General features: G+C 73.4%; 42 protein-coding genes and 1 pseudogene. 20 read left to right on the top strand and 23 right to left on the bottom strand.

Going from position 1 to position 44,242, the window contains the following annotated elements; genetic code table 11:
- Nucleotides 1-62: 62 nt before the first annotated feature.
- From AB0881_RS33880 to lipB, 4 genes and pseudogenes are all read left to right on the top strand, one after another.
- Nucleotides 63-788, top strand: a pseudogene (locus AB0881_RS33880) (2-oxo acid dehydrogenase subunit E2); the annotation flags it as partial.
- Nucleotides 789-883: 95 nt separating this feature from the next.
- A complete protein-coding gene (locus tag AB0881_RS33875; protein ID WP_366623665.1) occupies nucleotides 884-1,792 on the top strand; it encodes a TIGR01777 family oxidoreductase in 909 nt (302 codons plus the stop codon).
- A gap of 89 nt (nucleotides 1,793-1,881) precedes the next feature.
- Entirely contained in the window at nucleotides 1,882-2,619 is a 738-nt protein-coding gene (locus AB0881_RS33870) for a peptidase E (RefSeq protein WP_366623663.1), read from the top strand.
- A gap of 17 nt (nucleotides 2,620-2,636) precedes the next feature.
- The gene (gene lipB, locus AB0881_RS33865; RefSeq protein ID WP_366623661.1) at nucleotides 2,637-3,335 is read left to right on the top strand and encodes a lipoyl(octanoyl) transferase LipB; all 699 of its coding nucleotides are present in this window, start codon (nucleotides 2,637-2,639) and stop codon (nucleotides 3,333-3,335) included.
- Nucleotides 3,336-3,354: 19 nt separating this feature from the next.
- Here the strand turns inward: lipB and AB0881_RS33860 are convergent, their stop codons facing one another.
- The gene (locus tag AB0881_RS33860) at nucleotides 3,355-3,861 is read right to left on the bottom strand and encodes a DUF1877 family protein (protein ID WP_366623659.1); all 507 of its coding nucleotides are present in this window, start codon (nucleotides 3,859-3,861) and stop codon (nucleotides 3,355-3,357) included.
- Nucleotides 3,862-4,018: 157 nt separating this feature from the next.
- Here AB0881_RS33860 and lipA point away from each other — a divergent pair, with 157 nt between their 5' ends.
- Together lipA and AB0881_RS33850 are read left to right on the top strand one after the other, a co-directional pair.
- Nucleotides 4,019-4,948 (top strand): lipoyl synthase, encoded by a 930-nt coding sequence (gene lipA / locus AB0881_RS33855; RefSeq protein WP_366623657.1) that lies wholly within the window; start codon nucleotides 4,019-4,021, stop codon nucleotides 4,946-4,948.
- A 64-nt stretch (nucleotides 4,949-5,012) separates the two neighbouring features.
- A complete protein-coding gene (locus tag AB0881_RS33850) occupies nucleotides 5,013-5,708 on the top strand; it encodes a DUF4191 domain-containing protein (protein ID WP_366623655.1) in 696 nt (231 codons plus the stop codon).
- 57 nt (nucleotides 5,709-5,765) lie between these two features.
- Here the strand turns inward: AB0881_RS33850 and AB0881_RS33845 are convergent, their stop codons facing one another.
- Nucleotides 5,766-6,251 (bottom strand): RDD family protein, encoded by a 486-nt coding sequence (locus AB0881_RS33845; RefSeq protein WP_366623653.1) that lies wholly within the window; start codon nucleotides 6,249-6,251, stop codon nucleotides 5,766-5,768.
- A gap of 175 nt (nucleotides 6,252-6,426) precedes the next feature.
- Between AB0881_RS33845 and glnA (AB0881_RS33840) the strand changes: the two genes are divergently transcribed.
- Together glnA (AB0881_RS33840) and AB0881_RS33835 are read left to right on the top strand one after the other, a co-directional pair.
- Entirely contained in the window at nucleotides 6,427-7,851 is a 1,425-nt protein-coding gene (gene glnA, locus AB0881_RS33840; RefSeq protein ID WP_366623651.1) for a type I glutamate--ammonia ligase, read from the top strand.
- A 153-nt stretch (nucleotides 7,852-8,004) separates the two neighbouring features.
- Nucleotides 8,005-8,409, top strand: a complete 405-nt coding sequence (locus AB0881_RS33835) for an OsmC family protein (RefSeq protein WP_366623649.1) — start codon at nucleotides 8,005-8,007, stop codon at nucleotides 8,407-8,409.
- Here AB0881_RS33835 and AB0881_RS33830 read toward each other — a convergent pair.
- Nucleotides 8,406-9,971: an alpha/beta hydrolase gene (locus AB0881_RS33830; RefSeq protein ID WP_366623647.1), complete on the bottom strand. Its 1,566-nt coding sequence runs from the start codon at nucleotides 9,969-9,971 to the stop codon at nucleotides 8,406-8,408. The two genes, AB0881_RS33835 and AB0881_RS33830, sit on opposite strands and share 4 nt — an antisense overlap.
- Nucleotides 9,972-10,186: 215 nt before the next feature.
- Here AB0881_RS33830 and AB0881_RS33825 point away from each other — a divergent pair, with 215 nt between their 5' ends.
- Nucleotides 10,187-11,185 carry a phosphatase PAP2 family protein gene (locus AB0881_RS33825; RefSeq protein ID WP_366623645.1) on the top strand — a complete coding sequence of 333 codons (999 nt, stop codon included), beginning with the start codon at nucleotides 10,187-10,189 and terminating at the stop codon, nucleotides 11,183-11,185.
- Here AB0881_RS33825 and AB0881_RS33820 read toward each other — a convergent pair.
- The 5 genes from AB0881_RS33820 to AB0881_RS33800 form a co-directional block, all read right to left on the bottom strand.
- Complete coding sequence (locus AB0881_RS33820; protein ID WP_366623643.1) at nucleotides 11,170-14,235, bottom strand: bifunctional [glutamine synthetase] adenylyltransferase/[glutamine synthetase]-adenylyl-L-tyrosine phosphorylase; 3,066 nt, start codon at nucleotides 14,233-14,235, stop codon at nucleotides 11,170-11,172. The two genes, AB0881_RS33825 and AB0881_RS33820, sit on opposite strands and share 16 nt — an antisense overlap.
- Before the next feature lie 144 nt (nucleotides 14,236-14,379).
- Entirely contained in the window at nucleotides 14,380-15,741 is a 1,362-nt protein-coding gene (gene glnA, locus AB0881_RS33815; RefSeq protein ID WP_366623641.1) for a type I glutamate--ammonia ligase, read from the bottom strand.
- Nucleotides 15,742-15,996: 255 nt separating this feature from the next.
- Complete coding sequence (locus AB0881_RS33810) at nucleotides 15,997-16,818, bottom strand: amino acid ABC transporter ATP-binding protein (protein ID WP_366623639.1); 822 nt, start codon at nucleotides 16,816-16,818, stop codon at nucleotides 15,997-15,999.
- Entirely contained in the window at nucleotides 16,815-17,645 is an 831-nt protein-coding gene (locus tag AB0881_RS33805; protein WP_366623638.1) for an amino acid ABC transporter permease, read from the bottom strand. Before AB0881_RS33805 ends, AB0881_RS33810 begins: the two co-directional genes overlap by 4 nt.
- Complete coding sequence (locus AB0881_RS33800; protein WP_366623636.1) at nucleotides 17,642-18,478, bottom strand: transporter substrate-binding domain-containing protein; 837 nt, start codon at nucleotides 18,476-18,478, stop codon at nucleotides 17,642-17,644. Before AB0881_RS33800 ends, AB0881_RS33805 begins: the two co-directional genes overlap by 4 nt.
- 131 nt (nucleotides 18,479-18,609) lie before the next feature.
- On the opposite strand from AB0881_RS33800, the gene AB0881_RS33795 reads away from it, so the two are divergent.
- Both AB0881_RS33795 and AB0881_RS33790 read left to right on the top strand, forming a co-directional pair.
- Nucleotides 18,610-19,635, top strand: coding sequence for a terpene synthase family protein (locus AB0881_RS33795; protein WP_366623634.1), 1,026 nt, complete (start codon nucleotides 18,610-18,612; stop codon nucleotides 19,633-19,635).
- A gap of 78 nt (nucleotides 19,636-19,713) precedes the next feature.
- Complete coding sequence (locus AB0881_RS33790) at nucleotides 19,714-21,501, top strand: NAD+ synthase (protein ID WP_366623632.1); 1,788 nt, start codon at nucleotides 19,714-19,716, stop codon at nucleotides 21,499-21,501.
- Between the two features lie 24 nt (nucleotides 21,502-21,525).
- Here the strand turns inward: AB0881_RS33790 and AB0881_RS33785 are convergent, their stop codons facing one another.
- The 3 genes from AB0881_RS33785 to AB0881_RS33775 form a co-directional block, all read right to left on the bottom strand.
- Nucleotides 21,526-23,658 (bottom strand): SpoIIE family protein phosphatase, encoded by a 2,133-nt coding sequence (locus AB0881_RS33785; RefSeq protein WP_366623630.1) that lies wholly within the window; start codon nucleotides 23,656-23,658, stop codon nucleotides 21,526-21,528.
- A gap of 181 nt (nucleotides 23,659-23,839) precedes the next feature.
- Nucleotides 23,840-24,445: a TetR/AcrR family transcriptional regulator gene (locus AB0881_RS33780; protein WP_366623628.1), complete on the bottom strand. Its 606-nt coding sequence runs from the start codon at nucleotides 24,443-24,445 to the stop codon at nucleotides 23,840-23,842.
- A 35-nt stretch (nucleotides 24,446-24,480) separates the two neighbouring features.
- Entirely contained in the window at nucleotides 24,481-26,040 is a 1,560-nt protein-coding gene (locus AB0881_RS33775) for an MFS transporter (protein WP_366623626.1), read from the bottom strand.
- A 222-nt stretch (nucleotides 26,041-26,262) separates the two neighbouring features.
- Between AB0881_RS33775 and panB the strand changes: the two genes are divergently transcribed.
- Nucleotides 26,263-27,123 carry a 3-methyl-2-oxobutanoate hydroxymethyltransferase gene (panB, locus tag AB0881_RS33770; RefSeq protein WP_366623624.1) on the top strand — a complete coding sequence of 287 codons (861 nt, stop codon included), beginning with the start codon at nucleotides 26,263-26,265 and terminating at the stop codon, nucleotides 27,121-27,123.
- A 63-nt stretch (nucleotides 27,124-27,186) separates the two neighbouring features.
- On the opposite strand, the gene AB0881_RS33765 is transcribed toward panB, so the two are convergent.
- From AB0881_RS33765 to npdG, 4 genes are all read right to left on the bottom strand, one after another.
- The gene (locus tag AB0881_RS33765) at nucleotides 27,187-27,876 is read right to left on the bottom strand and encodes a hypothetical protein (RefSeq protein ID WP_366623622.1); all 690 of its coding nucleotides are present in this window, start codon (nucleotides 27,874-27,876) and stop codon (nucleotides 27,187-27,189) included.
- Nucleotides 27,873-28,208 carry a hypothetical protein gene (locus tag AB0881_RS33760; protein ID WP_366623620.1) on the bottom strand — a complete coding sequence of 112 codons (336 nt, stop codon included), beginning with the start codon at nucleotides 28,206-28,208 and terminating at the stop codon, nucleotides 27,873-27,875. The genes AB0881_RS33765 and AB0881_RS33760 overlap by 4 nt, the downstream gene beginning before the upstream one ends.
- Before the next feature lie 116 nt (nucleotides 28,209-28,324).
- Complete coding sequence (locus AB0881_RS33755; RefSeq protein WP_366623618.1) at nucleotides 28,325-29,395, bottom strand: NAD-binding protein; 1,071 nt, start codon at nucleotides 29,393-29,395, stop codon at nucleotides 28,325-28,327.
- Between the two features lie 27 nt (nucleotides 29,396-29,422).
- Nucleotides 29,423-30,109, bottom strand: a complete 687-nt coding sequence (npdG, locus tag AB0881_RS33750) for an NADPH-dependent F420 reductase (RefSeq protein ID WP_366623616.1) — start codon at nucleotides 30,107-30,109, stop codon at nucleotides 29,423-29,425.
- A 101-nt stretch (nucleotides 30,110-30,210) separates the two neighbouring features.
- On the opposite strand from npdG, the gene AB0881_RS33745 reads away from it, so the two are divergent.
- Nucleotides 30,211-30,828, top strand: a complete 618-nt coding sequence (locus AB0881_RS33745) for a hypothetical protein (protein WP_366623614.1) — start codon at nucleotides 30,211-30,213, stop codon at nucleotides 30,826-30,828.
- Nucleotides 30,829-30,855: 27 nt separating this feature from the next.
- Here AB0881_RS33745 and AB0881_RS33740 read toward each other — a convergent pair whose 3' ends face one another.
- Nucleotides 30,856-31,032, bottom strand: coding sequence for a hypothetical protein (locus AB0881_RS33740; protein WP_366623612.1), 177 nt, complete (start codon nucleotides 31,030-31,032; stop codon nucleotides 30,856-30,858).
- A 72-nt stretch (nucleotides 31,033-31,104) separates the two neighbouring features.
- Between AB0881_RS33740 and map the strand changes: the two genes are divergently transcribed.
- The 3 genes from map to AB0881_RS33725 all read left to right on the top strand — a co-directional run bounded on the left by map (nucleotide 31,105) and on the right by AB0881_RS33725 (nucleotide 33,784).
- Nucleotides 31,105-31,956, top strand: coding sequence for a type I methionyl aminopeptidase (map, locus tag AB0881_RS33735; RefSeq protein ID WP_366623610.1), 852 nt, complete (start codon nucleotides 31,105-31,107; stop codon nucleotides 31,954-31,956).
- A 147-nt stretch (nucleotides 31,957-32,103) separates the two neighbouring features.
- The gene (locus AB0881_RS33730; RefSeq protein WP_366623608.1) at nucleotides 32,104-32,730 is read left to right on the top strand and encodes a helix-hairpin-helix domain-containing protein; all 627 of its coding nucleotides are present in this window, start codon (nucleotides 32,104-32,106) and stop codon (nucleotides 32,728-32,730) included.
- Nucleotides 32,731-32,749: 19 nt separating this feature from the next.
- Nucleotides 32,750-33,784 carry a DNA polymerase ligase N-terminal domain-containing protein gene (locus AB0881_RS33725; protein ID WP_366623606.1) on the top strand — a complete coding sequence of 345 codons (1,035 nt, stop codon included), beginning with the start codon at nucleotides 32,750-32,752 and terminating at the stop codon, nucleotides 33,782-33,784.
- Here the strand turns inward: AB0881_RS33725 and AB0881_RS33720 are convergent.
- From AB0881_RS33720 to AB0881_RS33710, 3 genes are read right to left on the bottom strand one after another with little or no spacing between them, the layout of a single operon-like run.
- On the bottom strand, nucleotides 33,769-34,590 hold the full coding sequence (locus AB0881_RS33720; RefSeq protein WP_366623604.1) for an ABC transporter ATP-binding protein: 822 nt from the start codon (nucleotides 34,588-34,590) through the stop codon (nucleotides 33,769-33,771). The genes AB0881_RS33725 and AB0881_RS33720 overlap by 16 nt on opposite strands.
- On the bottom strand, nucleotides 34,587-35,651 hold the full coding sequence (locus tag AB0881_RS33715; protein WP_366623602.1) for an iron chelate uptake ABC transporter family permease subunit: 1,065 nt from the start codon (nucleotides 35,649-35,651) through the stop codon (nucleotides 34,587-34,589). The genes AB0881_RS33720 and AB0881_RS33715 overlap by 4 nt, the downstream gene beginning before the upstream one ends.
- Nucleotides 35,648-36,652: an iron chelate uptake ABC transporter family permease subunit gene (locus AB0881_RS33710; RefSeq protein ID WP_366623600.1), complete on the bottom strand. Its 1,005-nt coding sequence runs from the start codon at nucleotides 36,650-36,652 to the stop codon at nucleotides 35,648-35,650. Before AB0881_RS33710 ends, AB0881_RS33715 begins: the two co-directional genes overlap by 4 nt.
- A 148-nt stretch (nucleotides 36,653-36,800) precedes the next feature.
- On the opposite strand from AB0881_RS33710, the gene AB0881_RS33705 reads away from it, so the two are divergent.
- The 3 genes from AB0881_RS33705 (at nucleotide 36,801) to AB0881_RS33695 (ending at nucleotide 39,442) form a co-directional block, all read left to right on the top strand.
- The gene (locus AB0881_RS33705; RefSeq protein ID WP_366623598.1) at nucleotides 36,801-37,787 is read left to right on the top strand and encodes an iron-siderophore ABC transporter substrate-binding protein; all 987 of its coding nucleotides are present in this window, start codon (nucleotides 36,801-36,803) and stop codon (nucleotides 37,785-37,787) included.
- Nucleotides 37,788-37,792: 5 nt separating this feature from the next.
- Nucleotides 37,793-38,575 (top strand): hypothetical protein, encoded by a 783-nt coding sequence (locus tag AB0881_RS33700; protein ID WP_366623596.1) that lies wholly within the window; start codon nucleotides 37,793-37,795, stop codon nucleotides 38,573-38,575.
- A 153-nt stretch (nucleotides 38,576-38,728) separates the two neighbouring features.
- Nucleotides 38,729-39,442 carry a metal-dependent hydrolase gene (locus tag AB0881_RS33695; RefSeq protein ID WP_366623594.1) on the top strand — a complete coding sequence of 238 codons (714 nt, stop codon included), beginning with the start codon at nucleotides 38,729-38,731 and terminating at the stop codon, nucleotides 39,440-39,442.
- A 9-nt stretch (nucleotides 39,443-39,451) separates the two neighbouring features.
- Here AB0881_RS33695 and AB0881_RS33690 read toward each other — a convergent pair whose 3' ends face one another.
- Together AB0881_RS33690 and AB0881_RS33685 are read right to left on the bottom strand one after the other, a co-directional pair.
- The gene (locus tag AB0881_RS33690; RefSeq protein WP_366623592.1) at nucleotides 39,452-40,543 is read right to left on the bottom strand and encodes a hypothetical protein; all 1,092 of its coding nucleotides are present in this window, start codon (nucleotides 40,541-40,543) and stop codon (nucleotides 39,452-39,454) included.
- A 108-nt stretch (nucleotides 40,544-40,651) separates the two neighbouring features.
- The gene (locus AB0881_RS33685) at nucleotides 40,652-41,206 is read right to left on the bottom strand and encodes a helix-turn-helix domain-containing protein (protein ID WP_366623590.1); all 555 of its coding nucleotides are present in this window, start codon (nucleotides 41,204-41,206) and stop codon (nucleotides 40,652-40,654) included.
- Between the two features lie 106 nt (nucleotides 41,207-41,312).
- On the opposite strand from AB0881_RS33685, the gene AB0881_RS33680 reads away from it, so the two are divergent.
- Nucleotides 41,313-42,272, top strand: coding sequence for a TIGR03564 family F420-dependent LLM class oxidoreductase (locus AB0881_RS33680; RefSeq protein ID WP_366623588.1), 960 nt, complete (start codon nucleotides 41,313-41,315; stop codon nucleotides 42,270-42,272).
- Here AB0881_RS33680 and AB0881_RS33675 read toward each other — a convergent pair.
- Both AB0881_RS33675 and AB0881_RS33670 read right to left on the bottom strand, forming a co-directional pair.
- Nucleotides 42,259-42,915, bottom strand: a complete 657-nt coding sequence (locus AB0881_RS33675) for a response regulator transcription factor (RefSeq protein ID WP_366623586.1) — start codon at nucleotides 42,913-42,915, stop codon at nucleotides 42,259-42,261. The genes AB0881_RS33680 and AB0881_RS33675 overlap by 14 nt on opposite strands.
- On the bottom strand, nucleotides 42,912-44,168 hold the full coding sequence (locus AB0881_RS33670; RefSeq protein ID WP_366623584.1) for a histidine kinase: 1,257 nt from the start codon (nucleotides 44,166-44,168) through the stop codon (nucleotides 42,912-42,914). Before AB0881_RS33670 ends, AB0881_RS33675 begins: the two co-directional genes overlap by 4 nt.
- Between the last annotated feature and the right edge of the window lie 74 nt (nucleotides 44,169-44,242).

Genomic DNA, 44,242 nt, shown 5'->3' with positions numbered 1-44,242 from the left:
CTTGGTGAGGATTTGATAGGTGTGCTGTGGCGTGGGCCGCCGCGCCCGCCGAGCAGCTCGCGCTGCGCGGCAAGACCGAGAAGATGACCCGCATCCGGCAGACCATCGCCCGCCGGATGGTCGAGTCGCTGCAGGTCTCGGCGCAGCTCACCACCGTGGTCGAGGTCGACGTCACCAAGATCGCGCGGCTCCGCGACCGGGCCAAGGCCGACTTCCAGGCCCGCGAGGGCGTGAAGCTGTCGTTCATGCCGTTCTTCGCGCAGGCGACGGTCGAGGCCCTCAAGGTCCACCCCAAGCTCAACGCCGTCATCAACAGCGAGACCAACGAGGTCACCTACCACGACGTGGAGAACCTCGGCCTCGCCGTCGACGTGCCCGAGCGCGGCCTGATGGTCCCGGTCGTCCACAACGCCGGCCAGCTCAACCTGGGCGGCCTGGCGCAGCGGATCGCCGACCTGGCCGAGCGGACCCGCACCAACAAGGTCAGCCCGGACGAGCTGGCCGGCGGCACGTTCACGCTGACCAACACCGGCAGCCGCGGCGCGCTGTTCGACACGCCGATCCTCAACCAGCCGCAGGTCGGCATGCTCGGCACCGGCGCCGTCGTCAAGCGCCCCGCCGTCATCGAGGACCCGGAGCTGGGCGAGGTCATCGCGGTGCGCTCGATGATGTACCTGGCGCTGAGCTACGACCACCGCCTCATCGACGGCGCCGACGCGGCCCGCTTCCTGGGCACGATCAAGCACCGTCTCGAGGAGGGCAACTTCGAGGCCGAGCTCGGCCTCTGAGCCCCGCCCTCGCGGCCGTCCGAGGACCCCGCCGTTCCGTCCGGAGCGGCGGGGTCCTCCCGTATGGGGGCGGCGGCCCGTTCTAGGGTGGCGGCATGAAGGTGGTCGTGTCCGGAGCGAGCGGACTCATCGGTACGGCCCTCGTGCGCGCGCTGCGGCTCGACGGGCATCGGGTGGTGCGGCTCGTACGGCGGCCCCCCGCCGATCCCGACGAGGCGCGCTGGGACCCGCGCGGCATGGTCGGTCCCGCGGCCCTGGAGGGCGCCGCCGCCGTCGTCCACCTGGCCGGGGCCGGGGTCGGCGACCGGCCGTGGACGCCGGCGCGCAAGCGGCTGATCCGGGAGAGCCGGATCCAGGGGACGCGGACGCTCGCCGAGGCCGTCGCACGGGCCGGGCCGGACGTGTTCGTCTCGGGCTCCGCGATCGGGTACTACGGCGGCACCGGCGGCCGGGAGACCGACGAGTCCGGCCCGCTCGGCGAGGGGTTCCTGGCCGAGCTGGTCCGCGACTGGGAGGCCGCGGCCGCCCCGGCGGCGGAGGCGGGCGTACGGGTCGTCCATCCGCGCACCGGTGTGGTGCTGACGGCCCGCGGCGGCTACCTCGGGCGGACGCTCCCGCTGTTCAGGCTCGGTCTCGGCGGACCGCTGGGGAACGGCCGCCAGTGGCTCAGCTGGATCACGCTGCACGACACGGTGGCGGCGCTGAAGCACCTGATCGGGACGCCCGGCACGGAAGGCACAGAGGGTATGGCGGGCCCGGTCAATCTCGTCGCCCCGAACCCGGTCACCAACGCCGCGTACACCAGGGCGCTCGGCCGCGCCCTGCACCGGCCCGCGGTCGTCCCCGTCCCGGCGGTCGCGCTGCGCGCGGCGCTGCGCGGCTTCGCGGACGAGGGGGTGCTGATCAGCCAGCGGATCGTGCCGCGGCGGCTGGAGGAGACCGGTTTCGCGTTCGCCCACCCGGAGCTCGGCGGGGCGCTGAAGGCCGCCCTGAAGGACCGGTGAGCGAGGACCGGTGAGCGCGGCCGGATCCCCGCCGCCGAGATTTCCGAAAGTCACCCTCAGCGCTCGATCATGCCCGTACGGTGAGCTTCATGAGCACCGACGGACAGCCCCACATCCTCGCCATCGGCGGCGGCGACTTCGTCCCCGACGACCGCGACGGGATGGTCCCGAGCCCCCTGATGCGCTACGCGCTCGACCTCACCGGCCAGGACCGGCCCCGGATCTGCTTCCTGGCCACCGCCTGCGGCGACGACCAGGCGCGCATCGGGCGCGCGTACGCCGCGTTCAGCCGGCTGGACGCCGAGGTGAGCCATCTGGCCCTGTTCCCGATGCCGAACGTGCCCGGCATGCGCGCGCACCTGCTCGCCCAGGACCTCGTGTACGTGTTCGGCGGCAGCGTGGTCAACCTGCTGGCGGTCTGGCGGGCGCACGGCCTCGACGAGATCATGCGCGCGGCCTGGGAGTCGGGCGTCGTGCTGGCCGGGCAGAGCGCGGGCGCGCTGTGCTGGCACGCGGGCGGCACCACCGACTCCTACGGGCCGCGGCTGCGGGCGGTGACCGGCGGGCTGGGCCTGCTGCCGTACTCCTGCGGCGTCCACTACGACAGCGACGAGCAGCGGCGCCCGCTGCTGCAGCAGCTCGTCGGGGAGGGCACGCTGCCCGGCGGGTACGCGGCCGACGAGGGCGTCGCGCTGCACTACGTGGGCACCGAGTTCGTGCAGGCCGTCTCGTACGTCCGGGGCGCCGGCGCCTACCGCGTGGAGCCGGACGGGCCCGGCACCGCCAAGGAGAGCCGGATCGACCCGCGGCTGCTCGCCGACCTCTGAGGCATAAGCTGAGGGGCGTGAGCGAGGTAGACGTACGCGCGACGGCGCGCGAACTGGTCATCGTGCATGTGGGCTTCGGGGCGGCGGCGGTGCCCTACGAGGACGGCTGGGACCTGCAGCGGCGCACCCACGAGCGCCGGGTGAACGACGAGATCCCCGACACCGTGCTGCTGCTGGAGCACCGCCCGGTCTACACGGCGGGCAAGCGCACCGAGGCGCTGGACCGCCCGTTCGGCGACCCCGGCGCCCCGGTGGTGGACGTGGACCGCGGCGGCAAGATCACCTGGCACGGCCCCGGGCAGCTCACCGGGTACCCGATCGTGAAGCTGCCCGACCCGGTGGACGTCGTCGCCTACGTCCGGCTGCTGGAGCGGATGATGATGGACGTCTGCGCCGAGTTCGGCCTGGAGACGGTCACCGTCGAGGGCCGCAGCGGGCTGTGGGTGCCCGGGACGCCCGACCGCAAGATCGGCTCCATCGGGATCCGGGTGTCGCGCGGCGTGGCGATGCACGGGTTCATGCTCAACTGCGACAACGACCTCGGCTGGTTCGACCGGATCGTCCCGTGCGGCATCCGCGACGCGGGGTCCACCTCGCTCAGCGCCGAGCTGGGCCGCGAGGTCGGCGTGGCCGAGGTGACCCCGCTGGCCGAGCGGCACCTGGCGAAGGTGCTGGGCGCGGAGGGCTACGTCCACCGCACCATCGCGCAGCTCTGACGGCCCCGGCGGGCGGCGGCTAGCCGCGCTCGGCCATCACCTTGTAGACGGCCTGGCCGTCGTCGGCCGCCGCCCGGAAGAACCGGGCCAGGCCGCCGTACGCCGGCTCCAGCGTCGCCGGGTCGGGCCCGAGGGCGGCGGCGTCCTGCACGCCGGCGGCGGCCATGGCGGCCGGGTCGTACCGGCCGGCGAGCTCCGCGTACGGTGTGGCCGCCAGCTGGTCGGCGGCGGGCTTCACCCGGTCGGGCGCCAGGTAGATGACGTCGGCGCCCAGCTCGCCCGTCCCGTCCTCGGTCAGCAGCCGGCCGCCGCAGACCACGTCGGCCTCCGGCGGGCGCCCGTCCCACGGGTCGCCGGTGATCAGGTAGTGCAGCGCCTGCCAGCCGCCGCCCAGGTCCAGGACGCAGGGGGCGGGCTGCCTGCGCCGCCAGTCGGAGGCACCGAAGATCAGGCGGGCGATCGCGCCCGGATCCCGCTCCCCTTCCAGCACGGGCGGCACCCTGAGGTACGACATGGCCAGGCCCACGGTGGATCCTCCTGCTGACGTCTCTGCTTGGCGACAGGGAGTCACCTTAGGAGATCAGGTGGTGTCCATGGGAGAAACCCTGATATCGGCCTGGTTGCGAAGTGTGATCTTCATTGCGGATGTGGGGGCACCGGGCATCGGGACGTACCCTGAAGGAGTGACGACGGTGACACCCGAGGGGCGCAAGCTCCTGCGCATTGAAGCCCGCAACAGCCAGACCCCGATCGAGCGCAAGCCCGAATGGATCAAGACCCGGCTGAAGATGGGGCCTCAGTACCGGGAGCTCATCGGCCTGGTGAAGTCCGAGGGCCTGCACACGGTCTGCCAGGAGGCGGCCTGCCCCAACATCTTCGAGTGCTGGGAGGACCGCGAGGCCACGTTCCTCATCGGCGGCGACCAGTGCACCCGGCGCTGCGACTTCTGCAACATCGACACCGGCAGGCCGGCGGCGCTGGACCGCGACGAGCCGCGGCGGGTGGCCGAGTCGGTGCGGACCATGGAGCTCCGGTACGCCACCGTCACGGGCGTCGCGCGCGACGACCTGGAGGACGGCGGCGCCTGGCTGTACGCCGAGACCGTCCGGCAGATCCACGCGGCCGTCCCCGGCTGCGGCGTCGAGCTGCTGATCCCCGACTTCAACGCCCGTCCCGAGCAGCTGGCCGAGGTCTTCTCCTCCCGCCCGGAGGTGCTGGCGCACAACGTCGAGACGGTGCCGCGGATCTTCAAGCGGATCCGTCCCGGCTTCCGGTACGAGCGCTCGCTGGAGGTCATCACCCGCGCCCGCGAGGCCGGGCTGGTCACCAAGTCCAACCTCATCCTGGGCATGGGCGAGACCCGCGAGGAGATCTCCGAGGCGCTGCGCGACCTGTACGAGGCCGGCTGCGAGCTGATCACCATCACGCAGTACCTGCGGCCGACCCCGCGGCACCACCCGGTGGAGCGCTGGGTCAAGCCCGAGGAGTTCGTGGAGCTGAACGCGGAGGCCGAGGAGATCGGGTACGCGGGCGTGATGTCGGGGCCGCTCGTGCGCTCCAGCTACCGCGCGGGCCGCCTCTACAAGCAGGCGATCGAGGCGCGCAGCAGCTGAGCGGCGCGTCCGGCGGCGTTCCCCGGAACCCGGACAAGGTCCAGACCGGACTATCCTTGTAGGCATGTCGAAAAAGCCCACGGACGGAGGCCAGGAGCGTCCGGGCCGCCTCAAGCAGATCCGCATGGTCGCCCAGGTCCTCCGGCAGGCCGACCCGAAGGCCCTGCCGATCGTGTTCGCGTCGGCGATCGGGACCCTGGTCGTCGTCATCCTGATCGGGCTGATCTTCGGCCAGCTGTGGTTCTTCATCCCGCTGGGGGTCCTGGCCGCGGTCGCCGTGGGCATGATCGTGTTCGGCCAGCTGGCGCAGCGCGCGCAGTACAAGGTGATCGCCGGGCAGCCGGGGGCGGCCGCCGCGATCCTGAAGAACATGCGCGGCGGCTGGACGGTCACCGAGGCGGTGAGCGGCAACCGCAACCTGGACATGGTGCACCGCGCGGTCGGCCGCCCCGGCGTGATCCTGGTGTCCGAGGGCCCGCGCAACCGGGTGGGCCCGCTGCTGGGCGCGGAGAAGAAGCGCATCTCCCGCGCGGCCCAGCAGGTCCCGATCTACGACGTGCAGGTCGGTGAGGAGGAGGGCCAGATCCCGGTCGGCAAGCTCCAGCGCCACCTGATGAAGCTGCCCCGCAACCTCACCAAGGGCCAGGTCGCCGAGCTGAACGACCGGCTGCAGGCCCTCCCCCGCAACATGCAGATGCCCAAGGGCCCCATCCCCAAGGGCGCCCGGATGCCGAAGGGCCCCAAGCCCAAGACCCGCTGAGGCGTCCGGCCCGGAACGAGGAAAGCGCCCCGAGGGGCGCTTTTTTCGTGCGTGCGGCTAGAAGTTGACGACGACCGTGTTGGCGGCGCGGTCGTGCAGGCCGCGGTAGTCGCGGTCCCAGACCAGCGCGGGCACGACCAGCAGGAGCAGGAACGTCCGCGCCAGCGACCAGAGCGGCCCGACCGGGCGGCCGTCGAGGCGGACGACCCGGATGCCGGCCAGCCGCTTGCCGATGGTGGTGCCGAGCAGCCCGGTCAGCAGCCAGACCATGACGCCGAACACGACGAGCGTCCACATGCTGCGCTGCGCAGGCTCCCAGTCGAACGCCCGGGTCAGGAAGGTGGCGATCAGCAGGGACACGCCCCAGTCGACGAAGAGGGCCACCAGCCGGCGGCCGTAGCCGGCGACGGCGCCGCTGCCCTTCTCCGGCAGGCCCAGCCGCGTCCCCGGCGTACCGAGGTCGGCCCCGGCCGAGCGGGCGCCTCCCAGCCACGTCTGCGTCCACCGCGTCCCCGCGGCCGGGCGCTCCTTACCGGTGCTCATGACCATACGGTATCCGCTACCTGGCCGGGCTCTTACCCGGCCCCGGGCAGGACCCCGTGGGGACGTGACGCAAACCACAGAGTGATGCGTAACACAGCCGAAACATACGGGACACGGCCGGGAAACGGCCGGTTCCTAGGCTGCCGGGAGCCGTAAAGCGCCCCAAGGAGGCTGGATGTTCAGCAGCGCCGATGAGGTCCTGAGCTTCATCAGGAACGAGGACGTGCGTTTCGTCGACTGCCGGTTCGTGGACCTGCCGGGCAAGATGCAGCACTTCACGTTCCCCGTGGAGAGCTTCGGCGAGAGCGTCTTCACCGAGGGGCTGATGTTCGACGGGTCGTCGGTCCGCGGGTTCCAGGAGATCCACGAGTCCGACATGCTCCTGCTGCCCGACCCGGGCACCGCGGTGCTCGACCCGTTCCGGCAGCACAAGACGCTGATCCTGAACTTCTTCGTGCACGACCCGCTGACCGGCGAGGCCTACAGCCGGGACCCGCGCAACGTCGCCAAGAAGGCCCAGGACTACCTGCGCGGCACCGGGATCGCCGACACCTGCTACTTCGGCCCCGAGGCGGAGTTCTACATCTTCGACGACGTCCGCTTCGAGACCAAGGAGAACGCGGGCTACTACTTCCTCGACTCGATCGAGGGCGCCTGGAACACCGGCCGCGAGGAGCCCGGCGGCAACCTGGGCGCCAAGCCCCCGTACAAGGGCGGCTACTTCCCGGTCCCGCCGATGGACCACTACACCGACCTGCGCTCGGAGATGGTCGCCCAGCTGATCGCCTCGGGCATCCAGGTCGAGATGCAGCACCACGAGGTCGGCACCGCCGGCCAGGCCGAGATCGACTTCCGCTTCGACACGCTGCTGAAGACGGCCGACAACCTGCTGCTCTACAAGTACATCGTGAAGAACGTCGCGCGCGCCGCCGGCAAGACCGTGACGTTCATGCCCAAGCCGATCTTCGGTGACAACGGCTCGGGCATGCACTGCCACCAGTCGCTGTGGAAGGACGGCTCGCCGCTGTTCTACGACGAGGTCGGCTACGCGGGCCTGTCGGACAACGCGCGCTACTACATCGGCGGCCTGCTCAAGCACGCGCCGTCGCTGCTGGCGTTCACGAACCCGACGGTCAACTCGTACCACCGCCTCGTCCCCGGCTTCGAGGCCCCGGTCAACCTGGTCTACTCGCAGCGGAACCGGTCGGCCTGCATCCGGGTGCCGATCACCGGCTCCAACCCGAAGGCCAAGCGGATCGAGTTCCGGGTGCCCGACCCGTCCTGCAACCCGTACCTGGCGTTCTCGGCGATGCTGATGGCCGGCCTGGACGGCATCAAGAACAAGATCGAGCCCGCCGAGCCGGTCGACAAGGACCTCTACGAGCTGCCGCCGGAGGAGGCCCGCGCGATCCCGCAGGTGCCCGGCTCGCTGGAGGGCGTCCTGGACTCGCTGGAGGCCGACCACGACTACCTGCTGGAGGGCGGCGTCTTCACGCCGGACCTGGTCGAGACGTACATCGCGATGAAGCGCGAGTTCGAGATCGACCCGATCCGCCTCCGCCCCCACCCCCACGAGTTCGAGCTCTACTACGACATCTAGGCCGCGTGGCCGGCCCGCCGGAGCCCCCGCCGTCCTTCCGGGCGGCGGGGGCTCCGGCTTGCGGGAAGAACGCGGGGGCGGTCCTGGTTTGCGATGATCGGGGAGCGCGGACGATCAGCGCGAACCATCACCGGGCGAGCGAGGGAGCTCCTGATGACCGCCGTGAACGTGAAGCGGACCGACGACGGGTTCGAGGCGACCAACGACCGCGGGGCGCGGGTCGCGATCGGGTCCGGCGACGAGGAGGGCGTGTTCACGCCCGTGGAGCTGCTGCTGGCGGCGCTGGGCGGGTGCGAGATCGTGACGGTGGAGCCGCTGACGGCCAAGCGCGGGCACCGGCTGGTGCGGCTGGCCGCGACGGTGTCGGCCGACAAGATCGCCACCAGCACGCTGGGCACGATCCGGATCGAGTACGACGTGGAGCTGCCCGACGGTCCCGAGGGCACCGCGAAGGCGGACGAGGTCTTCAGGGCCGTGGCCAAGCGGGTCAACGAGCGCTACTGCACCGTCGGCAACGCGCTCAAGGAGCCGATGAAGGTGGAGCAGATCCTGCCCTAGCCGCAGGTGGTGCCGTTCCGGGGGACGTCGCCTTCCAGGAGGTAGCGGTCGACGGCCTTGCGGACGCAGGCGTTCCCGGTGCCGTACGCGCCGTGCCCCTCGCCCTTGAGGCTGAGGAGGGCGGCCTTCCCGCCGAGTTCGCGGGTGAGGGCGGGCGCCCAGGCGTACGGGGTGGCGGGGTCGCCGGTGTTGCCGACGACGAGGATGGGCGCGGCGCCCGGGGCGCTCACCTCGCCGGCGTCGCGGTCGCCCTTGACCGGCCATCCGGTGCACTGGAGGAGGCCCCAGGCCATCGAGGGCCCGAAGACCGGTGACGCCTTCGTGAAGCGCGGGACCAGCCGCCGCACCTGGTCGAGGGTGTGGCGTTCGGCGGTGTCGGCGCAGGTGATGGCGGTGTTGGCGGCGACGGAGTTGGTGTAGCGGCCGTCCGGGCGGCGGCCGAGCTGGAGGTCGGCGAGGGCGAGCAGCTTGCTCCCGTCCTCCGCGTCGGCGGCCTCGGTGAGGCCCTCGCGCAGCACCGGCCACAGGTCGGCGGAGTAGAGCGCGGCCATGACGCCGGTGACGCCGAGGCTCTGGGTGAGGGTCCGGCCCGCCGGGTCGCCGGTGGGCAGCGGCCGGGCGTCCAGCCCGCCGAGGATACCGCCCACCTTCGCGAGCACCTGTTCCCCGTCGCGGCCGAGCGGGCAGGCGGTCGTGCCCTGGCCCGCGCAGGACGCGGCGAACGCGCCGAGCGCGCGCTGGAACGCGGCGGTCTGCTGGAGGTCCAGCTCCACGTCGCCGATCCTGGTGTCCACGGCGCCGTCCAGGACGGCCCGCCCGACCGTGCGCGGCTTCTGGTGGGCGTAGCTGCCGCCGAGCCACGTCCCGTACGAGATCCCGAAGTAGTGCAGCCGCGCGTCGCCCAGGACGGTGCGGACCACGTCCAGGTCGCGGGCGGCGGAGGGCGTCCCGACGTACGGCAGGACGCGGCCGGCGCGGGCCTGGCAGCCCTTGTCGTAGGACAGCCGCGCGTCGAGGAAGGCGCGCTCCTCGGCGGCGTTGTCGGGCGAGTCGTCCATGGCGGTGAGCTCGTCCATCCGCCGGTCGTCGACGCAGGTGACGGGGGCGCTGCGGCCCACCCCGCGCGGGTCGAGGCCCACCAGGTCGTACCGGGTGCGGAGGCGCTCGTACCGGTCGAGGGACTCGGCGAGCGCGTCGACGCCGGAGCCGCCCGGGCCGCCGAAGTTGAAGACCAGCGACCCGATCCGCTCCCCCGGGCCGGTCGCGCGGGCGCGGATGAGGGCGAGGCTGATGGTGTCGCCGTCCGGCTCGGAATAGTCCAGCGGGACGGTGACGGTCGCGCATTCGGGGGCGGGCGCGGGCGCCGGCGAGCGGGACGGGGAGCCGGTGCGCGCCCGCAGGTCGCGGCACGGCCCCCAGGACGGGCGCTGCCCGGTGATCGCGGCCGGCAGCCGGTCCTCGGGGCCCGGGTCCGGGGGCTCGCCGCCGCCGCCCGAGCAGGCCGGCAGCGCGCACAGGACGAGGGCCGACAGGGCCGCGGAGGCCGCGCCCGTGCGTCCCATCACCCCTCCGTTCCGATCACGGGGGGACGCTGCTGGCCTACCCATCGTCCTGGAGAACGATGCGTGCGGACCCCTGACCTCGGTCTACTCCGCGACCCCGAGACGCCTCACCCGAAAGTCCGGATCCCGCGCCAGGGTCGTACTACTCAGGTCTGAGAGCAAGACCGTCCGCGCCGGTGATCTCAAAAGGACGGCCGCGCGGCAGAGTTGCGAGCATGGCGCAAATCGCCCCGCCGCCCCCCGGCGGCCGCACCGACCAGGTCCGCGAGGCCACCCCGCCGCGGACCGCACGGCCGCCGCTCCCGCGGGCGCTCACCGCGCCGCCGCTGTGGCGGGAGCTGCTGCTGATCGCCCTCTTCTACGCCGCCTACTCGCTGACGCGCATCGTCCTGGTCCAGGACGGGCCCGCGCAGGCGTTCGCGAACGCCGACCGGATCCTCGGGTTCGAACGCGCCATCGGGATCGACATCGAGCTGGCGATGAACCAGACGCTGCTGTCGGTGTCCTGGCTGGCGCGCACCGCCAACGTCTTCTACGCCACCGCGCACTTCGCGGTGACGCTCGCGGTGGTGGTGTGGATCTACCGGAGCCGGCCGCACGACTACCGCTGGCTGCGCACGGGGCTGATGGCCGCCACCGGGCTGGCGCTGATCGGCTTCTGGCTGTTCCCGCTCGCGCCGCCGCGCTTCCTGGGGGACGAGGGCTTCGTCGACCCGGTCACCGCGCTGAACTCGCTGGGCCTGTACTCGGGCGACGCCTCGGGGTCGTTCACCAACCAGTACGCGGCGATGCCGTCGATGCACGCCGGCTGGGCGCTGTGGTGCGGGTTCGCGCTGGTGCGGCTGGCCACCCGGCGCTGGCTGAAGGCGCTGGGCGTGCTGTACCCGCTGACCACGGTCGCGGTCATCCTCGCCACGGCCAACCACTACCTGCTGGACGCGGTCGCCGGGATCGCGCTGATCGCCGGCGCGCTGGCGGTGTCGTGGCTGCTGTACCACCGCTACCCGGCGCAGCTGAGGCGGCTGGGGGCGCGGGCGGCGGCCCCGGTGCTGCGGCACGCCGCGTTCCTGCTGATCGTGCCGCCGCGCGCGAAGGCTCCCGCGCCGGCCCCGGAGACCGTCGGGGGCGTCTCCGGGGCCCGGCCGGGCAGGGCCGCGGACGTCCCGAAGCAGGCGGCCCGTGACCGGGCGGCCCGTGATCAGGTGACGCCGTAGAAGACGCGGTCGACGACGGCCCTGGCCCGGCGGGCGTGCCTGCGGTAGTCCTCCAGCAGGTCGCCCGTCCCGGGGTAGCCGAGGACGCGGGCGGCGGCGCTGCGCTCCTTGTGGTGGTCGGTCGGCAGCAGGTCGGAGGCGCGGCCCCGGACGAGCATCACGGTGCCGCGGATGCGGGTCGCCAGCCGCCACGCCTCCGCCAGGACGGTGGCGTCCTCGGCGTCGAGGAGGCGGGCGGCGGCCGCCGCGTCCAGGGCCGCCAGCGTACGGGTGGTGCGCAGGGCGGGGACGTCGTGGCCGTGCCGGAGCTGGAGCAGCTGGACGACCCATTCGACGTCCGACAGCCCGCCCGGCCCGAGCTTGGTGTGCAGCCTGCGGTCGACGCCGCGCGGGAGCCGCTCGGACTCCATCCGGGCCTTCAGCCGCCGGATCTGCCGTACGGCGTCGTCATCGATGCCGTCCTCGGGGAAGCGGACCGGGTCGATCAGGGCGCGGAACCGCTCGCACAGCTCCGGGTCGCCGATGATCGCGTCGGCGCGCAGCAGCGCCTGGCTCTCCCAGGGGGCCGACCAGCGGGCGTAGTACGCGGCGTACGAGGCGAGCGTGCGCACCAGCGGCCCCTGCCGGCCCTCGGGCCGCAGGTTGGGGTCGATCTCCAGCGGCGGGTCGGGGGCGGGCAGCGCGAGCAGCCGGCGCAGCTCCTCGGCCACCGCGTGCGCGGCGCGGCCCGCCTCCCGCTCGTCGGCGCCCGGCAGCGGGTCGTGCACGAACATCACGTCGGCGTCGCTGCCGTAGCCCAGCTCGTGGCCGCCGAACCGGCCCATCGCGACGACCGCCATCCGCGTCGGCAGCGGCTCGCGGCGCTCGGCCTCCATCTCGTCGATGGCGGCCCGGAGGGCGGCCTCGACGGTCACGGCGGCGATGTCGGTGAGCGCCTCGCCGACCTCCCGTACGCCGGTGAGGTCGAGCAGGTCGGCGACCGCCACCCGGAACAGCTCGCGGCGGCGCAGCCCGCGCACGACGGCGACGGCGTCCTCGGCGGAGGCCCTGGCGCCCCCTTCGGCGGACGCGCCCGGCTCGGTACGGCGGCGGACGGCGGCCAGCGCCTCGGTGCGCAGCGCCTCGTACGGGCGGGGTGCCAGCTCGGCGGAGTCGCCGAGCATCGTCACCGCCTCGGGGGCGCGCAGCAGCAGGTCGGTGGCGTACCGGCTGGAGCCGAGCACCCACGCCATCCGCTCGGCGACGGTCACCTCGTCGCGGAGCAGCCGCAGGTACCAGGGGGTGGTGCCGAGGGCGTCGCTCACCTGCCGGAACCCGAGCAGGCCCGCGTCGGGGTCGGGCGCGTCGGCGAACCAGCCGAGCATCACCGGCAGCAGGGTCCGCTGGATCGCGGCGCGGCGCGAGACGCCCGCGGTGAGCGCCTCGATGTGCCGCAGCGCCCCGGCCGGGTCGTTGTAGCCGAGCGCGACGAGCCGGGTCCGGGCGGCCTCGGGGGTGAGCCGGGCCTCCTGCCCGGGGAGCCGCGCGACGGCGCGCAGCAGCGGCCGGTAGAAGAGCTTCTCGTGGATGCGGCGGACCTCGCGGGCGTGCCGCCGCCACAGCGCGGTGAACTCGCCGACCGGCTCGGTGCGCAGGCCGAGGGCGCGGCCTAGGCGGCGCAGGTCGGCGGGGTCGTCCGGCACCGTGTGGGTGCGGCGCAGCCGGTGCAGCTGGACGAGATGCTCGACGCGGCGCAGGAACCGGTACGCCGAGGTGAGGGCCGCGGCGTCGTCGCGCCCCACGTACCCGCCCGCCGACAGCGCGGTGAGCGCGCCCAGCGTGCCGGCGCCGCGCAGCGTCTCGTCGGCGCGGCCGTGCACGAGCTGGAGCAGCTGGACGGCGAACTCGACGTCCCGCAGCCCGCCGGGGCCGAGCTTGAGCTGCCGGTCGGCCTCGGGGTCGCGCTCGTTGAGGTGGGCCTCGACCCGGCGGCGCATGCCCTGGACGTCCTCGACGAAGCCCTCCCCCGCCGCGGCCTTCCAGATCAGCGGGGTGATCGCCGCCAGGTAGCGCTCGCCCAGCTCCGCGTCGCCGGCCACCGGGCGGGCCTTGAGCAGGGCCTGGAACTCCCAGGTCTTGGCCCAGCGCTCGTAGTAGGCGCGGTGGCTGGCCAGGGTGCGCACCAGCGGCCCGGCCTTGCCCTCGGGGCGCAGTCCGGCGTCCACCTCCCAGAGGGCGCCCTCGGGGGTGCTGGTGGAGCAGGCGCGCATGAGCGCCGAGGCGAGCCGGGTCGCGGTCCGCAGCGCGGCGTCCTCGCCCGTGCCCTCGCCGTCGCGGGCCTCCGCCACGAAGATCACGTCGACGTCGCTGACGTAGTTGAGCTCGCGGCCGCCGCACTTGCCCATGCCGATCACCGCGAGCCGGCAGGACGCGTGCCCGGGCACCTCGGCGCGGGCGACGGCGAGCCCGGCCTCCAGCGCCGCCGCGGCCAGGTCGGCCAGCTCGGCCGCCACCGCCGCGACGTCCGCGACGCCGGCCAGGTCGCGGCCGGCCAGGGCCAGCAGGTGCCACCGGTACTCCGCCCGCAGCGCCACCAGCACCGCGGTGCCCGCCTCCGCGGCGACCGGCTCGGCGGCGTCCGGATCGGCGCCCACGGCCGCCAGCAGCGCCGCGCGGAGCCCGGCGGCGCCGGGGGCGGGCTGGAGCGCTCCAGCCTCGTCCAGCGCCCGCCAGTGGCCCGGATGCCGGACGAGGTGGTCGCCGAGGGCCGCGCTCACGCCGAGGACGGCGGGCAGCCGCTCGCGGACGGTGCCGTCCTTGCCGAGCGCCGCGCGCAGCTCGCCGCCCTCCCCCGCCGCGTCGGCCGCCGCCAGGAGCCGCAGCAGGCCGTCCAGCGCCAGGTCGGGGTCCGCCGTACCGCCGAGGGCGTCCAGCGCGTCGTCGTCGAGGGCGGTGCCCGCGCGGGCGGCCTCCAGCAGCGCGCGCTCGGCGCGGCCTGCGTCGGTGAACCCGAGCCGGGCCAGCCGGCCGGTCAGGGAGGGACGGCGGTCGGATGTCCACGGCTCGCTCACGGCCTCAACCGTAATCCGGTACGGCCCGCCGCCGAGCGCGATCGGGCCCCCGGAAAGGTTGCGATTTCGCTGCGTTACCCTCACCATCGCCCCCGACCAGGCGTTACGCCGCTGGCCGGTGGCGGCCGGGAGGGGCCGGGCCGGCTACAGGACGGCGAGCAGCCGCCGGCGCTCGAACTCGGTGACCTGGCGGCGGTACTCCTCCCACTCCGCGCGCTTGTTGCGCAGGAAGAAGTCGAAGACGTGCTCGCCCAGCACGTCCGCCATCAGCTCGCTGCGCTCCATCGCGTGGATCGCCTCGTCCAGGCTCTGCGGGAGCGGCTCGATGCCCATCGCGCGGCGCTCGGCCGAGGTCAGCGCCCACACGTCGTCCTCGGCGCCGGCGGGCAGCTCGTACCCCTCCTCGATGCCCTTGAGGCCCGCGCCCAGGATGGCGGCGAACGCCAGGTACGGGTTCGCGGCGGTGTCCAGCGACCGGAACTCGATCCGCGTCGCGTGGCCCTTCTGCGGCTTGTACATCGGGACGCGGACCAGCGCGGACCGGTTGTTGTGCCCCCAGCAGATGTACGAGGGGGCCTCGCCGCCGGCGCCCGCCGTGGAGCCGACGCCGCCCCACAGCCGCTTGTACGAGTTGACGAACTGGTTGCACACCGCGGTGAGCTCCGCCGAGTGCCGCAGCACGCCCGCGATGAACGCCCGGCCGACCTTGGAGAGCTGGAACTCGGCGCCCGGCTCGTAGAAGGCGTTGCGGTCGCCCTCGAACAGCGACATGTGGGTGTGCATGCCCGAGCCCGGGTGCTCGGTGAACGGCTTCGGCATGAACGAGGCGTTCACCCCCTGCTCCAGGGCGACCTCCTTCATGACCAGCCGGAACGTCATGATGTTGTCGGCGGTGGTGAGCGCGTCGGCGTACCGCAGGTCGATCTCCTGCTGGCCGGGGCCGCCCTCGTGGTGGCTGAACTCCACCGAGATGCCCATCGCCTCCAGCATCGTGATCGCGTTGCGCCGGAAGTCGTGCGCCGCGCTGTGCGGGGTGTGGTCGAAGTAGCCGCCGGCGTCCACCGGCTCGGGCTCGCCGCCGTCCTCCGGCTTGTCCCTGAACAGGTAGAACTCGACCTCGGGATGGGTGTAGAAGGTGAAGCCGAGATCGGCGGCCCGGGCCAGGGCGCGCTTGAGCACGTACCGCGGGTCGGCGAAGCTGGGCGTGCCGTCCGGCATCAGGATGTCGCAGAACATCCGCGCCACGCCGGGCGCCTCGCTGCGCCAGGGCAGCACCTGGAACGTGGACGGGTCCGGCTTGGCGATCATGTCGGCCTCGTACACCCGGGCGAAGCCCTCGATGGCCGAGCCGTCGAAGCCGATGCCCTCGGCGAACGCCCCCTCCAGCTCGGCGGGCGCCACCGCCACCGACTTCAGGAACCCGAGCACGTCGGTGAACCACAGCCGGATGAAGCGGATGTCGCGCTCCTCCAGCGTGCGGAGCACGAACTCCTGCTGACGGTCCAAGGCCCTCTCCTCTGACGACGCCGTGCCCGCGTCCGGCCCGTTCCCGGTGGTCTTCCCGGTGCGCGAGGGCCGGCGTTTCCGCAGGTGCTGACAGGTCTGGCTAGCTTGCAGTATGCCCGGCGGCTGTTACCGCGACGTTACGTACGACGATCGCCGCTTCGGCCTGGAGCGAAACCACCCATAACACCGTTCCAAACTCTGCCATACATCCCGGGATGCCCCGCACCGCGCGCGGGCGGGGCATCCCGGCGCGGTTCAGCCGGCGTCCCCGCCGGCCTCGCGGGCGTCCCCGACGCGGGCGGCGGCCGGGTCCAGGACGCGGGACAGGAACGTCCGGGTGCGCTCGTGCCGCGGGTCGGAGATCACCTGGGCGGGCGGGCCCTCCTCGACCACGACGCCGCCGTCCATGAACACCACCCGGTCGGCCACCTCGCGGGCGAAGCTCATCTCGTGGGTGACGACCAGCATGGTCATCCCCTCCTCGGCCAGCTCCCGCATGACGCCCAGCACGTCCCCGACCAGCTCGGGGTCCAGCGCGGAGGTCGGCTCGTCGAAGAGCATCACCTCCGGGCCCATGGCCAGCGCGCGGGCGATCGCCACGCGCTGCTGCTGGCCGCCCGACAGCTGCGCCGGGTACGCCCCGAACTTGTCGGCCAGCCCGACCCGTTCCAGCACCTCCCGCGCGGTCTTCTCGGCCTCCGCCTTGCCGCGCTTGAGCACCTTCCGCTGCGCGATGGTGACGTTCCCGAGCGCGGTGAGGTGCGGGAAGAGGTTGAACGACTGGAACACCATGCCGATCCGGCGGCGGACGGCGTCGATGTCGACCTCCGGGTCGGTGACCTCGGCGCCGGCGACCCGCACCGTCCCCTTCGTCGGCTCCTCCAGCAGGTTCACGCAGCGCAGCAGGGTGGACTTGCCCGACCCGGACGGGCCGATCACGCAGACCACCTCGCCCGGCTCGACGTGGAAGTCGATGCCGCGCAGCACCTCGTTGGCCCCGAACGACTTGTGCAGATCCCTGATCTCGATCGCGCCCCGCTCGCCGGGCGCCGCGGCCGTGTTCTCCGGCTCGCTCATCGGGTCCCCCTCCGCTGCCGGGCCTCCAGCCGCCGCGCCAGCAGGCTCAGCGGGATCGTGAGCAGCAGGTAGCAGATGCCGGCCACGATGATCGGCGTGGTGTTGCCCTGCTGGCCCGCCAGGTCGCGGCCGAACTTCGTCAGCTCGCGCTGCTCCAGCGTGACGCCCAGGAAGAGCACCAGCGAGGAGTCCTTGCACAGCAGCACCAGCTGGTTCGTCAGCGGCGGGATGATGATCCGGAACGCCTGCGGGATGATGATCGAGACCATCGCCCGGCCGTGCGACATGCCCAGCGAGCGGGCGGCCTCCAGCTGGCCGCGCGGCACCGCCTCGATGCCGGCCCGGATCGTCTCGGCCATGTACGCGGTCGCGGTCAGGCCGAGCGCCAGGCCCGCCTGCCCGGCGACGCCGCCGGGGACGTTCGCCCCGGGGAAGGCCAGCGGCACGCCGACACCGACGAAGATGAAGATCAGCAGCAGCGGCAGCCCGCGGAAGATCTCGATGTAGACGGTGGCGAACCAGCGGTACGGGGCCACCGACGACAGCCGCATCAGGGCCACCACGAGCCCCGCCACCAGGCCGAGCACGAAACCGAGCCCGGTGTAGACGGCCGTGTTGAGCAGCCCGACCGTGATGATCTCCGGGAACAGCTCCTTCGCCACGTCCAGGTTGGCGAAGTTGGCCCGCAGCTGCGGCCAGTCGGCCAGCAGCACGATCACCAGCACCACCGCGAAGAACAGCGTGTACTGGCCGCCCAGGCTGAGCCGGCGGCGGCGCCGCCGGGACATGCCCGACGGCGCCGCGGTCTTCACGGGCTCGGCCGTCACGGCGTACCGCCGCCCGATCCGTCGGTCTTGGGCATCGGGCCGAGCCACTTCTCGTACATCTGCTTGTACGTGCCGTTCGCCTTCGTCTCGGCGATGACCTGGTTGGTCAGCTCGACGAGCTTGGGGTTGTGGCCCTTGCGGATCCAGAACCCGTACTGCTCACCGGTCTCCAGGTTGGCCACGATCGAGTACTTGGCGGCGGTGGCGGGGTCCTTCAGCCAGACCCGCACGACCGGGTCGTCCTGCACGATCACGTCGACCTGGCCGGTGCGCAGCCCGTCCAGCTCGGCCGTCGAGTTGTCGAAGGAGCGGGGGTCGAAGCCCTTGCCCTTGACGAAGTCCTCGCCGGTGGTGGACGCCTGGGAGCCGAGCTTGAGCTTCTTGGTCTTGACGTCGTCCAGCGAGGTGATCCCGCTGTCCTTCTTGGCCAGCAGCGCCTGGGTGGCGTCGAAGTAGGGCTTGGACACGTCCATGAACTTGGTCCGGTCCGGCGTGATCGTCATGCCGCCCATGACGATGTCGCACTTGCCGGCGTTCAGCGCCGAGCCGGTCTTCATGGTCTCGAACGGGGTGTCCACGATCTTGTGGGTGACGCCCAGCTTCTTGGCCACCAGGTCGATCATGTCCACGTCGAACCCGACCACCTTGCCGCCCTTCTCCTCCTGGAAGGGCGGGTAGGGCAGGTGGGTGCACGAGGTCAGCGACCCCTTCTTGATGAGCTTGACGCCCTGCACCGTGGCGCCCTCGTCGCCGCCGCAGGCCGTCGCGGCCGCGAGCGTGAGGGCGACCGCCGCCGTTCCCAGCGCGAGGCGCCGGGGGGTTGGTACGGACACGATTCCTCCTGATTTTATGCAGACCGCCGGACCCTACCGCGCGGCGCGCCGGCGGGGCGGCCCGCCTCCCCCTTCCATTTCCCGAAATTTGACGTGGCGATCATCGGTCCGGTCTCGGAATGATCAATAACGTGGTTCCCGTCGTGGACGCCTCACTGCTTCTCTCGCTCACCGACCGCGCCGCCTCGCTGGCCGCCCCGTCGGTCATGCGCGCCGACGCCTGGAAGCTCGGCGAGCGGGTCGACGCCTGGGCCCGCGGCCGCGGCCTGGTGCTGGGCGACCCGGACACCTCGCCGCTCGGCCGGGCCCGCTGCGAACGCCTCGCCGCCCGCCTCTTCCCCACCGCCGAACCCGCCCGTGTCGAGCTGTTCGCCCGCTGGCTGACCTGGACGTTCGCGCTGGACGACACGCTCGACGAGACCTCGGTCGCGGGCAGCGCCACCAGCGTCGACGCGGTGTTCGAGGACCTCACGAGGGCGCTGCGCCGCGGCCACGCCAGCCCGGGGGCGCGCCCGCTGGAGACCACGGTCGTGGAGCTGTGGCAGGCCACCGCCCGGCTGATGAGCCGCGAGTGGCGCCGCCGCTTCCTGGCCCATCTGGACGAGCACCGCGCGGGCTGCGCCGAGCAGGCCGTGCACCGCCGGATCCGGCGGCTGCCCGCGCCGGGCGAGTACGCGGCGCTGCGCCGCCGCGGCGCCGCCCCGTACCTGTACGACCTGGTGGAGGCCGTCCTCGGGGTGGAGCTGCCGGAGCGGCTGCTCGGGCTGCCGGCGTTCCAGGACCTGCTCCAGGGCACCGCCGACGTGCTCACCTGGTCGAACGACGTCGCCTCGTACGGCCGCGAGTCGGTCCTCGGCGACGCGCACAACCTGGTGATCGTGCTGTCGGCCACGTACGGCGTCGATCCCGCCCGGGCCGGCGCCCGGGTCGCCGAGCTCATAGCGGCCCGCTCCGACGGGGTGCTGGCCCGGGCGCGGGCGATGGTCGGCGTGATCGACAGGCTGCGGCTCGGCCCGGCCGAGAGCGGCGCCGCCCGCCAGGTCGTCCGCGTCCTGCTGGGGGCGCCGCGGGCGCACATCGACTGGCTGGCCGAGTCGGGCCGGTATACCTCGGGATCGAACGGGCATCGTCTGGACGCGCTGGCCTCGCTCCGCTGACCGCGGGGCGGGACTGGCACGGAACGGCACTTCTCGTCATAATGACGATACTCATTCGTCTGCTTTAGGCTGGTTGACGTGGCACAGCTTCGGATCGCTCTCGCACAGGTGAACCCGACGGTCGGCGATTTGGAGGGCAACGCCGGCCTCATCGTGGAATGGACGCGGCGCGCCGCCGACGCCGGCGCGCACCTGGTCGCCTTCCCCGAGATGGCGCTGACCGGGTACCCCGTCGAGGACCTGGCCCTGCGCTCCTCCTTCGTCGAGGCGTCCCAGCGCGCCCTGGAGGACGTCGCCCGCCGGCTCGCCGGCGAGGGGCTCGGCCATGTCCCCGTCGTCACCGGCTACCTCGACCGCCGCCCGCTCAGCCTGCTGCGCGCCGGCATGCCCGCCGGCTCCCCGCTCGACGCCGCCGCCTGGCTGCACCAGGGCGAGGTCCTCGTCCGCTCCGCCAAGCACCACCTGCCCAACTACGGCGTCTTCGACGAGTACCGCATCTTCGTCCGCGGCGACACGCTGCCCGTCGTCCGGGTGAACGGCGTGGACGTCGCCACCGTCATCTGCGAGGACCTCTGGCAGGACGGCGGCCCCGTCAGCGTCACCTCCACCGCCGACGCCGGACTGCTGCTGGCCGTCAACGCCTCCCCGTACGAGCGCAACAAGGACGACTTCCGCCTCGAACTGTGCGCCGACCGCGCCCGCGAGGCCGGCTGCGCGCTCGCGTACGTCAACATGGTCGGCGGCCAGGACGAGCTGGTCTTCGACGGCGACTCCCTCATCGTCGGCGCGGACGGCGCGCTGCTCGCGCGCGCCCCGCAGTTCGTCGAGCACCTGCTGCTCGCCGACCTCGACCTGCCCGCCGCGTCCCTGGAGCCGGTCACCGGCACCGTCAACGCGGGCGACGGCACCATGATCACCATCGACCACCGGGTGGTGGACGAGGAGGTCCTGCCCGCGTACGAGCCGGTCCCGCCCGCCGCCACCGAGCCCCTCCCCGACCTGGCCGAGGTCTACGGCGCGCTCGTCCTCGGCACCCGCGACTACGTCCGCAAGAACGGCTTCCGCTCGGTCCTGCTCGGCCTGTCCGGCGGCATCGACTCCGCCCTGGTCGCGACCATCGCCGCCGACGCGATCGGCCCCCAGGACGTGCACGTCGTCCTGCTGCCCAGCCGCTACTCCACCGAAGGCTCGGTCACCGACGCCGAGGACCTGGTCAAGCGCCAGGGGCTGCACTCCCGGATCGTCCCGATCCGCGGCATGGTGGACGCGTTCGAGGCCGAGCTCGACCTGCACGGCCTGGCCGCCGAGAACCTCCAGGCCCGCATCCGCGCCAACGTCTGGATGGGCCTGTCGAACGAGCACGGCCACCTCGTCCTGACCGGCGGCAACAAGAGCGAGCTGGCCACCGGCTACTCCACCCTGTACGGCGACTCCGCCGGCGGCTTCGGCCCCATCAAGGACCTGACCAAGACGATGGTCTGGGCCCTCGCCCGCTGGCGCAACACCCAGGTCGGCTCGGACCTGCCCTTCCTCCACCCCTTCGAGGAGGAGCCCATCCCCGAGGCCATCATCGTCAAGGAGCCCTCGGCCGAGCTGCGCCCCGACCAGAAGGACCGCGACACGCTCCCGCCGTACGACGTCCTCGACCCCCTCCTGGTCGACTACGTCGAGCGCGACATGGGCCGCGACTCCCTGGTCGCGGCCGGCCACGACCCCGCCCTCGTGGACCGCGTCATCCGCCTGGTCGACCTCGCCGAGTACAAGCGCCGCCAGTACCCGCCGGGCCCCAAGATCACCGCCAAGAACTTCGGCCGCGACCGGCGCCTGCCCATCACCAACCGCTGGCGGGAGCCCGCCCGCGGCTAGCGCGACCCGCCAGGGCGCGCCGCGTCACGCTCGGTGGTGGTTCTGACCCGGCCAGGTGGTCTCCGGCTCGTACGGGTCGGGGTCCACGCCGGGGACGGTCTGCTCGCACCAGACGACCTTGCCGGTGGAGGTGCGGCGGGTGCCCCAGCGGTGGGCGAGCTGGCTGACGACCAGGAGGCCGCGGCCGTTCTCGTCGTCATCCGCGGCGTGCCGGAGGCGGGGCAGGGCGGCCGAGTGGTCGCGGACCTCGCAGACCAGGGTGCGCTCCAGGAGGAGGCGCAGCTCGATCGGCTTCTCCGGGGCGTACCGGAACGCGTTGGTGATCAGCTCGGAGACGATCAGCTCGGTCGTGTAGACCAGCTCCTCCAGGTCCCACTCCTCCAGCTGCGCGCGGACCAGGCCGCGGGCGCGGCGGACGGCGGCCGGGTCGGACGGCAGGGTCCAGGACGTCCACTTGTCGTCGGGCAGGCGGCGCAGCCGGGCCAGCAGGACGGCGATGTCGTCGCGGTGGTGGTCGGCGTACACGCCGGCGAGGGTGGCCTTGGCGAGGTCCTCCATGGAGCGCTCGGCGGTGCCGGGGCCGAAGATGCCGCGGAGCCGGGCCAGCCCGTCGTCGATGTCGCGGCCGCGGTTTTCGACCAGGCCGTCGGTGTAGATGACGAAGACGCTGCCGTCCTCGACCGCGAACTCGCGGCTCTCGATGGTGGCGGTGCCGGCGACGCCCAGCGGCGGGGCGGGCGGTATCCGCAGGTACTCGTTGTCGCCACCGGGGCCCACCAGCAGCGGCGGCAGGTGGCCGGCCGAGGCGACCTCCAGGGTGCCGGAGGTGGCGTCGTACACGGCGTACACGCAGGTGGCGAAGTGCGGCTCCTGCTCGCCGAGCTCGATCATCAGCTCGTGCATGACGTGCAGCGCGTCGGCGGGCGGCAGTTCGAGGTTGGCCAGCGTGTGCAGCGCGGTGCGCAGCCGGCCCATGGTGACGGCGGCGCGCACGCCGTGCCCGGCGACGTCGCCGACGATCAGCGCGACCCGGGCGCCGGGCAGCGCGATCGACTCGTACCAGTCGCCGCCGACCTCGACCAGCTTGCTGCCGGGCAGGTAGCGGTGCCGCACCTCGACCGAGGAGGGCGCCGACAGCCGGTGCGGCAGCAGGCTGCGCTGCAGCGCGAGGGCGGTGGCGCGTTCCCGGCTGAACAGCCGGGCGTTGTCGATGACGATGGCGGCGCGGGCCGCGAACTCCATGCCGATCTCGACGTCGTAGGCGTCGAAGCGGCGGAAGCCGGGCACCCGGGTGCAGGCGATGAAGCCGAGCAGGGTGTCGCGGGCGATCAGCGGCAGCAGCACCATCGAGACGCCGGTGAGCAGCTCGCCCGCCGGGTTGCGGCGCCAGCGTGCGGCGATGTCGCCGGCCACGGCCGCGTCGACGTGCGGCAGGTGGACGGGCTGCGCGGACTCCAGGACCTCGCGGTACGGGGTGCCCTCGGGGTAGACGAGCACCTCGCCGACCGGGAACGTGGCCGTCCACATGGGGTTGCCGTCGTCGGAGGTGACCGCGATGCGGCGCAGCACCGCCGCGCCCGACTCGCTGTGCACCTCGTCGGCCGCCACCAGGCTCTCCAGCACCAGGACCGAGGCCGTGGTGCAGTAGTGCGGGACGATGACGTCGACCAGGCCCTTGGCGGACTGGTCGAGGTCGAGCGAGGCGCCGAACCGGGTGAGCGGATCGTCCATCAGGGCGCGCCGCATGAGGGCCGGGTCCTGGTAGCGCTCGCTGGGCGGCAGCGGCACCCGCACGTGCAGCAGCCCCATCGGCGCCTCGCCGCCGACCATGGGCTGCGCGGTGATGACGGCGTCGGCCGACGGGGCGCCGCCGTTGGCGGCGATGCCCTGGCCGCCGCGGCGGACCGGGAGCACGGCGGTGCGCTCCTGGCCGGCGGCGATGGCCTCCAGCAGCGCCTCCATGTCGGCCTTGGCCTCGTCGTCGACGAGCTCGCCGGGAGTGCGGCCGATCAGGTCGCCGGGCGCGTGCCCGAGGACGGCCGGCGCGTTGGGCCCGCACTGGACGATGCGCCGCGTCCCGTCGATCGCCAGGACCAGGGTGCGGGACGCGGAATCGGCGGTGGGCGCGTCGCCGCGCGACGCCATGACGGATCTCACCAGACGCGCTCCAGACAACCGGTCGTCCTATCACTCCCAGCGACAGTATGAGGCATGAGGCACGATCCAGGGAGAAGATCACAGCGCACTGGGCGAAATGGTGCAGAACTTCTAACTATGAGGACCATGCTTGTGGCCGATCGGGCGTCCAGGAAGCCCGATAGACGACCACTTTCGGCCTTTATGCGCCGTCTGTCCCAGTCGCAATGCCCCTGAGAAGAGTGTCGACGACCGACTCCGGGAAGCCCTCCGGCACGCGGTCCCGCGGGGTCTTGTGGGCCAGCGAGCCGACCAGGAGGGCGATCGCCACCTCGACGTCGAGATCGCGGCGGAGCTCTCCGCTCTCCACACCCCTGAGGAGCACGCGGCGCAGCACCTCCCGGCGCGGCAGCAGCACGTCGTGCCGGTAGCGCGCGAACAGCTCCGGATGCTTCTCGGCGCTGCCGACCACGTTCCAGAAGCAGCGCGCGTGCCGGTGGTCGCGTTCGGCCCCCATCGCCTTCGCGATCATCAGCAGGTCGTCGCGTACCGACACCCCGGCGGGCTCGCTCAGCGGCGTCTTGACCGCGGCCAGCGCGCCGACGATCAGCGCCTCCTTGTTGGGCCAGCGCCGGTAGATGGTGGTCTTGCCCACCCCCGCCCGGGCGGCCACCGCCTCGATCGACACGCCCGCCACGCCGGACTCCTCGCCCAGCAGGTCGAGCGTGGCCTCGATGATCGCCTTCTCGGCGCGCTCGCTGCGCGGCCGGCCGGGGCGGCCCGCCGGCTCAGTCAGTCGCTCGGTCATGTCGGCACCATTCTCGACCCCTCGCGCGGCCCGCGTCACACGCGGGCGGCCTCCCGCCGTTCCGCCTCTCCGGCGGGGACGCCGGCGCGGTCGCGGCCGGGCAGCCATTTCAGCACGACCAGCGCGCCCAGGAGCGCGATCCCCGCGCCCGCGCCGCCGGCGATCTGCATGCCGTGCACGAAAGCGCCGTCCGCGGCGGCGACCAGGCCGGGCACGCCGAGCGCCTCGGCGACCCCGTGCGCGCCCTCGATCGACTGGCCGGCCGCCTCGCGCGCCGGATGCGGCAGCGCGTCCAGCCGGCCGCCGAGCCCGTCGCGGTAGACCGACGCGACCAGCGAGCCGAGCACGGCGACGCCCATCGCGACCGCGACCTGCCGGGCGGTGTTGTTGAGCGCCGACCCGGCGCCCGCCTTCTCGCGCGGCAGCGCGGACATCACCGACTCGGTGGCGGGCGGCATGACGTTGGCCATCCCGGCGCCCTGGACGAAGAAGACGGTCCCCAGCAGCCACAGCGGCGTCTCGCCGTCGATCCCCATCGCCCAGTACGAGGCCAGCGCGCCCGACACCAGCAGCAGCCCGCCCGCGCACACCGCCTTCGCCCCGAACCTGCGGACCAGCGCGGCGCTGCGCGGCGAGAAGATCAGCTGCGCCGCGGCGAACGGCAGCAGCATCGCGCCCGACTCCAGCGCGCTCATGCCGCGCACCGACTGCAGGTAGAAGCCGATGAAGAAGATCATCCCGGACGCGGCGAAGAAGACCAGCGCGATCGCGGCCACCGCCGCCGACAGCCGCGGGTCGCGGAACAGCCGCACGTCCAGCGCGGGATGGTCGGTGCGCGCCTCGTGCCAGGCGAACAGCCCCAGCACCGCCAGGCCCGCCCCGATCGGGCCGAGCACGCCGGGCTCCAGCCAGGCGCCGCGCTCGCCGCCCTGGATGATCCCGTACGAGAGCGCGACCAGCCCCACGATCGACAGCAGCACGCCCGCCGGGTCGAGCCGCCCCGGGTCGGGGTTGCGGGACTCGGGCACCAGGAAGACCATCAGCACCGTGCCGAGCACGATGACCGGCACGTTGATCAGGAAGACCGAGCCCCACCAGAAGTACTCCAGCAGGAGCCCGCCGGTCACCGGGCCGATCGCGATCGCCAGCCCGACCGCGCCGCTCCAGATGCCGATCGCGCGGGCGCGCTCGTGCGGCTCGAACACGTTGGTGATGATCGACAGCGTCTGCGGCATGATCGCCGCGCCGCCCAGCCCCATCAGCGCCCGCGCCCAGATCAGCTGGTCAGGGGTCCGCGCGTACGCCGACAGCAGCGAGGCGAGCGCGAACACCGCCATCCCGGCGACCATCACCCGCTTGCGGCCGAGCCGGTCGCCGACCACCCCGAAGGTGAACAGCAGCCCGGCGAAGACCAGCGTGTACGAGTTGATCGCCCATTCCAGCTGGCTCTGCGTCGCGCCGAGCCCGGCGTCCGGGTCGGCGATCGTCTTGAGCGCGACGTTCAGGATCGTGTTGTCGAGCACGACGACGAGCAGGCTGAACGTCAGCACACCGAGGATGTACCAGCGCCTGCGCCTGATGGTCTCGGTGTCCACGGGCACTCCCTGCTCCGGCGATACGGCGGCGTTTCGTATTCGACTCCCCCGAGCGTACGACCACCCCGAACGATACGCAACCGTATCGTTTCGTAAGACGGTCGCGGGCCGGAGTGGGCTCGGCCGCACGGGAATCTGGGGGGTATGCGAATCGTTGGGTCAGTGGGATCATCGAACCCGTCCGGGTACGCCACCGTGGCGCCTCGAGACTGGAGGTACACCGTGTCTTCTTCCGCTGCCCCCTCGCAGCAGAACGCCCAGCCGAACGCCCTCTACGGCGGCAAGGGCGAGCGCCGGGTCACCGTGCGCGACATCGCGGCCGCCAAGGAGCGCCGCGAGAAGTGGCCGATGCTCACCGCGTACGACGCCCTCACCGCGCGCGTCTTCGACGAGGCCGGCATTCCGGTGCTGCTCGTCGGCGACTCCGCCGCGATGGTCGTCTACGGGTACGACTCGACGATTCCCGTCACCGTCGACGACCTCATCCCCCTCACCGCCGCCGTCGTACGCGGCTCCAAGCGCGCCATGGTGGTCGCCGACCTGCCGTTCGGCTCGTACCAGACCGGGGTGGCCGAGGGGCTGGCCACCGCGACCCGCTTCCTCAAGGAGACGGGCGCGCACGCCGTCAAGCTGGAGGGCGGCCGCCGCGTCCTGCCGCAGGCCGAGGCGATGGTCGCCGCCGGCATCCCGGTGATGGGGCACCTCGGCCTCACCCCGCAGTCGGTCAACGCCTTCGGCGGCTACCGGGTGCAGGGCCGCGGCCAGGCCGGCGACGAGCTGATGGCCGACGCCAAGGGGCTGGAGGCGGCCGGCGCGTTCGCGGTCGTGCTGGAGTGCGTCCCCGAGGACCTGGCCGCCAAGGTCACCGCCTCGCTGTCGATCCCGACGATCGGCATCGGCGGCGGGAGCGCCACCGACGCGCAGGTGCTGGTCTGGCAGGACATGGCGGGGCTGTCGCCGCGCACCGCCAAGTTCGTCAAGAAGTACGCCGACCTCGCCACGATCCTGGGCGACGCGGCCCGTACGTACGCCGACGAGGTCGCCGGCGGCGTCTTCCCGGCCCCGGAGCACGCCTACCACTAGTGCCCGCCCCGGCGCGAGGCCGTGCCCCCGCGGCGCGGCCTCGCGCCGTCGCGTTCGCGGAGGTCAGTCGGGCGAGATCGTGGAGAGCCGGCCGGGCGCGGCGGCGGGGAGCGGTTCGACCGTGATCTCGTCGCGGAGCGTGTCCACGGCGGCGCTGAGGACGTCGGGGCCCGCGACGTTCATCAGCAGCAGGCCGAGGTTGAGCGCCATCTGGGCGTCGGTCATCTCGCTGCCCGCCAGGGCGTCGACCGCCGTGCGCAGGTCGGCCTGGTCCTCGGCGGAGACGTTCTGGAGCAGGCCCAGGCAGTACGTGGGGAGCGCCAGCCTGGACTTGGCGAACGAGACCCCGCGCATGATGTCGCCGGCCTCCTGCGCCCGGGTCTTGGCCTGCATGCGGTCCACCCCGCGGTCGGCGGCGGCCAGCAGCGAGGTCAGCAGCGTGCTCGGGCCGACCGCCACGTCCTCGTCCCCCACCCGGACGGTGAACACCGCGCTGCGGAAGATCATCATGGAGCCGAGGCTGGCCGCCAGCACCTGCGTGGCCGCGGCCACGTCCGGCGACTTCACCCCGAACTTCCAGCCGAAGGTGTGCAGCAGGAGCAGCGAGCCCGCGCCCGCCGCGCCGTTGATCAGCACGTACGCCCAGGTGCTGGGCACCCGGATCAGCGTCGTCGGCCGGTCCCGGTAGCGGCTGATCAGCTCGGCGATCCCGACCAGGCAGCTCAGCGAGACCGCGACCAGGTAGCCGATCATTCAGCGAGCCGGACCAGCTCGTCGACCTCGCGCTCCACGGCCACCAGGCCCAGCCCGGCCAGCCGCTCGACGGCGTCGGCGACCTCCAGCAGGCCCAGCCCGGTCGCGTGGCGCAGCTGCTCCAGGGTCTGCGGGCCGCGGTCCCCCAGCCGTGCCAGGACGCGCCGGCAGGCGCCGGTCAGCCCGGCGGCGTCCGGGGCGTCGCCCGGGTCGGGATGCCCGGACGGCGGCGCGTGGGACGGGCCGCCGGCACGCGCGGCCGTGATGCCGCCGCCCCTTCCGGAGGTCGTGAGGAACGTGCTCCAGGGATCTGCCGACCGGATCTGCCTCATCTTCACCTGCCCTGTGACATTCCGATCCTACGGCGCATCGCCCGCTCGTAGCGGCGTATACCCCTATGTCGCCATTTGGACGCACGGGGGCCGCCCGCCGCTCCGCCGTTCTCCGCTCAGGACGGATCCGCGTCGCCGTCGGCGCCGTCCGGCGAGTGCCGGGTGCGGTGCGAGGAGCGGGCGACGATCAGGCGGTCGCCGGGCTCCAGCCGGGCGCAGGCGGCGTCGTCGTACGGCAGCGCCCGCCCGTCCCGCACGATCGCGATGGCGGGCTCGCCGACCGCGCCGATGGGACCGCCGATCTCCCGCTCGCGGATGTCGCGCTCGACCAGGTCGAGGCCCGCGCCCTGCTCCAGCAGGTCCTCGATGACCTGGCTGACGAACGGCTGGCTGGTGGACACGCCCAGCAGCCGGCCCGCCGCCTCCGAGGAGGTGATGACGTGGTCGGCGCCGCTCTGCCGCAGCAGCGGGACGTTCTCCGACTCCCGGACCGCGGCCTGGATCTTCGCGCCCGGGTTGAGCTGCCGCGCCGTCAGCGTGACCAGGACGGACGTGTCGTCGCGGGCGCTGGCCACGATCACCACCCGGGCCCGGTCGACGGCCGCCTGCCGCAGCACCGAGCTGCGGGTGGCGTCGCCGACGATCCCGGCCAGCCCGGCCTCGGCGGCCTCCGCCACGATCCGCGGATCGGGGTCCACCACGACGATGTCCTCGCGGCGCACCCCGGTGGTGAGCAGCGTCTTGACGGCGCTACGGCCCTTCGTGCCGTACCCCGCCACCACGATGTGGTCGCGCACCCGGGCCCTCCAGCGGTTCAGCCGCCAGTCGGCGCGGGTGCGCTCCGCCAGCACCTCAAGGGTCGTGCCCACGAGGACGATCAGGAACAGCACCCGCACCGGCGTGACGAAGACGATGTTGACCAGCCGCGCCCCCGAGCCGACCGGCGTGATGTCGCCGTAGCCGGTCGTCGACACGGTGACCGTGGCGTAGTAGAAGCAGTCGAGCAGCGACAGCGTGCCGCCGGCGTTGTCGCGGTAGCCGTCCCGGTCGGCGTAGACCACCGCGACCACCGCGAACAGCAGCAGCAGCGCGATCCCGACGCGCTTCAGGACCGCCGCCACCGGCCCGGTACGTGCCGCGGGCAGCAGCACCCGCGGCCGGTCCGCGCCTCCCCTGTCGCCCTCCACGTTCAGAACGGTACTGCCCGCCGCCGATCAGACGTCGGTGATCCGCAGCCCGGCGTGCGCCTTGTAGCGGCGGTTCATCGAGATGAGGTTGGCGGTGAACGCCTCGACCTGGCCGGCGTTGCGGAGCCGGCCGCCGTACACGCCGCGCATGCCGGGGATGCGGCCGGCGAGCGCCTGGACGAGGTCGGTCGCCTCGCGGTCGTCGCCGAGCACCAGGACGTCCAGCTCCATCTCGCCGACCTCGGGGTCCAGCAGCAGCTTCGCCGACACGTGGTGGAACGCGGCCACCACCCGGCTGCCGTCCAGCACGGCGGCGGCCTGCTGCGCGGCGCTGCCCTCCTCGACCTCCAGCGGGAACGCGCCGCGCTTGTCGAAGCCCAGCGGGTTCACGCAGTCCACGACGATCTTCCCGGCCAGCTCGTCGCGCAGCGACTCCAGCGTGGCCTTGTGGCCCTCCCACGGGACCGCCACGACCACCACGTCGGACTCCCCGGCCGCGACGGGGTTCTCGGCGCCGCGCACCGGCAGGTCGGAGCCCAGGTCGTCGGCCGCCTCCTGGGCCCGCGCGGCCTTGCGGGAGCCGATGACGACCTGGTGCCCGGCCAGCGCGAACCGCCGCGCCAGCCCCTTGCCCTGGTCGCCGGTCCCGCCCAGGATCCCGATCGTCAGGCCGGACACGTCGGGGAGGTCGTACGGGGTCTTCTGCTCAGTCATGATTGCGAGTCTGCCAGGTGGCCCGGCCGCCGCTCCGTACCGGCCTGGCGCATCACGGAAAACGCCCCTTCGCGCACGGCCGGTTACGGCACCATGGAGGCGTGGACGCCGAGCAGATCACGATGCTGCGCGAGGTGCTGGCCGCGACCGGGTGGCTGGAGCGCACCGGGGAGTTCGGCCGGGCGCTGCGGACGAGCGCGCGCACCCCGGGCGGGCTGCTCCTGGTGGGCACCCCCGCCGAGGACCCCTGGCATCTGGCCGCCCATCTGGACGACGAGAGCCGGCTGGCGGCGCTGCCCGGCCTGGCGCCCACGCTGGTGCGCTGGTCGCCGCCGCCGGGCGCGCCCGCCCACCTGGCGGTCGGGCTGGACCGGCTGGAGGCGGCGCGGCGCGGCGAGACGCTGTTCGTGGTCGCCGAGGAGGCCGCCCCCGTACCGCTGCTGGAACGGGTCGACGACGCCCGCCGCACCGGGGCGGTGGTGCTGGCGCTGGAGGGCGGCGACCGGGAGCTGCGCGGGCTGGCGCACGAGTCGCTGACCGTGCCGGCCGAGGAAGCCCTGGTCAGCTTCGACGGCGCCCAGCACCTGGTCAGCGCGGCGGCCGGGGCCCCCGAGGGGCGGGGCGGGCGGGCCCGCGGCCCCCGCGGCCTCCGGGACCGGCTGGCCCGGCTGCTGGACGCCGTCAGCGGCCCGACGGTCGACGAGCGCGGCCTGGGCTAGCCGCGACCCGCGCCCGGGAGGGCCGGTCTAGTCGTCCTCGTCCTGCGCCCGCCACGCCTCGTTGCGCTTGCGGGCCAGCTCCAGCGCCCCGGCCGCGGCGGTCTGCGACTCGTACGGTCCCATCCGGTCCTTGTTGGGGCAGCCCGCGCCGTGCTCGACCTTCATGTGCCTGAGGCAGAACCACCAGTCGCCGTCGTCCTTCATCCCGGCCCTCCCTTGATCCAGCCGCCCGCCTCAGGATTCGTGCCCAGGCGGGGCTGACTACACTCGCTCACTATGACGACCCAACTACTCCGGCCCGGCCGCGTCTCTCCCATGCGCAAGGTTCCCGCGCACATCCCGCGCCCGGAGTACGTGGGAAAGAAGCGTCCCAGAACGGGCGAGCCCGACGTCAAGACGCCCGAGATCATCGAGAAGATGCGCGTCGCGGGGAAGATCGCCGGCCAGGCGCTGGAGGAGGTCGGCAAGCACATCCGGCCGGGCGTCACCACCGACGAGCTCGACGTGATCGGGCACGAGTTCCTGCTCGACCACGGCGCGTACCCGTCCACGCTCGGCTACCGCGGCTTCCCCAAGTCGCTGTGCACCTCGATCAACGAGGTGATCTGCCACGGCATCCCGGACGACACGGTGGTGCGCGACGGCGACATCATCAACATCGACATCACCGCGTTCATCGGCGGGGTGCACGGCGACACCGACGCCACGTTCCTGTGCGGGGACGTCGACGAGGAGTCGCGGCTGCTGGTCGAGCGCACCCATGAGGCGATGATGCGCGGGATCCGCGCGGTGAAGCCGGGGCGGGCGCTGAACGTCATCGGGCGGGTCATCGAGTCGTACGCCAAGCGGTTCGGCTACGGCGTGGTCCGCGACTTCACCGGCCACGGGATCGGGACGACGTTCCACTCCGGGCTGGTGGTGCCGCACTACGACGACCCGGCGGCGACCACGCTCATCGAGCCGGGGATGACGTTCACGATCGAGCCGATGCTGACGCTGGGTTCGTACGACTACGACATGTGGGACGACGGCTGGACGGTCGTCACCAAGGACCGCCGGCGGACCGCCCAGTTCGAGCACACGCTCCTGGTGACCGACGACGGCCACGAGATCCTGACCCTTCCCTGACGTACCGATGACCATGCTCGCGGGTACAAAAAGGATCTAGAGCCAGAACATCGCCCAGACCGGCTCGGGAGAGCGATGCTCATGAGAGCCCCAGTGCCGTACGAACCCCGTGTCCCGTCGGACAGCATGCCGCCGGGACGCGCGGCCGTGAGCGTGACATGGGCCGCGCTGCCCTTCCTGACCCTCGGGTACGCGACCCCGTTCACGTTCGCGGCGGCGGCGCTGTGGCGGCGCAGCGCGCATCTCGCGGTGGCCTCCCTGGCCTATATCGGGATCTTCGTCCTGCTGCTCACCCTGCTGCCGGACATCGACAAGGAGCAGGGCGGCACGAGCAGCGCCGTGGGCGTGCTGACGTTCCTGCTGTCCATCGTGGGCTGCGGGCACGCGTTCCTGATCCGCCGGAAGGTGTTCGACCCGGACGGGCTGTCGGGGGTCGACAACGAGGCGGCGATCGAGCGGGTCCGGCGGCAGCGGACGCTGCGGGCGCGGGCCCGGGAGCTCGCCGCGCGCGATCCGGGCCTGGCCCGGGAGCTCGGCATCGGCCGGCCCGACCTGCCCCGCCAGTACAACGACGGCGGCCTGGTCGACGTCAACCACGCGCCGGCGGAGGTGCTGACGATGCTGCCGGGCGTCACGCCGGAGCTGGCGATCAAGATCGAGCGGGTCCGGAACGAGACCGGCGGCTTCATGTCCGCCGAGGAGTTGGCGGCGCTGGCGGGCCTGCCGCCCACGCTGACCACCGAACTGGGCGAGTACGCCGTCTTCATCCGCTGAGTCCGGGTAAAGGACGGGTGTGGCAGCCAAGAAGGGCGTGGCCCGGAAGGGCCCGGCGGGCGAGGACACCGACAGGCTCGCCGAGTACCGCGGTAAGCGCGCCGCGTCCAAGACCCCCGAACCCGTCCCCTCCGAAGGCCCCTTGCCAGAGGGGGACGACGACACGTTCGTCGTCCAGGAGCACCACGCGCGCAGCCTGCACTGGGACCTGCGCCTCGAACGCGGCGGCGTCCTGGTCTCCTGGGCGGTGCCCAAAGGGATCCCGGCCGATCCGAAGACCAACCACCTCGCGGTGCACACCGAGGACCATCCGCTGGAGTACGCCTCCTTCGAGGGCGACATCCCCAAGGGCGAGTACGGCGCCGGCCAAATGACGATCTGGGACCGCGGCACGTACGAGACGGAGAAATGGTCGGACCGTGAGGTGAAGGTGGTCCTGCACGGCACGCGGGTGTCCGGGCGGTACGTCCTGTTCCGTACCGGCGGGAAGAACTGGATGATCCACCGGATGGACCCGCCGGCCGACCCGGACGCCGAGCCGGTGCCCGAGAGCGTCCGGCCGATGCTGGCCGAGGAGCGCGACCGGCTGCCGCGCGACCGGGCGGGGCACGCGTACGAGTTCGCGTGGGGCGGCCGGCGGCTGCTGGCGTACGTCGAGGGCGGCCGCACCCGCTTCACCGACGCCCGCGGCCGCGCGGTCGGCGGCCCGGCCGGGCTGGGGTCCCGGCTCGGCGCGGCGCTGGGCGCCCGGCCCGCCGTCCTGGACGGCGAGTTGGCCGAGGTCGAGGGGCGCGAGACGTACCTGCTGTCCGACCTGCTGTACCTGGACGGCCGGTCGCTGCTGGACGCGCCGTACGAGGAGCGCCGCGAGCGCCTGGACGGGCTGGAGCTGAACTCGGCCCGCTGGCAGACGTCGCCGTGGTATCCGGGCGAGGCGGACGCCGTCCGCGACGCGGCCCGCGCCCAAGGGCTGCCCGGCGTCCTCGCCAAGCGGCTCGACTCACCGTACGAGCCGGGGAGGCGCTCCGGCGCCTGGCGTCACGTCCCGGTCTGACCGCCCGCCCCGGCGTACGAGCCGAGCGGGATGACCAGCGGCGCGCCGGTGACCGGGTCCTCGATGACGCGGGCGGGGAGGGCGAAGACCTCGTCCAGCAGCGTCTCGGTGAGGACGTCGGCGGGCGGGCCCGCGGCGACGACCGCGCCGCCGCGCATCGCGACGAGGCGGTCGGCGTAGCGGGCCGCGAGGTTGAGGTCGTGCAGCACCATGACGATCGTGCGGCCGTCGGCGTCGTGCAGCCGCCGCACCAGCTCCAGCACCTCGACCTGGTGGGCCAGGTCGAGGTAGGTGGTGGGCTCGTCGAGGAGGAGCAGGCCGGTGTCCTGGGCGAGCGCCATGGAGATCCAGGCGCGCTGGCGCTGGCCGCCCGACAGCTCGTCCAGCGGGCGGTCGGCCAGGTCGCGGATGCCGGTCCGGTCGAGCGCCGCGTTCACGACGTCCTCGTCGCCGGCCGACCACTGCCGGTACCAGGCCTGGTGGGGGTGGCGGCCGCGGGCGACCAGGTCGGCGACGGTGAGGCCCTCGGGGGCCTGCGGGGCCTGCGGCAGCACCGCCATCCGGCGGGCGACCTCCTTGGTGGACAGCCTGGCGATGTCGGCGCCGTCCAGGACGATCTCGCCGCCGCGCGGGCGCAGCAGCCGGCCGAGGCCGCGCAGCAGCGTGGACTTGCCGCAGCCGTTGGGTCCGATGATCGCGGTGACGCCGGCGCCGCCCAGGTCGAGGGTCAGGCCGTCCACGATCAGCCGGTCGCCGTACCCGAGCCGCAGCCCGCGCGCTTCCAGGGTCGTCGCCGCGTCTTTCACAGGGTGGCCTTTCGCCGGGACCGTACGAGCAGGTAGAGCAGGACGGGCGCGCCGAGCACGGCGGTGACCACGCCGACCGGGAGTTCGAAGCCGCCGAACGCGGTCCGCGCGACGAGGTCGGCGCCGACGGTGAGGACCGCGCCGACGACGGTCGCGCCGACCAGCGGGGGCTGGCCCGTCCCGGCCAGCCGCAGCGCGATCTGCGGTGCGGCGAGCGCGACGAACTCGACGGGGCCGGCCGCGGCGGTGGCGACCGAGGCGAGCACGATGGCCGCCAGGATCAGCAGCGAGCGGTCGAGGTTCACCCGCAGGCCGAGGCCGCGGGCGGGCTCGTCGCCGAGCCCCAGCGCGCCGAGCGCGAACGCGCCGATCAGGACCAGCGGGACGAGCACGGCGAGCACGAGCGCCAGCGGGCGGACGTGCTCCCAGCCGCGCGCGTTGAGGCTGCCGGTGATCCAGGCCATCGCGCGGCCCGCGTCGTTGACGTCGCCGAGGGCGAGCAGCCACCACTTGACGTTGGCGGCGACGCCCGCGAAGCCGATGCCGATCAGGACGAGCCGGTAGCCGTCCAGGCCCTGCCGCCAGGCCAGCACGTAGACCAGCGCGCCGCCGGCGAGCCCGCCCGCGAGCGCGGCGGCCGGGATGCCGACCGAGGCCAGCAGTCCGCCCGCGCCGCCGGCGGCGCTGCCGGCGGCGATGGTCAGCGCGACCACGGCGACGCTGGCGGCGTGGCTGACGCCGAGCACATCGGGGCTGGCCAGCGGGTTGCGGGTGATGGACTGGGTGAGCGCGCCGGCCAGCCCGAGGGCCGCGCCGACGAGCGCGCCGGTGAGGGCGCGCGGCAGCCGCAGCTCCATCACGACGAAGCGGTGCTGCCCGTCGCCGAGGAACGTTCGGAAGACCTCGCCGACACCGATCGGGAAGTCGCCGCGGCCGATGCTGAGCGCCATCAGCAGCGCGAGCACGGCCAGCCCGGCGGGGACGACGAGGGCGGGGCGGAGCCGTACCCGGAACGACACCCGGCCGGCGCGCAGCGCGCGGGGCTCGGTCAGCGCGCTCACAGCCGCACCGGCTTCCGGCGCCGCACCAGCGCGATGAAGAACGGCCCGCCGATCAGGGCCAGCATGATGCCCACCTCCAGCTCGCCGGGGCGGGCCACCAGCCGCCCGGTCACGTCCGCGGCGAGCAGCAGCGCCGCGCCCAGCAGCGCGGAGAACGGCAGCAGCCAGCGGTGGTCGGGCCCGGACAGCGCCCGGGCCAGATGCGGGACGATCAGCCCGAGGAACGCCAGCGCGCCGCAGGCCGCCACCGCCGCCCCGGTCAGCAGCGTGATCGCGGCGATCCCGACCGCGCGGGTCAGCCAGATCCGGTGGCCGAGCGAGCGGGCCACGTCCTCGCCGAGCGCCAGCGCGTTCAGGCCGGGGGCGTTCAGCATCGCCAGCACCAGGCCGAGCAGCACGAACGGCAGCAGGCCGGCCAGCAGCCCGGCGTCGCGGCCGGCGAGGGCGCCCGCCTGCCAGAACCGGTAGGTGTCCATGGCCTGCCGGTCGAGCAGGACGAGCCCGGCGACCAGACCGTGCAGGCCGGCGGTCACCGCGGCGCCGGCGAGCGCGAGGGTGAGCGGGGTGGCGCCGCCGCGGCCCGCGCCGCCCAGCACGAAGACCAGCACGCTGGCCACCAGCGCGCCGGCGAACCCGAACCAGATGTAGGTCCCCATGCCGGTGACGCCGAAGGTGAAGATGCCGAGCACCATCGCGAACGCCGCGCCCTGCGTGACGCCGAGCAGCCCGGGGTCGGCGAGCGGGTTGCGGGTGTGGCCCTGGGCGAGCGCGCCCGCCACGCCGAGCGCGGTGCCGGCGAGCAGGCCGAACGCGGTGCGCGGCAGCCGCAGCGACCGGACGACGATGTCCTCCTCGCCGCCTGAGGGCGCGAGCAGCGCGCTCCAGACGCCGGCCGGGGGCACCGTCCTGGCGCCGATCATGACGCTGGCCAGCGCGGCGAGCAGGACCAGCAGCGCCAGCCCGAGGAGGACGGCCGGGCGGTGCCGGCGCAGCGCGGCCATTGGTCCGCCCGCGCGCGCGGCATGCGGCGCCCCCCGATGGACCGTTCCGATCACTGCAGGGGGCCTCTTCCGTCGCTGGTCAGAATATGCTTAGGTAAGCCTTGCCTAAAGAAGGCAAACCTACCTGAATCACGCGAAGGAATAGTAGATGAGGAAGTCGTCGATCCGGCGCGCGGCCGCCGGTATCGCCGTCGCCACGCTCACCACCCTCGGCCTGGCGGCCTGCGGCTCCTCCGATGGCGGCGGGAGCGGGACACCGATCCGCACCGTGCAGCACGCGCTGGGCAGCACGAAGATCTTCAAGGAGCCGAAGCGGATCGTCGCGCTCGACCAGACGTTCGTCGACACCGCGGTCACGCTGGACACCGACGTCCTCGGCTTCACCACCTTCACCGCGAACGAGCAGAAGCTCCCCGGCTACCTGAGCCAGGCGGCGGGCGGCAAGCACACCGCGAAGGCGCAGACGGTGGGGACGCTCAGCGAGCCCAGCCTGGAGAAGATCAGTGCGCTCAAGCCCGACCTGATCCTGTCGGCCAAGATCCGGCACGAGGCGCTCTACGGCAAGCTCTCCCAGATCGCGCCGACGGTCTTCAGCGAGACCACCGGCGCGACATGGAAGGAGAACCTCCGCCTGACCGCCAAGGCGCTGGGCAAGGAGCAGCTCGCCGAGCAGCGGATCAAGGAGTTCGAGACCCGCGCCCGCACGATCGGCGACGCGGTGGAGAAGAAGAACGGCGGGAAGATGCCGGCGGTGTCGGTGGTGCGATTCACCGACGAGCCCACCGTCCGGCTCTACACCGAGAACAGCTACGTCGGGATCATCCTCAAGGACGCCGGCTTCCCGCGGCCGGAGGGCCAGCCGACCAGCGACAAGATCGCGGTCGATCTGAGCGAGGAGCGGATCAAGGACCTGGACGCCGACGAGATCTTCCTCGCCCGGTACGCGGACGAGTCCGGCAAGTCCTCCCAGGTCCAAACCAAGTTCAAGAACAACCCGCTGTGGGGCCGGCTGGCCGGCACCAAGCGGGAGGTCTCCGACGAGACCTGGATGCTGGCGGTGGGCCTGCAGGGCGCCCACCTCGTACTGGACGACCTGGCGAAGTTCTTCGAAGTCGACGCGGCGAGGACGGCCTGATCGAGATGACCACTGTGGCAGGCGGCGAGCGGACGGACACGACGACCGAGACGGCCGAGGCGGCACGGCCGCTCGCCGACCTGCTGCGGGCGGCGCACGACGCGTACCCGCTGGCGCTCCTGCCCGGCCTGGGCGCGCCCGACGACCGGGCGGGCTACCTCACCGCCGACGACCCGCGGCTGTGGGAGGCGCTCGTCGCCGACACCCGCGAGCGGTACGACGCTCCCGCCCACATCGCGGCGGCGCTGGCGTGGAAGGGCTACGCGTACTGGGTCTCGCTCCCGGTCACGCTCGGCTGGACGCTGAACCGCCGCGTCCCGCTGATCGCGGCGCGCGACGCGCTGGTGCGGCCGCTGGCGGAGTCGCCGTTCGTGTCGGTGGGGCTGCGGGACGTGCGGTTCGCCGTCACCGCGTCCGACCCGTGCGCCGGAACGCCGGGCACGGTCGTCGTCCCGGACGAGGGGGCGCTGCTCGCCCTCGTCCGCGAGACCCTGGTCGGCGGCCACTTCGAGCCGCTGATCGAGTCGCTGCGCGCCACCACCCGCGCCGGCGCGCGCGGGCTGTGGGGCACGGCGGCCGAGGCGCTGTCCGCGCCGCTGTACGGCCACGGCTCGGAGCTGCCGGGCGCCGCGGCGGCCGTCGACGGGCTGATGGCCGGCCTCGGGAAGCCGCTCGCCGGGCTGATGGAGATGGAGAACGGGTCGCCGCGCCGCCGCACCTGCTGCCTGTGGGTGGCGCTCCCCGGCCGCGACGCCTGCCCGTCCTGCTGCCTGTCCCGCTGCCGGTAGCCCCCTCGGCGGGCCGCGGCCGGGAACCGGAACACCGCACTCGCCATCAAAGGGACACAACGCACCATCGGCGCGCCGCCCCTGAAAACGATCTTTCAGGGATTACAGTCGGTCGCGGCCGGGACACGTGAAGAGCGGGGGGACCGTCGGATGATGGGGCAGACGCACGCCCTCAGCGGCGCGCTGGTGTGGCTGGGCGCGGTGCCGATCCTCAGCCAGGAACGGCTGCTCGGCGACCACGCGATCTCCCTGTCCCCGGCCCAGCTGCTCGCCGGCGCCGTGGTCTGCGCGGGCGCGGCGCTGCTGCCCGACATCGACCACCACAACGGCCGCATCGCCAACACCTTCGGCCCCATCACCAAGAAGCTGTGCAAGTGGGTGGGCAAGGCGTCCGGCGGCCACCGCCAGGCCACCCACTCGCTGCTGTTCGCGGTCCTGATGGGCCTGGCGATGGACGCCCTGGCCACCCACTTCGTGTACGGCTGGTGGGCCGCCCTGTTCGTCATCGTCGGCTTCGGGCTGCGCGGCATCGGCCTGGACTTCGAGGGCAAGGAGCCGCAGTCCGCGCTGGCCGACTGCGCGGTCGCCGCGTTCGCCGTCTACCTGATGCACGACCTCGACATGAGCTTCGCCGGGTTCGCCGTGGCGCTGGGCTGTATCGCGCACGTGGTGGGCGACTGCCTGACCCCGCGCGGCTGCCCGGTCTTCTGGCCGATGAAGTGGCGGATCGACGTCCCGCTGATCCCCCGTACCGACGGCAAGGTCGAGCGCTGGGTCGTCACGCCGCTGCTGACGCTCGGCGTCGCGATCCTGACCATCCGCTCGGTGCTGGGCGACATCACCACCAACTGGCTGACCCGCGGCTGACTCCCCCGGCTAGTAGCGGGTGACCAGGGCGATCCGGTCGTGGTCGATGAGGAAGCCGTCGGAGACGAAGGTGACCTCGCCGCCGTACTCCAGCGCGGTCTCGATGACGTCGTCGACCAGGTCGTCCACCACGCCGTGGCCCTTGAGGCTGCCGATCCGGCCCGCGACCGGGATGCTCTCGCCCCCGCTCTTCACCCCCGGCGAGTAGTAGCCGCGCTCGACGACCAGGTGCTCGCCGCGGCCGCCGTCCACCAGCCGCGCGACCTCCTGGAGGCCGGCGGCGTAGCGCTGGAAGCCGCGCGCCGCCTCCAGCTCGGCCAGCACCGCCACCTCGCGCAGGTCGTCGTACGCCTGCAGGACCGGCCGCGCCAGCTCGGCAAGGGCGCTCGCGGACGCGCGCTCGTAGCTGCCGTCGATACGGCCCGCGACGGTGACCCGCGCCCCGGCCAGCTCGTCGAAGCACGCCTGGAGCCGGGTGACGCCCGCGACGACCACCGGCCGCCGGTCGCGCGCGAGGACGCGGTCGAGGCGGGCCTGCACGTCCCGCATCAGCCGCGGCCGGCGCTCGTCGGCGTGCTGGCCGCGGCGCGACAGCCGGCCCTCGCCCTCCTCCTCGTACTCCTCGGGGACGATCGGGAAGCCGTCCCGGACGACCTCGGTGAGCTCGCCGCCCACGCCGTCCCAGAGCCGGGTCTGCTGGTCCGAGAGCACCAGCAGCCAGTAGCGCGGCGTGCGGCTGTACGCGGCCACCAGGTCGCGGGTGGCGAAGCCGGTGTCGACGATCACGCGCTCGTCCACCGGCTGGTCGATCGTGAAAGCGTGGTTCTCGCCGCCCGGGGCGGCGAACAGCACCAGCCCGTCGGCGGCGTGCCGGGGGTCGAGCCCGTCCGCGGCCCGCTCCAGCCCGCGGACGACGTCGTCGGCGGTGTCGGGCGCCACCCGGCTGTCCTCGCGGAGGCGGTGCCGCACCTCGGCCAGCAGGTTGCGCAGGCGGATCGGATCCTGGCGGTTCTCCGGGGCGCGGCGGCCGGTCGGCATGAGCACCGAGACGGCCGGGTAGGCGCGCGGCTTGCGCAGTTCTGACAGGGTGACGGCGTCCATGATCCCCCGATCGAAGAGACGGTCGTTACTGCCTTATTTGTAACGAATCGCCGGTAAATCGCGCGTAAGGGAAGCGTGCGGATCGGCCTTGGGGGCACGTGGGCACCGTCACACCCGCAGGCCGTCGAGCATCACCCGGATGAGCGGATCGTCCGCCCGCGCCCCCGGGCGGCACACCGCCGTACCGAAGATCGCCACCACCTCGGCGGGGGTGACGTCGGAGCGGAGCGTACCCTCCTTCTGGGCCCGCTCGGCGATCCCCGCGATCAGCGCGTCCGCCTCCCGCAGCCGGTCGGGCGGCACCGCGGCCGCCTCCTCGCCGACCGTCTTGAGCAGGGCGTACGGCTGCGCCACCGAGTAGTCGACCAGCCGCAGCAGCGCGTCCCAGCCCGGCGTGCCGCCGCCGTCGCCCGGGGCGCCGGAATCATGCGCGGCGGGTGGCGGGGCCAGGGTGCGAGCGAAGGCGATCAGCCGTTCCAGGGCCTCGGAGGCGATCTCCTCCAGGAGGGCGCGGCGGTCGGGGAAGTGCCGGTAGAGGGTGCCCACGCCCACCCCCGCGACCTGGGCGATCTCCTCCATCGAGGCGGCCGGGCCGCGTTCGGCGAACGTCCGGAGCGCGGCCTCGACGATGCGCTCGCGGTTGCGTCGTGCGTCGGCGCGCATACCCCCCGCTCCCTGACCTCGGCGTACCGGTCGTACCGGAATTCCATCTTCCGGTTAGTGTATCTTGCGGAAGCGGAATTTCCGCTTCATCTTGTGGGAGGCAACCATGCGGATCGGGACGGCCGTCGTCGGCACGCGGCTGGAGTTCGAGGACGTCGTCGGGGAGGTGCGGGGCGCCGCGGCGGCGGGGCTGGACAGCGTGTTCTTCCCCCAGCTCGACGACTGGGACGCGATCACGCTGGCCGGCGCCGCCGGCCGCGAGGTCCCCGGGATCGAGGTCGCCACCGGGATCGTGCCGACCTACCCGCGGCACCCGGTGGTGATGGCGGGCCAGGCGCTGACGGCCGCGGCCCTGACCGGCGGCCGGTTCACGCTGGGCATCGGGCCCAGCCACGCGCAGATCATGCAGGACCGGCTCGGCTACTCCTACGACCGCCCGGTACGGCACGTACGCGAGTACCTGGAGGCCCTGCGCCCCCTCCTGCGCGGCGAGGAGGTCGAGTACCGGGGCGAGACCCTCACCGCCGCCGGCCGGACGGCGGTGCCCGGCGCCGCGCCCCCGCCCGTCCTGCTGTCCGCGCTCGGCCCGCGGATGCTGCGGCTGGCCGGCGAGCTGGCCGACGGCACGATCACCAACTGGATGCGCCCCGAGGCGATCGCCGAGCAGGTCGCGCCGGCGATCGGCAGGGCCGCCGCCGAGGCCGGGCGGCCCGCGCCCCGGATCGTGGCGTTCACGATGGTCGCGCTCACCGACGACCCGGACGGCGCCCGCGCCGCGCTGGCCGGGCAGCTGGGCTTCGCCGGCGACCTCCCGGCCTACCGCGCCGTGCTGGACCGGCAGGGCCTGTCCGGCGTGCACGAGACGATCATCGCCGGGGACGAGCGCGCGGTGGAGGCCGCGATCCGGCGCTACGCCTCCGCCGGAGCGACGGACCTGCTGCTGAGCCCCATGGGCGGCGCCGAGGAGCGCGACCGCGTCCTCCGGCTGGCCGCCTCCGCCGGCCGAGCCGCCCGGCCACCGGCGCGAACGTCGAACCCGAACCGGAAGGGCCTCATGACGGGCTGATGTAACCCGTCTCGTACGCGAAGATCACGGCCTGCGTGCGGTCGCGGGCCTGGAGCTTGGCGAGCACGTTCCCGACGTGCGTCTTCACCGTCTGCGGGCTCACGAACAGCTCGGCGGCGATCTCGGCGTTGGAGTGCCCGCGCGCCATCAGCCGCAGCACGTCCCCCTCCCGCTCGGTGAGCCGGTCGTGCCAGCGCGCCCCGCGCGGCGGCTCCCCGGCGCCGCGGTGCTCGGCCGCCAGCGCCCGGATCGCCGCCGGGAACAGCAGGGTGTCGCCGTGCACGACCATCCGGATCGCCTGCAGGATGTCCTCCGGCCGGGTCCGCTTGAGCAGGAACCCGTGCGCGCCCGCCTTGAGCGCGTCGTAGACGTACTCGTCGTTCTCGAACGTGGTCACCACGATGATCTTGGGCGGGGCGGCGCTGCTCTCCAGCAGGTGCCGGGTGGCCTGGATGCCGTCCAGCTTGGGCATCCGCACGTCCATGAGCACCACGTCCGGGCGCAGCCGGGACACCTGCCCCGGCACCTCGGCGCCGTCGCCCGCCTCGCCGACCACGGTCAGGTCGGGCTCGGCGTCGATGATCGCCGCCAGCCCGGCCCGGATGAGCCGCTCGTCGTCCACCAGAAGCACACCGATCGTCATGAGGCGACCCTAAGCGGCAGCGACACGTCCAGACGCCAGTGCGCGTCGCCGTCGGGGCCCGCGGTCATGGCGCCGCCCAGCACGATGACGCGCTCGCGGACACCGCCGAGCCCGCGGCCGCCGCCGTGGTGCCCGGCGGGACGCGCACCCAGCGGATTGCTCATCTCCACCTCCAGCTGTTCGCCGCGCACGCCGATCCGGAGCCGTACCGGGACCTTGCCGGCGTGCCGCAGCGCGTTCGTCAGCCCTTCCTGGACGATCCGGTACGCCTCCCGCGACACCGCGGCGGGCACACGGTCCAGCCCCTCCCCCACGGCGGCGTCCAGCTCGACGCCCGCGATCCTGGACTGCTCCAGCAGCCGGTCCAGGTCCTTCAGCGTGAGCTGCGGCGCGGTACGGGAGGCGTCCTCGCGCAGCAGCCCGAGCACGTAGTCGAGGTCCTCCAGCGCCGACCGGGCCGACTCCTCGATCGCGCCGAGCGCCTCCCGGGCGAACGCCGGGTCGCTGTCGAGCACCCGCCCGGCCGCGGCCGCCTGGAGGGTGACGACGCTCAGCGCGTGCCCGACCGAGTCGTGCAGCTCGCGGGCCAGCCGGTTCCGCTCGGCCAGCCGCAGCGCCGTCGCCTCCGCGGCGGCCAGCTTCTCGGCGGGCGAGGGACCCAGCAGAAGCGGTGCCAGCCGGGCCAGCAGCGCGCCGGTGGCCGCGATCAGCCCGAGCACGGCCGCCAGCATCGCCGCCCCGGCGAACGGCAGCGGCCACTCCGGCCAGGAGCTCGGCGGCCCCCACAGCGCGGTGAACCCCTCGTCCCACCGCACGAACGGCGCCATGATCAGGACGACGGCGAACGGCGGGACCGCCAGGCTCAGCGCGCTGATCACCACCCCGGCGTGCAGGTGCACGGCGAACCAGATGCCCGAGCGGACCCGGTTCCGCCACGTACGGGCCGAGCCCACCGGCAGCCCGGCGAGCGGCCCGCCGAGCAGTTCCCTGGCCGCCGCGCCCTCCAGCAGCCGTACGGCCGGGACGAACCCGGTGACGAACGCGCCGCCGACCGGGAGCACCAGCAGGATCACCACACCCTGGACGATCGGGCCGGCCGGCTGGATGAGGGCGGGCACGACGCCCATGCCGAGGAACCAGTACGGCATCAGCAGCGCGCCGCCGCCGACCAGGTAGGACCAGCGCCGCCAGAGCGTCCGGCCGAACAGGGGCCGGATCGGGCGCGGGAGGACGGCTCGGGTTCTGCGGCTCACACCCCGATCCTGGCAGAACGCCGGACCCGCGGGCCTCGCCCGCGCGGCCCGGCCGCCTCCCCCGCGCGGGGGAG

Source organism: Spirillospora sp. NPDC029432 (assembly GCF_040703975.1).
GTDB lineage: Bacteria > Actinomycetota > Actinomycetes > Streptosporangiales > Streptosporangiaceae > Spirillospora.
The sequence above is the reverse complement of the archived record's forward strand: the minus strand, read 5'-3'. Positions and strand labels throughout refer to the sequence as shown.

What these genes read in the sequence shown, in the direction of transcription:
- AB0881_RS33875 (WP_366623665.1), top strand. Translation starts at nt 884, where the DNA reads ATGAAGGTGGTCGTGTCCGGAGCGAGCGGACTCATCGGTACGGCCCTC.
- AB0881_RS33870 (WP_366623663.1), top strand. Translation starts at nt 1,882, where the DNA reads ATGAGCACCGACGGACAGCCCCACATCCTCGCCATCGGCGGCGGCGAC.
- AB0881_RS33850 (WP_366623655.1), top strand. Translation starts at nt 5,013, where the DNA reads ATGTCGAAAAAGCCCACGGACGGAGGCCAGGAGCGTCCGGGCCGCCTC.
- AB0881_RS33845 (WP_366623653.1), bottom strand. Translation starts at nt 6,251, where the DNA reads ATGAGCACCGGTAAGGAGCGCCCGGCCGCGGGGACGCGGTGGACGCAG.
- glnA (WP_366623651.1), top strand. Translation starts at nt 6,427, where the DNA reads ATGTTCAGCAGCGCCGATGAGGTCCTGAGCTTCATCAGGAACGAGGAC.
- AB0881_RS33835 (WP_366623649.1), top strand. Translation starts at nt 8,005, where the DNA reads ATGACCGCCGTGAACGTGAAGCGGACCGACGACGGGTTCGAGGCGACC.
- AB0881_RS33830 (WP_366623647.1), bottom strand. Translation starts at nt 9,971, where the DNA reads ATGGGACGCACGGGCGCGGCCTCCGCGGCCCTGTCGGCCCTCGTCCTG.
- AB0881_RS33825 (WP_366623645.1), top strand. Translation starts at nt 10,187, where the DNA reads ATGGCGCAAATCGCCCCGCCGCCCCCCGGCGGCCGCACCGACCAGGTC.
- AB0881_RS33810 (WP_366623639.1), bottom strand. Translation starts at nt 16,818, where the DNA reads ATGAGCGAGCCGGAGAACACGGCCGCGGCGCCCGGCGAGCGGGGCGCG.
- AB0881_RS33780 (WP_366623628.1), bottom strand. Translation starts at nt 24,445, where the DNA reads ATGACCGAGCGACTGACTGAGCCGGCGGGCCGCCCCGGCCGGCCGCGC.
- AB0881_RS33765 (WP_366623622.1), bottom strand. Translation starts at nt 27,876, where the DNA reads ATGATCGGCTACCTGGTCGCGGTCTCGCTGAGCTGCCTGGTCGGGATC.
- AB0881_RS33760 (WP_366623620.1), bottom strand. Translation starts at nt 28,208, where the DNA reads ATGAGGCAGATCCGGTCGGCAGATCCCTGGAGCACGTTCCTCACGACC.
- npdG (WP_366623616.1), bottom strand. Translation starts at nt 30,109, where the DNA reads ATGACTGAGCAGAAGACCCCGTACGACCTCCCCGACGTGTCCGGCCTG.
- AB0881_RS33740 (WP_366623612.1), bottom strand. Translation starts at nt 31,032, where the DNA reads ATGAAGGACGACGGCGACTGGTGGTTCTGCCTCAGGCACATGAAGGTC.
- map (WP_366623610.1), top strand. Translation starts at nt 31,105, where the DNA reads ATGACGACCCAACTACTCCGGCCCGGCCGCGTCTCTCCCATGCGCAAG.
- AB0881_RS33710 (WP_366623600.1), bottom strand. Translation starts at nt 36,652, where the DNA reads ATGGCCGCGCTGCGCCGGCACCGCCCGGCCGTCCTCCTCGGGCTGGCG.
- AB0881_RS33705 (WP_366623598.1), top strand. Translation starts at nt 36,801, where the DNA reads ATGAGGAAGTCGTCGATCCGGCGCGCGGCCGCCGGTATCGCCGTCGCC.
- AB0881_RS33700 (WP_366623596.1), top strand. Translation starts at nt 37,793, where the DNA reads ATGACCACTGTGGCAGGCGGCGAGCGGACGGACACGACGACCGAGACG.
- AB0881_RS33695 (WP_366623594.1), top strand. Translation starts at nt 38,729, where the DNA reads ATGGGGCAGACGCACGCCCTCAGCGGCGCGCTGGTGTGGCTGGGCGCG.
- AB0881_RS33690 (WP_366623592.1), bottom strand. Translation starts at nt 40,543, where the DNA reads ATGGACGCCGTCACCCTGTCAGAACTGCGCAAGCCGCGCGCCTACCCG.
- AB0881_RS33685 (WP_366623590.1), bottom strand. Translation starts at nt 41,206, where the DNA reads ATGCGCGCCGACGCACGACGCAACCGCGAGCGCATCGTCGAGGCCGCG.
- AB0881_RS33680 (WP_366623588.1), top strand. Translation starts at nt 41,313, where the DNA reads ATGCGGATCGGGACGGCCGTCGTCGGCACGCGGCTGGAGTTCGAGGAC.
- AB0881_RS33675 (WP_366623586.1), bottom strand. Translation starts at nt 42,915, where the DNA reads ATGACGATCGGTGTGCTTCTGGTGGACGACGAGCGGCTCATCCGGGCC.